General features: G+C 55.3%; 50 protein-coding genes and 1 riboswitch. Of the genes, 17 read left to right on the forward strand and 33 right to left on the reverse strand.

Annotation, left to right across the window (positions count from 1 at the left end; genetic code table 11):
- Positions 1 to 142 precede the first annotated feature (142 nt).
- Together zapD and coaE are read right to left on the reverse strand one after the other, a co-directional pair.
- Positions 143 to 898, reverse strand: a complete 756-nt coding sequence (zapD, locus tag AC1RSM_RS14590; protein WP_492933266.1) for a cell division protein ZapD — start codon at positions 896 to 898, stop codon at positions 143 to 145.
- 49 nt (positions 899 to 947) lie between these two features.
- The gene (coaE, locus tag AC1RSM_RS14595; RefSeq protein ID WP_492933267.1) at positions 948 to 1,550 is read right to left on the reverse strand and encodes a dephospho-CoA kinase; all 603 of its coding nucleotides are present in this window, start codon (positions 1,548 to 1,550) and stop codon (positions 948 to 950) included.
- A gap of 133 nt (positions 1,551 to 1,683) precedes the next feature.
- On the opposite strand from coaE, the gene AC1RSM_RS14600 reads away from it, so the two are divergent.
- Entirely contained in the window at positions 1,684 to 2,322 is a 639-nt protein-coding gene (locus tag AC1RSM_RS14600; RefSeq protein ID WP_492933268.1) for a hypothetical protein, read from the forward strand.
- A 1-nt stretch (position 2,323) separates the two neighbouring features.
- Here the strand turns inward: AC1RSM_RS14600 and AC1RSM_RS14605 are convergent, their stop codons facing one another.
- The 4 genes from AC1RSM_RS14605 to AC1RSM_RS14620 form a co-directional block, all read right to left on the reverse strand.
- Positions 2,324 to 2,593: a response regulator transcription factor gene (locus AC1RSM_RS14605; protein WP_492933269.1), complete on the reverse strand. Its 270-nt coding sequence runs from the start codon at positions 2,591 to 2,593 to the stop codon at positions 2,324 to 2,326.
- Between the two features lie 422 nt (positions 2,594 to 3,015).
- Positions 3,016 to 3,864, reverse strand: a complete 849-nt coding sequence (panC, locus tag AC1RSM_RS14610; RefSeq protein ID WP_492933270.1) for a pantoate--beta-alanine ligase — start codon at positions 3,862 to 3,864, stop codon at positions 3,016 to 3,018.
- Between the two features lie 11 nt (positions 3,865 to 3,875).
- Complete coding sequence (locus AC1RSM_RS14615) at positions 3,876 to 4,745, reverse strand: segregation and condensation protein A (RefSeq protein ID WP_492933271.1); 870 nt, start codon at positions 4,743 to 4,745, stop codon at positions 3,876 to 3,878.
- Between the two features lie 18 nt (positions 4,746 to 4,763).
- Positions 4,764 to 4,955 carry a DUF3460 family protein gene (locus tag AC1RSM_RS14620; protein ID WP_042486589.1) on the reverse strand — a complete coding sequence of 64 codons (192 nt, stop codon included), beginning with the start codon at positions 4,953 to 4,955 and terminating at the stop codon, positions 4,764 to 4,766.
- Positions 4,956 to 5,031: 76 nt separating this feature from the next.
- Between AC1RSM_RS14620 and AC1RSM_RS14625 the strand changes: the two genes are divergently transcribed.
- The gene (locus tag AC1RSM_RS14625) at positions 5,032 to 6,465 is read left to right on the forward strand and encodes a DHA2 family efflux MFS transporter permease subunit (RefSeq protein WP_492933272.1); all 1,434 of its coding nucleotides are present in this window, start codon (positions 5,032 to 5,034) and stop codon (positions 6,463 to 6,465) included.
- 74 nt (positions 6,466 to 6,539) lie between these two features.
- Here AC1RSM_RS14625 and pdxH read toward each other — a convergent pair whose 3' ends face one another.
- From pdxH to AC1RSM_RS14660, 7 genes are all read right to left on the reverse strand, one after another.
- Entirely contained in the window at positions 6,540 to 7,181 is a 642-nt protein-coding gene (gene pdxH, locus AC1RSM_RS14630; RefSeq protein ID WP_492933273.1) for a pyridoxamine 5'-phosphate oxidase, read from the reverse strand.
- 11 nt (positions 7,182 to 7,192) lie between these two features.
- A complete protein-coding gene (locus tag AC1RSM_RS14635; RefSeq protein WP_492933274.1) occupies positions 7,193 to 8,479 on the reverse strand; it encodes a diaminopimelate decarboxylase in 1,287 nt (428 codons plus the stop codon).
- A 44-nt stretch (positions 8,480 to 8,523) separates the two neighbouring features.
- Positions 8,524 to 9,315, reverse strand: a complete 792-nt coding sequence (gene trpC / locus AC1RSM_RS14640; protein ID WP_492933275.1) for an indole-3-glycerol phosphate synthase TrpC — start codon at positions 9,313 to 9,315, stop codon at positions 8,524 to 8,526.
- A complete protein-coding gene (trpD, locus tag AC1RSM_RS14645) occupies positions 9,312 to 10,388 on the reverse strand; it encodes an anthranilate phosphoribosyltransferase (RefSeq protein ID WP_492933276.1) in 1,077 nt (358 codons plus the stop codon). Before trpD ends, trpC begins: the two co-directional genes overlap by 4 nt.
- Before the next feature lie 29 nt (positions 10,389 to 10,417).
- Entirely contained in the window at positions 10,418 to 12,562 is a 2,145-nt protein-coding gene (locus AC1RSM_RS14650) for an oxidoreductase (RefSeq protein WP_492933277.1), read from the reverse strand.
- 50 nt (positions 12,563 to 12,612) lie between these two features.
- Positions 12,613 to 13,317, reverse strand: coding sequence for a B3/B4 domain-containing protein (locus AC1RSM_RS14655; RefSeq protein ID WP_492933278.1), 705 nt, complete (start codon positions 13,315 to 13,317; stop codon positions 12,613 to 12,615).
- A gap of 63 nt (positions 13,318 to 13,380) precedes the next feature.
- Positions 13,381 to 14,271 carry a DMT family transporter gene (locus tag AC1RSM_RS14660; protein ID WP_492933279.1) on the reverse strand — a complete coding sequence of 297 codons (891 nt, stop codon included), beginning with the start codon at positions 14,269 to 14,271 and terminating at the stop codon, positions 13,381 to 13,383.
- 213 nt (positions 14,272 to 14,484) lie between these two features.
- Here AC1RSM_RS14660 and AC1RSM_RS14665 point away from each other — a divergent pair, with 213 nt between their 5' ends.
- Positions 14,485 to 15,303 (forward strand): AraC family ligand binding domain-containing protein, encoded by an 819-nt coding sequence (locus AC1RSM_RS14665; protein ID WP_492933280.1) that lies wholly within the window; start codon positions 14,485 to 14,487, stop codon positions 15,301 to 15,303.
- 184 nt (positions 15,304 to 15,487) lie between these two features.
- Here the strand turns inward: AC1RSM_RS14665 and AC1RSM_RS14670 are convergent, their stop codons facing one another.
- Positions 15,488 to 16,318: a helix-turn-helix transcriptional regulator gene (locus tag AC1RSM_RS14670; RefSeq protein ID WP_492933281.1), complete on the reverse strand. Its 831-nt coding sequence runs from the start codon at positions 16,316 to 16,318 to the stop codon at positions 15,488 to 15,490.
- 1 nt (position 16,319) lies between these two features.
- On the reverse strand, positions 16,320 to 20,093 hold the full coding sequence (gene metH, locus AC1RSM_RS14675) for a methionine synthase (protein ID WP_492933282.1): 3,774 nt from the start codon (positions 20,091 to 20,093) through the stop codon (positions 16,320 to 16,322).
- A 142-nt stretch (positions 20,094 to 20,235) separates the two neighbouring features.
- A riboswitch (cobalamin riboswitch) is annotated at positions 20,236 to 20,399 on the forward strand.
- Between the two features lie 68 nt (positions 20,400 to 20,467).
- Here metH and AC1RSM_RS14680 point away from each other — a divergent pair.
- Entirely contained in the window at positions 20,468 to 22,312 is a 1,845-nt protein-coding gene (locus AC1RSM_RS14680; RefSeq protein ID WP_492933283.1) for a TonB-dependent receptor domain-containing protein, read from the forward strand.
- 73 nt (positions 22,313 to 22,385) lie between these two features.
- A complete protein-coding gene (locus AC1RSM_RS14685) occupies positions 22,386 to 23,429 on the forward strand; it encodes an ABC transporter substrate-binding protein (RefSeq protein ID WP_492933284.1) in 1,044 nt (347 codons plus the stop codon).
- 17 nt (positions 23,430 to 23,446) lie between these two features.
- Here AC1RSM_RS14685 and AC1RSM_RS14690 read toward each other — a convergent pair whose 3' ends face one another.
- From AC1RSM_RS14690 to AC1RSM_RS14740, 11 genes are all read right to left on the reverse strand, one after another.
- The gene (locus tag AC1RSM_RS14690) at positions 23,447 to 25,870 is read right to left on the reverse strand and encodes a TonB-dependent siderophore receptor (RefSeq protein WP_492933285.1); all 2,424 of its coding nucleotides are present in this window, start codon (positions 25,868 to 25,870) and stop codon (positions 23,447 to 23,449) included.
- 61 nt (positions 25,871 to 25,931) lie between these two features.
- The gene (locus AC1RSM_RS14695) at positions 25,932 to 26,909 is read right to left on the reverse strand and encodes a FecR family protein (RefSeq protein ID WP_492933286.1); all 978 of its coding nucleotides are present in this window, start codon (positions 26,907 to 26,909) and stop codon (positions 25,932 to 25,934) included.
- A gap of 5 nt (positions 26,910 to 26,914) precedes the next feature.
- The gene (locus AC1RSM_RS14700) at positions 26,915 to 27,448 is read right to left on the reverse strand and encodes a sigma-70 family RNA polymerase sigma factor (protein WP_492933287.1); all 534 of its coding nucleotides are present in this window, start codon (positions 27,446 to 27,448) and stop codon (positions 26,915 to 26,917) included.
- 281 nt (positions 27,449 to 27,729) lie between these two features.
- Positions 27,730 to 28,047 (reverse strand): hypothetical protein, encoded by a 318-nt coding sequence (locus AC1RSM_RS14705; protein ID WP_492933288.1) that lies wholly within the window; start codon positions 28,045 to 28,047, stop codon positions 27,730 to 27,732.
- Positions 28,048 to 28,417: 370 nt separating this feature from the next.
- Positions 28,418 to 30,133 (reverse strand): porin, encoded by a 1,716-nt coding sequence (locus AC1RSM_RS14710; protein ID WP_492933289.1) that lies wholly within the window; start codon positions 30,131 to 30,133, stop codon positions 28,418 to 28,420.
- A 121-nt stretch (positions 30,134 to 30,254) separates the two neighbouring features.
- On the reverse strand, positions 30,255 to 31,157 hold the full coding sequence (locus AC1RSM_RS14715) for a CorA family divalent cation transporter (RefSeq protein ID WP_492933290.1): 903 nt from the start codon (positions 31,155 to 31,157) through the stop codon (positions 30,255 to 30,257).
- The gene (locus AC1RSM_RS14720) at positions 31,154 to 32,107 is read right to left on the reverse strand and encodes a magnesium transporter CorA family protein (RefSeq protein WP_492933291.1); all 954 of its coding nucleotides are present in this window, start codon (positions 32,105 to 32,107) and stop codon (positions 31,154 to 31,156) included. Before AC1RSM_RS14720 ends, AC1RSM_RS14715 begins: the two co-directional genes overlap by 4 nt.
- Positions 32,108 to 32,110: 3 nt before the next feature.
- On the reverse strand, positions 32,111 to 32,410 hold the full coding sequence (locus AC1RSM_RS14725; protein WP_492933292.1) for a hypothetical protein: 300 nt from the start codon (positions 32,408 to 32,410) through the stop codon (positions 32,111 to 32,113).
- A 64-nt stretch (positions 32,411 to 32,474) separates the two neighbouring features.
- Positions 32,475 to 33,413, reverse strand: a complete 939-nt coding sequence (locus tag AC1RSM_RS14730) for a CorA family divalent cation transporter (RefSeq protein ID WP_492933293.1) — start codon at positions 33,411 to 33,413, stop codon at positions 32,475 to 32,477.
- Positions 33,410 to 33,748: a hypothetical protein gene (locus tag AC1RSM_RS14735; RefSeq protein WP_492933294.1), complete on the reverse strand. Its 339-nt coding sequence runs from the start codon at positions 33,746 to 33,748 to the stop codon at positions 33,410 to 33,412. The genes AC1RSM_RS14730 and AC1RSM_RS14735 overlap by 4 nt, the downstream gene beginning before the upstream one ends.
- Positions 33,749 to 33,861: 113 nt before the next feature.
- Positions 33,862 to 34,206, reverse strand: a complete 345-nt coding sequence (locus tag AC1RSM_RS14740) for a hypothetical protein (RefSeq protein WP_492933295.1) — start codon at positions 34,204 to 34,206, stop codon at positions 33,862 to 33,864.
- Positions 34,207 to 34,889: 683 nt separating this feature from the next.
- On the opposite strand from AC1RSM_RS14740, the gene AC1RSM_RS14745 reads away from it, so the two are divergent.
- The 5 genes from AC1RSM_RS14745 to AC1RSM_RS14765 all read left to right on the forward strand — a co-directional run bounded on the left by AC1RSM_RS14745 (position 34,890) and on the right by AC1RSM_RS14765 (position 39,351).
- Entirely contained in the window at positions 34,890 to 35,696 is an 807-nt protein-coding gene (locus AC1RSM_RS14745) for a thiazole synthase (RefSeq protein WP_492933296.1), read from the forward strand.
- Between the two features lie 7 nt (positions 35,697 to 35,703).
- Positions 35,704 to 36,522, forward strand: a complete 819-nt coding sequence (gene thiD / locus AC1RSM_RS14750; RefSeq protein WP_492933297.1) for a bifunctional hydroxymethylpyrimidine kinase/phosphomethylpyrimidine kinase — start codon at positions 35,704 to 35,706, stop codon at positions 36,520 to 36,522.
- A 40-nt stretch (positions 36,523 to 36,562) separates the two neighbouring features.
- Positions 36,563 to 37,258, forward strand: a complete 696-nt coding sequence (locus AC1RSM_RS14755; protein WP_492933298.1) for a 5'-methylthioadenosine/adenosylhomocysteine nucleosidase — start codon at positions 36,563 to 36,565, stop codon at positions 37,256 to 37,258.
- Between the two features lie 74 nt (positions 37,259 to 37,332).
- Positions 37,333 to 38,013: a protein-L-isoaspartate O-methyltransferase family protein gene (locus AC1RSM_RS14760; protein ID WP_492933299.1), complete on the forward strand. Its 681-nt coding sequence runs from the start codon at positions 37,333 to 37,335 to the stop codon at positions 38,011 to 38,013.
- Between the two features lie 15 nt (positions 38,014 to 38,028).
- Entirely contained in the window at positions 38,029 to 39,351 is a 1,323-nt protein-coding gene (locus tag AC1RSM_RS14765) for a TolC family outer membrane protein (protein ID WP_492933300.1), read from the forward strand.
- Between the two features lie 188 nt (positions 39,352 to 39,539).
- On the opposite strand, the gene rfaE2 is transcribed toward AC1RSM_RS14765, so the two are convergent.
- The 6 genes from rfaE2 to ubiE all read right to left on the reverse strand — a co-directional run bounded on the left by rfaE2 (position 39,540) and on the right by ubiE (position 45,405).
- Entirely contained in the window at positions 39,540 to 40,022 is a 483-nt protein-coding gene (gene rfaE2 / locus AC1RSM_RS14770; protein ID WP_492933301.1) for a D-glycero-beta-D-manno-heptose 1-phosphate adenylyltransferase, read from the reverse strand.
- 1 nt (position 40,023) lies between these two features.
- Entirely contained in the window at positions 40,024 to 40,893 is an 870-nt protein-coding gene (locus AC1RSM_RS14775) for a ferritin-like domain-containing protein (protein WP_492933302.1), read from the reverse strand.
- Between the two features lie 175 nt (positions 40,894 to 41,068).
- A complete protein-coding gene (ubiB, locus tag AC1RSM_RS14780; RefSeq protein WP_492933303.1) occupies positions 41,069 to 42,625 on the reverse strand; it encodes a ubiquinone biosynthesis regulatory protein kinase UbiB in 1,557 nt (518 codons plus the stop codon).
- Between the two features lie 2 nt (positions 42,626 to 42,627).
- Positions 42,628 to 43,257 (reverse strand): ubiquinone biosynthesis accessory factor UbiJ, encoded by a 630-nt coding sequence (locus AC1RSM_RS14785; protein WP_492933304.1) that lies wholly within the window; start codon positions 43,255 to 43,257, stop codon positions 42,628 to 42,630.
- 180 nt (positions 43,258 to 43,437) lie between these two features.
- On the reverse strand, positions 43,438 to 44,427 hold the full coding sequence (locus AC1RSM_RS14790) for a Tim44 domain-containing protein (protein WP_492933305.1): 990 nt from the start codon (positions 44,425 to 44,427) through the stop codon (positions 43,438 to 43,440).
- A 207-nt stretch (positions 44,428 to 44,634) separates the two neighbouring features.
- Entirely contained in the window at positions 44,635 to 45,405 is a 771-nt protein-coding gene (ubiE, locus tag AC1RSM_RS14795) for a bifunctional demethylmenaquinone methyltransferase/2-methoxy-6-polyprenyl-1,4-benzoquinol methylase UbiE (protein ID WP_492933306.1), read from the reverse strand.
- 258 nt (positions 45,406 to 45,663) lie between these two features.
- On the opposite strand from ubiE, the gene phoB reads away from it, so the two are divergent.
- The 5 genes from phoB to AC1RSM_RS14820 all read left to right on the forward strand — a co-directional run bounded on the left by phoB (position 45,664) and on the right by AC1RSM_RS14820 (position 49,907).
- Positions 45,664 to 46,374, forward strand: coding sequence for a phosphate regulon transcriptional regulator PhoB (gene phoB / locus AC1RSM_RS14800; RefSeq protein WP_492933307.1), 711 nt, complete (start codon positions 45,664 to 45,666; stop codon positions 46,372 to 46,374).
- Between the two features lie 4 nt (positions 46,375 to 46,378).
- Entirely contained in the window at positions 46,379 to 47,677 is a 1,299-nt protein-coding gene (gene phoR, locus AC1RSM_RS14805) for a phosphate regulon sensor histidine kinase PhoR (RefSeq protein ID WP_492933308.1), read from the forward strand.
- An 81-nt stretch (positions 47,678 to 47,758) separates the two neighbouring features.
- Positions 47,759 to 48,190 carry a VOC family protein gene (locus tag AC1RSM_RS14810; RefSeq protein ID WP_492933309.1) on the forward strand — a complete coding sequence of 144 codons (432 nt, stop codon included), beginning with the start codon at positions 47,759 to 47,761 and terminating at the stop codon, positions 48,188 to 48,190.
- 2 nt (positions 48,191 to 48,192) lie between these two features.
- The gene (pxpB, locus tag AC1RSM_RS14815) at positions 48,193 to 48,891 is read left to right on the forward strand and encodes a 5-oxoprolinase subunit PxpB (protein ID WP_492933310.1); all 699 of its coding nucleotides are present in this window, start codon (positions 48,193 to 48,195) and stop codon (positions 48,889 to 48,891) included.
- On the forward strand, positions 48,888 to 49,907 hold the full coding sequence (locus AC1RSM_RS14820; RefSeq protein ID WP_492933311.1) for a 5-oxoprolinase subunit C family protein: 1,020 nt from the start codon (positions 48,888 to 48,890) through the stop codon (positions 49,905 to 49,907). The genes pxpB and AC1RSM_RS14820 overlap by 4 nt, the downstream gene beginning before the upstream one ends.
- Before the next feature lie 112 nt (positions 49,908 to 50,019).
- Here the strand turns inward: AC1RSM_RS14820 and ilvA are convergent, their stop codons facing one another.
- The gene (ilvA, locus tag AC1RSM_RS14825; protein ID WP_492933312.1) at positions 50,020 to 51,528 is read right to left on the reverse strand and encodes a threonine ammonia-lyase, biosynthetic; all 1,509 of its coding nucleotides are present in this window, start codon (positions 51,526 to 51,528) and stop codon (positions 50,020 to 50,022) included.
- A gap of 153 nt (positions 51,529 to 51,681) precedes the next feature.
- Here ilvA and AC1RSM_RS14830 point away from each other — a divergent pair, with 153 nt between their 5' ends.
- The gene (locus tag AC1RSM_RS14830; protein WP_492933313.1) at positions 51,682 to 52,224 is read left to right on the forward strand and encodes a YqaA family protein; all 543 of its coding nucleotides are present in this window, start codon (positions 51,682 to 51,684) and stop codon (positions 52,222 to 52,224) included.
- A gap of 146 nt (positions 52,225 to 52,370) precedes the next feature.
- Positions 52,371 to 56,312: a DUF3683 domain-containing protein gene (locus AC1RSM_RS14835; RefSeq protein ID WP_492933314.1), complete on the forward strand. Its 3,942-nt coding sequence runs from the start codon at positions 52,371 to 52,373 to the stop codon at positions 56,310 to 56,312.
- Positions 56,313 to 56,489: the final 177 nt, after the last annotated feature.

The raw sequence follows: 56,489 nt of genomic DNA on the forward strand, positions 1-56,489 counted from the left end.
CGCATTATGCAAGCAAAATGAGGTGGCTGATGGCATCAAACGATAAAGAAATGCATGGGCTGGCAAATTAGCAGCACACGCTAGACCAAGCTGGCTCAGCAAGTATAAAAGCGCCTGTCTGAACCTTATATGAACAGCGTTTTCAGCCGAAGTTACAACGTGCCAGCCGAAAGGGAATATCTACGGTCACGGCCTGCGGTTTCAATTGATTGTCTTGCTGCACAAAGCGTATCCAGATTACGTAGCGGTTCGCGCTCATTTCCGGATAAATGCATGCACCGGCATCCACCCACACACGCAGCAACTGGAAGGTTTTGCCTGCCAGCATTTCCTGATAGGAACCATCGCGAGCGACTTGATCGGCTGAGTCGCCAGACTGACGCAGCAAACGCAAAATCAATGCCAGCCCCTGATACAAAGGCAAGAAAGACTCGGACCAACGACGCAAATCCTGAACACGTTCGGTGTCGGGCCGTTGCTGCCAGGAGTAATAAGAAGGCATATCCACTTGAGAGGTGCCGCCCGGCACGGCCACGCGGCCGCGCAAACTGGCCAGCCACTCGTTTTCCCGCAAACCCTGTCCTACCCGCCCCTGGGCAGACAAGTCCGCAGCGGCCTGGACAATCTGGTCAATCATTTTGTCCAGCGCCTGTAACTGCACACCGGGGTGCTCGCGCAGCGCGGCCAATGCCACGCGCTGGCGCTCCAGGTCCTGCAAAACAGCAGAACGCAAATCGGTACGATCCGCGATGTCCAGCAGATCAAATAAGGTCGCTACAGCAATCTGATGCGAGTACGCATCCTGGTTGGCTGAAAAATGGAACAGCCTATCGAACAAGTATTCGACTCTCAGTAAAGCCCGGACACGCTCATTGCATGGGTATTCGTATAGAGTCACGCGTTTAAAAACCTTTATTTGTCGGCTGGGGGTCAAACACGTCGCGCTGTCAGGCGGTCAAGGCACACCAGTTCTGGTGCACGAGCCGCGCTCGTTCTTCCAACAAGGGCAAAGTGGTCTGTCCATCGTTCAGAACAATATCGTCCGCTACCGCCAGGCGCTGCTGACGTTGGGCCTGCGCGGCCATAATACGTTCAATTGTGGCCACTGCCAGCCCGTTACGCTGTTGAACACGCGCAATCTGGGTCGCTTCATCACAATCCACAACGCAAATGCGGTCAACGCGGTCGCGCCATCGTCCTGACTCCACCAGCAAGGGTACAACCACAACAAGATAACATCCTTGCGCTTTCAAGGTCTGTGCTTTTGTTACGGTCCAAATCAGGGGATGAATGATCGCTTCCAGACGATGGCGAGCCTTGGGATCTTCAAACACACAGGTACGCATCCAGTCCCTGTCCATGGAGCCATCAGGCGCCAAAGCATCAGCTCCAAACTCCTGGCGTATAGGCTCGATCGCCAGACCACCGGGTGCCGTCAATTCATGAGCGATTACATCCGTGTCCACCACGGCCGCCCCCCAGGAGGCGAAAAAATCGGCCACCTTACTTTTGCCCGACCCAATTCCACCCGTCAGCCCAATCGTCAGCATGCGCAATCCACTGATAAAAAACAAAACTGTAACGTACCCGCGCCAATCCTCCTACCCTGGGATAGACCTGATACTGTCCGGCCACCCTCTGTCTAGCGTAGAATTCAGCTATCACTGTCCACGGAAGCCCGCCATGTCTTTCACCAAGATTTCCCCTTTGCGCTCTCTTACTCTGCTTTCGGTCGTTTTGCTGGCAGCTTGTGCCCAGGCCCCCGTACAGCAAGCCCCCAACGAGGGCCGTGACTCCACCCAAAAAGATGCTCTGCGCCAAGCACAAGGCAGCGGTACCACCCGCGCCCCTTCGCAAATCAATCTAGGCTTTGGCAACAAGGAAGGCCTGCACCCGCTGACACCAGCGCGCGCCGACCAAGCCGCCGCCCAGGCTGATCGCAGCGTGGCAGAACTGGCAGAGCCCAAGACTTTCCTGGGCACCTTGTCCTGCCCGCCCCAAGGCGGTGCTTGTGAGCCCTACAAAATCAGCGTCACGCTGGCCCCGGCGGGTCAATGGCGTTTGCGCGCCAGCCCCTTGGGCACAGGTGAAGAGCATCGCATGAGTGGCTGCTGGGTTCCTATCGGCACCCAACCCACCCGCATCGCTTTATTGGCCAGCAACGATTCGACACTTGCTGACCTGAGCTTTGTGAACAACAATGTTTTGCGTATTCACTCCTTTAACCAGCAGCGCCCCACGCTGGAGAGCCACCTGACACGTCAAGCCGACATTGACCCTGTCAGTGAGCTGGACAGCCAGCCCATGCCGGCTTGCCGCTAGGCTAAGGCAGCCCGCCCACCAAAATGGGCGGCAGCACATCCCGCAAACCTGGCTCGCTGAACACAAAGCGAGTCAGTTCAACCGCATTGCGTACGCGTAGTTTCTGAAATACACGTGCCCGGTGCGCCTCCACCGTACGCTGGGAAATCTCCAATTCAGCCGCGATAACCTTGTTCGCTTTCCCAATAGCGATGTAGGACAGCACGTCGCGCTCACGCGGGGTTAGGCTTTCAAAAAGCACAGAGGCGGGAAGGTGACCATTCAATACCATGTCAGTCTCGTATATCTGTACCAGGCGAACAGGCCGCCTGCGATGTGAAGAGTTAACCATAGACAGAGTTTGTCATTTTAGGCAGGGAATGCGCGACTGTTAACTTAGGCAGGATGTTTTTGTCACGGGACTAATATAGATAGCCTCTTTTTGGAATGCTGATAAACGGCTATTTTCATGCGCTTATTGATCATCCGAAGAACTGGTTTTTAATATTTGAAATCAGCCTTAGCCTATGTCAAAAACCTCATACCTAGATCGCAGGGCTACAGCTGAAGTCTGAACTACCCGCGTGATCATCTGCAAAGAATGCCTTAGCAGGCACGGCGCACTCCTCCCTGCACCCACTATTCACGCTGATCTGTAGGCATAAAAAAAGCACAGTAAAAACTGTGCTTTTTTCACGCATGCTCACCAGAAAATCAGGCTTTAACCATTTCCAGGTTATCGATCAAACGGGTCGCACCCAATTTAGCGGCTGCCAGGGCCACCAGCGGCTCTCCAGCCTGAACCTGCTCCTCTGTGGGCTCCAGTAAATCAGACTGACGGCGCAAAGCCATATAGTCCACTTTCCAGCCCAGATCCGTCATCTTCTTGGTCGCGTATGCCTCGATTTCCTCGCGGCTCTGACCTTGTTGCAAGCGTTCGTTCATCTCTTGCAGGGCATAGTAAATCTGCGGTGCCTGAGCACGCTCTTCAGGGCTCAAGTAGCGATTCCGCGAAGACATGGCCAAGCCATCGGCTTCCCGCACTGTCTCATGAGCCAGAACTTCTACTGGCAGCTGAAACTGGCGCACCATTTGACGCACCACCATCAGTTGCTGATAGTCCTTTTTCCCGAACACGGCCACTCGTGGTTGCACACAGGAAAACAGCTTGAGCACAACCGTACACACGCCCTCAAAGAAATCCGGGCGGAAGTGACCTTCCAGAATACGGCCCAGGTGATCGGGCGGGCTGACACGGAAATTCTGCGGCTCTGGGTACATCTCGCGCTCGGAAGGAGCAAACAAGACATACACGTCACGCTCTTGTTCCATCTTCTGTGCGTCGTCCTGCAAGGTGCGCGGGTAACGATCAAAGTCCTCGTTAGGCCCGAACTGCAAACGATTCACAAAAATACTGGCTACCACCGGATCGCCATGCTGGCGAGCCATTTTCATCAAGTCCAGGTGGGCTCGATGCAAATTCCCCATAGTAGGTACAAATGCCACGCGTGTCTGGCCTTGGAGCTGATCGCGCAGTTCTTGGATGTTATGGACGACTTTCAAAAAATTCTCCGCTACGGAATAAGATCAGGCCCATCGGCCTGCGCTCGAATATAAGTCAGGCGTAGATAAATAGGAGCGTAGGGCTCGGCCTGAGTAATTTCAAGCAGTGACTCTCGTGCCAATTCCAGCATCGCCAGAAAATGCACGACAAGCACCGCCGCCGGATCACCGTGATCCAGCCGTTCACTGAACAACTCCGTGAACTCCATAAAGCGCACATTTTGCAAACGCCGCAAAATCTGGCTCATGTGATCGCGTACCGACAACTGCTCGCGCGTAATCTTGTGGCTGGCATTTAACTTGGCCCGCCTCAAAATTCCCAACCAGGCCTGACGCAAGTCATCTGCGTTGACCTCGGGCGGGATAGCTTCGATCACTAATTCAGCCTGAGCATTGGCCAGCAGGTAATCGCGTCCCTGCAAGGGCAGTTCGTCCAGACGACGCGCACCTTCCTTCATGCGCTCGTACTCCAGCAGACGGCGCACCAACTCGGCACGTGGATCGTCAACCTCCTCGCCTGTATCTGCACGACGCACCGGCAAGAGCATACGAGACTTGATCTCGATCAGCAGTGCGGCCATCAGCAAATACTCGCCTGCCAGCTCCAGATTGCTGGTACGGATCTGTTCCACATACGCCAGATACTGCCCTGTAACCTGGGCCATCGGAATGTCCAGGACATTGAAGTTTTGCTTTCGGATCAGGTACAGCAATAAATCCAGCGGGCCTTCAAAGGCATCCAGAAAAACTTCCAGGGCATCGGGCGGAATATACAGATCCTGAGGGATCGCAAACAAAGGCTCGCCATAAAGACGCGCCCGCACATCCTCGGGTTGAGGATCGGGCGCCTCTACGACAGGCGGCTGTGCGATCTCACTCACAGGCTCAGGTGCACAGATTTAGTTGTTTTCGTAGTACACGTAAGGTTTTTGAGGCGTACGAGCAGCCTTGTAACCGTCTTGCAGTTCCTGATCGATCTGCTTGTCCCACAGGCGATAGCGGCCTTCGCGCTGCCGTGCCTCGGTATCTGCATTCTGATCTTTATACTGTTTAAGAAACTGGGTAATTTCGGATTCGAAATTCTTTGCCATAATACCTGTACGCCTAAATAAATTGGATAACAGAAAAGTTTGAGTTTACTGCACCGCACACCAGAGAGTTCGCCGCATGGCATCTGAACAGACCCAAGCCGCCACTACGGCGACCCTGTCCCCTCAAGAGCGTCGAGCCATACGCATTATTCCCTACATCGTAGGGTGTGCATTGTTCATGCAAATGCTGGACTCTACCGTGGTTGCCACTGCCCTGCCCACGATGGCGATGTCACTGGATACCAGCGTCATACGCATGAATACCGTCATTACCAGCTATTTGCTGGCAGTGGCCGTCTTCGTTCCTATCAGTGGATGGGCTGCAGACCGTTTTGGCGCGCGCAAGGTGTTCCTGGCCGCCATTCTACTCTTTACCGCCAGTTCTGTTGCATGTGCCCTGTCTCAGACCCTGCCACAACTGGTGATAGCGCGGGTAATACAAGGCATGGCCGGGGCCATGATGGTGCCCGTGGGCCGCATTATCTTACTGCGGCGGGTCCCCAAAGATCAGCTTTTAAGCGCGATGGCAGTGCTGACACTGCCCGCTTTGCTGGGCCCCATCATCGGCCCGCCCGTAGGTGGTTTTTTAGTCACTTACGCCAGTTGGCACTGGATTTTCCTGATCAACATTCCCGTGGGCATTCTGGGCATCGCCCTGGTGCTGCGCTACATCCGCGAGGACTATCCCAGCACACGCCCTCCGCTGGATTGGCTGGGCTTTCTGCTAAGCGCGATTTGTCTGGCTACTTTAGTTACCAGTTTTGAGAACGTAGGCCACGGCACACTTAGCTGGTCAACCTTAGGCTGGCTGACCTTATCCGGTGTCATCGCCGGCCTGTGGTATGTATGGCATGCCCGCCAGGTGGTCTATCCCATTATTGACCTGTCTTTGCTGCGCACCAAAACCTTTGCCATTTCTGTCCTGGGCGGCAATCTGTGCCGCTTTTCGCTAGGTGCTGCGCCTTTCCTTTTGGCGATCATGCTGCAGACCAACTTCGGCATGAGTGCTCTGGCGGCGGGCCTGATCACATTCACAGGCGCCATCGGTGCCTTGGGCATGAAACTGATGGCCCCGCCCATCATCCGGCGCTACGGTTTTCGCAAGGTGCTGGTCGTCAACGCGTGGCTGACAGGTATATTCATTGCCTTGTGCGCCCTGTTCCAGGCCACCACTCCCTTGTGGGTGATGATTGCCGTGCTGACCGCTGGCGGCTTTTTTCGCTCCCTGCAATTTACAGCAGTGAATGCCCTGACCTATGCCGACCTGGAATCTGAAGCCATGAGCCAAGCCAGCAGTTTTGCCGCAATGGCTCAGCAATTGGCGATCAGTCTAGGCGTGGCATGTGCGGCTGTAACTCTGAACGTGAGCATGGCCATGCGCGGAGCCAGCAGCGTGGAAACGCAAGACACGATTTGGGCCTTTTTGATTTTGGGTGCGATTACGGCGGTGTCCAGCTTGTCTTTTGCGCGATTGTCAGTGACTGATGGCGAGGCCCTGCAAAAGAAGTAGGCGTTCATTCCTAATCATTGCAAAGCCTCAACCAAACTGCATCGAAATGGCATAGTTCCAAATCAGATGAGCCATCAAGGATACATGCGGCTAGAAGCCCATTGCGTATCCACTGAACTACGTTTGAATACCAGCCGATCATGAAGCCTAAATGGCTTATCAATCCAAAACTCTATAGCAAGAGGAACGATGCGAAAGCCAGTCCAATAAGGAGGCCGAGGGATTTGCCCAACTCCGAAGCGTGCCGCCTGAACAGCCGCTGCTTTAGCCAGATCCCCTCGCTTAAGTAAGGGGCGCGACTGTTGGCTTGCCCATGCACCTATGCGACTTGCACGATCCCTTGCGTCGAAATGAGCGTCAGCCTCCGCATCCGAAACTAACTGAACAGGCCCCCGAAACCTGATTTGCCTATGCAAGGACTTCCAATGCAAGACACCTGCCGCCTGCATATTGCCAGTTAACTCCTCCCCCTTCTGAGACTGTGTGTTGGAGTAAAAAACCAGTCCTTGGCGATCAAGTTTTTTCAACAAGACCATACGAACATTAGGCATTCCCCCAGCGTCCGAGGTAGCAAGCGCCATGGCATTTGCATCATCGATCTCACTGAGATGTGCCATCTCCAACCACTCTCTGAACATTGCAATAGGGTCATTTCCACTGACGGTATTGCTTTCATCGTTAAAGGCTGTACTAACATCATTCGTGATCTGGTTCATGCTCAAAACACCTACGCAAAAGAAAGTGATTGAGGCTGCGACAGCAGATTTCTCCACTTATCTGAATCAACCCCAGGTTTTGTGACCATATAAGGGTGGCCGTCCTGCTTGACCAAGACCTCGCCAGCAGGGGGGACATTCAAAAACTCCATATGCTGTGTCGCGCAGTACGCACCCACATCCAGCACCAGCAGATAATCACCTGCCTTCACAGAGGCAGGAACGGTAACTTCACCTGGAATAGGGTAATCATTACGGAGCAAGGTGCGTCCTCGTATCTTCGCCTTCCCAGCATCCTTATAGTCGGCAATTTCTTGGAAGTTAGAGTCCAAAAAAACCGTATTATGAGGACGATTACGTAACTGGGCTGATGGCATCAACATACGTGAGCTATCTGTAACCACAATATGACCATTTGAGTGGCGTACGATATCTCGTTTCACGCTTGACACCAAAACACCTGAGTCAGCTAAGACATCCCGAGCAGGCTCAAAAAGAAACTGAACAGTCTCAGGTAGGTTCATTTCGATGGCTAAGTCGCGTATGGCTAGAAAATAGGTGTCCCAGTCAAAATGCTTCTCACACTCGTCCCACAAGTCGTAGTTAAAACCATGGCCGCCCGCAAAGTTTATTGATTTGGCAGACGGGAAGTGCGTCACAAACATCTGAAAAATTTCTTTTACAATATCGATCATATCTTGGAGCGAGTTTCCACTACCGCAATAAACCTCAAAGCACTCCAATGTCCGCCCCTTTGCCTCTAGCATCTGAGCCAACTGCCCCAACTGCTCCACTTTGACCCCTGGTTTATCAGACCTGAGACTATCGATACGAGCACTAATCGTGGGCGCATTTTGCTCAATCGCGAAAGCGATTTCATCTAGACTAGCCAAAAAAACCAAATGCTCTTTCGCGTTCCAGTAGCTGAGCTCCTGATTTGAAACATGGCCCGGAGAAATAATGAAGCGATCGAAGCCATACTGAGTCAATAGCTCATATTCATTGGGCATTTGAAGCAAGATACCGGCGCCATCGTCATGCAAAGGCTTCATTACATGAGGATTCGCATTAGGGAAAAAAGGAATATAAAGGGAGACCCGGCCCTCCAACCCTGCCGCACGATAGGCTGATTTGATACGGCGGAAGTTTTTAAGAACCTGGCTCTCGCTATATACAAAAACGGGGGTACCAGAATGAGCACAAACATTGGCAAGATTGACGGTAGAAATCCAATGTCCCTCTAAATAATGCACATCCACACATGGCACCTCTTGCTCCGCGATCTCATAAACAGACATAGTGTTCCTCTCACAGTAAAAGAAAAGCTGGGCAGACAACTCTGCTACAAACTGGTAATCGAGCGGGTAACAAGTTCAAGATCTGGAACGCGCATCAATTGCTCTCCAATCAAAAAACCCCTGATACCACTGTCCATAAGACGCAGCACTTCGGCTTGGCTAGATATCCCGCTTTCACTGATCACTACGCTATATGGGCTTAGCACCTTGAATAACCGCTCTGAGACCTCAAGATCCACCGAGAAATCAACAAGATTGCGGTTGTTTACACCAATCATGCAGGCTCCCATCGAAAGGGCCCGCTCCGCCTCAGCCTCATCATGAACCTCCACCAAAATACTCATCCCTAAACGCTGAGCAGTATCCATCAGCTCTGTAAGCAAATAATCATCATCGATCATCGACAGAATCAATAAAATGCAGTCTGCGTCCATCGCCCTGGACTCATAGACCTGATACGGATCAACAATGAAATCCTTACGCAGGATCGGCAAGTGAGTCGTTGACTTTGCAACAGATAAATCGTGTGCTGACCCTTGAAAGAAATGTGTATCAGTCAAAACAGATAAACAAGTTGCACCACCTAGTTGATATGCCTGGGCAATTTTCTTTACGTCAAACCCTTTCCTAATGAGGCCTTTAGAAGGACTTGCTCTCTTAATTTCCGCAATCAAGGCCACCCGTTCTTGCTCCATGCGAGCTTGCATCGCAGCTTGAAACCCTCTGGGTGCAGGTAGGCGAGCAATCAGAGAGTCAAATGTAGAGACTGGGGTTTCCCGGCGGGCTTGCTCCAGTGTTTTAAGCTTGTGGGCTTTAATCGAGTTCAAAATGTTCATAGATCACCAGACACTACAAAAGAGGCTGATTGAACAGACTTGCCCTGGTTCGAGACATCAATCAAACGCTGTAGGCAGAGAAGAGCCCTACCTTCATCGAGAGAGACACGCGCCTGCCTTATTGCTTCTAGCCAGTCATCCGTTTTTCCAGCAGCAATCAGCGCACCCGCCGCATTTAATAGAGCGATATCTCGATAGGGGCCCCGCTCCCCTTTGAGGACTGACCATAAAGCATGGGCATTAGCATGAGGATCGCCCCCCTTTAAATCCTCAGGCTGAGCTCTCATCAGGCCCAAGTCTTCTGGATTAATCTCAAGATCACGAAGCTGACCATTGACAGCCATCGTTACCCAGGTTGTCCCCGTAGTAGTCATTTCATCCAGCCCGTCAGAACCATGCACAACCACGGCTCGTTCCGACCCGAGCTCAAGCAGAGCCTGGGCCAAAGGACGTACCAAGGTCCTTGCATAGACCCCCACCAAGTGGTATCTAACTCTGGCTGGATTGAGTAACGGCCCCAAAATATTAAAGAGAGTCCGCGTCCCAAGGTCGATACGTACGGGCATCACCTGTGCCAGAGCAGGATGATGCGCAGGCGCGAACATGAATCCAATTCCTGCTTGGGAAATACACTCTTCTATCCAGTTTGGCGTCAAATCTAGATTGACCCCTAGAGACCGCAACACGTCTGCTGAGCCCGACTTGGAGGAAAAGGCCCTATTTCCTTGTTTGGCCACCCTAACTCCTGCTCCAGCGACAATGAAAGCTGCACAGGTGGAGATGTTGTAAGTTCCAGAGTTGTCACCACCTGTACCTAATATGTCCATAGTCCCAGCAGGTGCATCTAAACTAATCATGCAAGCCCGCATAGCCAAGGTGGCTCCAACAATTTCATCCGTAGTCTCACCGCGCATACGTAAGGCTGTAAGAACGGCCCCAATCTGCGCGTAGCTAGCTTGTCCAGAGACAATGCAGGCCATCAAAGCGCTCATTTCGTCTCGACTCAAACACTTGTGTAAAACGAGTTGATTAATCGCCGACTTGATATCAAATTCAACGGGGGGCTGGGTCATAGAGTTTCGCACTGGAGCCTCGGCATTTATCAACAAAAATCCACGCGTTCGTGCAAGGCAACTCCAGGCCGTTCCTCATATTGGGAATAATCCTGATCCCAATCCAGGGTTACATTTTCTCGACGGAATGGAGGACGATCGTACAAACGGTTATCGAGGGTTCTGGCGAACAAATGGCCGGAGTACACCGCTGCAGCAAGAGTTCCCGGCGCATAGCAATCTCCAATCCGCAGCACTCTGCGCTGTATGCTGTCCATTTGCATCGATACTTGGAGCATCGTTTGCAACTCACGATATAACCCGTCATTAGGAACCTGCGATGTCACCAACACCACCGCATCTGTAGGAATGCGGCGTTCTCGTCCTGTGAATACACAAGAAATAACACCCCCCTCATCCTCAATTCGCTCTAAACGAGATGAGACGTATACGCCCTCACAACACTCCAATAATTTTTTCTGAATCTTGGGCTGTTCAGCCGTGTTAAGCGTGAATGCCGACACAAGGCTCTCAGGTGTCACAAAATCCACAGTACAACCTTGAGCCACAAGTAGTTCTGCAATCACACCAGCCATGTAGTAATGATCATCATCAAATATGAGCACACGTCCCCTAGGCAAATGGCCTGCCATCACGTCGTCAGGACTAAACACAGGCAAGCGGCCCACCCCGTCAATAGGGGTTGCGTGCGTCCGCCCCACACCGTCTATCCGCCAATGCGATCCGGTTGCTATTGCGATCAGATCACAGTCGGTTTCCAAAACCGTGTTCGCGGAAATGGGGTTTTCAGGTAGGACAAGGACATGGCGGTTCTTTTGTAACTGCCCTACCCGCCAATCGGCGACGCGGCGCCAAGCCGACAAACCCGGCAATCTGGACTCAGTCAAAGCACGCCCGCCAAGATCACGGGCTTGATCAGCCAATATCGTTTCATATCCACGACGCCCCAACCAAAGCGCTGCCTCCAGGCCTGCAGGCCCTGCCCCTACTATCAGCACTTTGTGATCACTAGTTTTGGGCTCAATTAGTTCTGGATGCCAGCCTCTGCGCCACTCCTCTCCCATGGTGGGGTTTTGTGTACACCGTAAAGGAACGCTCAACTTATCTGACGCAACACAAATATTGCAGCCAATACACTCCCGGATATCTTCAAAAGCCCCTAATCTGACCTTCTCAGGCAGAAAGGGATCGGCGATGGAGGGACGCGCTGCACCGATAAAATCCAATCGCCCTGTCGAAATTAAAGACAACATATGATCGGGGGAGGTATAACGGCCAACTCCCACCACTGGTTTTCCCGTCACCTGTTTCACAAAGCTGATGTAGCGATCCTGAAAACCTTCCTCGCTAAAGCGTGATGTCTGCCCGTCATTACCAAAAGGGCTCAGATTTACATCCCACAAATCAGGTAAATCTGCCAGTATTTCCACAACATCACGTCCTTCACCCTCGCAGGAGAGACCAGCAGGGCCTGCCAGCTCATCCACACTAAAACGCAAGGCAACAGCGCATGTGTCACCCACCGCCTCTTTGGTGTCCAGCAGCAACTCTTTCAACAAACGAACCCTGTTTTCGAGGCTGCCTCCATACTCGTCCGTTCTGCGATTGTGACGCCGGGATAAAAAGTGAGCTGGTAGCGTCATATCGTGGCCTGCATAGATATAAACAATATCGAAGCCAGCTCTTTTGGCATTGAGTGCCGCATTGCGATGCCAACGAAGAAAATCCCGAATATCTTTTTTGTCCATCTCCCTTGCCATGACGGGGGCAACACCACGAGTCGGCGCTAGAGACGGAGCAAAAGGAATAGAGCGCGTTTCCAGATTGGTGACATGAAAACCATTATGCGCAAGCTCTATACCCGCCAAAGCCCCATATCTACGAATTTGTTCAGAGGCTTTAGCTAAAATAGGAAGGTCTCGCTCATCCCAGAGCCGAAGTTCCCGTGGGTGGCAACTGGAATAATGAATATCGCACTGCTCTGTGCAGATCACGCCCCAACCGCCTTCCGCCTTAACTCCTCGCATTCGGGCCATCGCACTTGGATGAACCCGATTCATGCCATTACAGTGCGGCACTTGATAAAACCGATTCTTAGCTACCACAGGACCGATACGCAGAGGCTCAAAAAGTGGCGCGTAACGGTCCACATTCAATGTGGACGAGATAGTCATCGTTGTCCCTATTTATTATTCTCGCGAAAGGCCAGCCCAACGCCCTGATTTCAGTGCTCTGACCTGAACTCAAACCGTCGAAAGGATGAAGTCAGCACGGCAGCTTTCAAAATTGTGACGCCCAACTCCTGGGAGCGAGCCGCGATACGTTCATGCAGAGTCTCCAAGTCCTTGCCCGCCTGCTGGTGTAAGGCCTCTGCGACCAGGAGCACCGTATCGGATCCGCTGGAGACCACGGACTCGGCTCCCTGCCTAAACACCCACCGACGGGAATGTGCGGTATTGGCATCGTCGGAAAAAACAATCTCACCCTGAGACGGTTGCTCAATTTCGCCCTGAAAGGTGCGATACGTTTCAGTCCCATTAGCCGGGCGCACCGTAATGCCCCCAGAAATATGCGCGCAGTCAAACGCGGCGATCGGAATCCCGACATACATAGACTCCGCATTGAGGGCATCTATTAAAGGGTGGAAGCTGGGCAAATGACGATCTTTACGAAAGCGTCGTAACAGCGCTTCGACAGCACATCGATACTGCGTAGGCTTCATACCCATTTGCGTATACGCATGCCGCCATGCCTGAATAGAGGGAAGCTCACTCTCAGGCCCCTGGTCCAACAGATGCCCTACCTTGATAAAGGTCTCATCCAAAGCACCTGCGTTCAACTTTGCGCTCTGTACCCCTTCCAGCACCAGAACCAGGGCGGTCAAACTCGGGAAACGCTCCCATACCGCGTCAGAATGATTGAAGTACATAATATGTAAGACACCTTTCATAGTCGGGGACATGGCGTATAAACCAAAACCCGAGCCACATTTTTATTGAGTCAACACTGCCCTTGGTTTGAGCCGCGACGGAAACGTCAGAACCAAAATGGCCAAAACTACAGTAGCCACACCCACAATTTGCACCCAGCCAATCTGCTCGCCCAACACCAAAGCAGCCAATGTCACCGCGGTTAAAGGAGCAACAGCCGTAAATACAGACGCTTCGCTACCACTTACCCTTGCCGCACCGCCGTACCACAGCAGAAAACCACCTACTGTCGGGATCAATGCATACCAAACAACCGCTCCAAGAGCCGCCATGCTGGGCATAGCTACCGGCAATTCCATGAAAGCGACTGGCAAAGACACCAGCAAGCCAAGGGCTGTCATCGTGGTGGCCTGCAACAATGGCCGTAATGGAACCGGTATGCGTTTGTTCAGCAAGATAAATGCGCTTTCGCACACAACAGCAGCCAAGATATAAGCCATGCCAATGAGCGAAGTGGGACCACCTCCTTGCCAGGCCACCGCTATAACGCCAAAGGTGGCCAGCAACACACTGATGAGCAATCGCAACCCTGGTCGTTCCCCCAAGACAAACACAGAAAAAAGTGCCGATACAGCAGGCAGCGTGCCAATAATTACGCCTGCATCCGCCGCAGAGAGATGGGATAAACCGGCGATCAGTAGCGTCGTATAGCCAACGCTACCGGCTCCGGCCTGCAATAACAAAAGCCCCCATTCACGAGCCTTGAGTGTTGGCCACCGTTCCCTGTTCCAGGCGACAAGAGCAAGAAGCACGGGCAGCGCAAACGCGAACCGCAGGGCGGTCGCTAAAAAGGGAGGCATGCTTCCTGCAATCAGCTTTGAGGCAATCACCGTCGAACCGACGGTCATCATGGCCAAGGAAAGCAAAATATATCCAAGCGTGCGATTTGACATCTTTTCCTCTTGGACACAAATCAATTCACGTAATAACCTTGGCATTTAATAACATTGTTAGTAAAAAATCTTGAATGATATTGCGGGAGAGTTTCAGAAAAATTTGAGTTGGTATATTTTATTTTTTGAATGCGATAATAAAAATAAGAACGTCCATCCGTATACCTCACTCCTAGCCAAAGGAGTAAGTTCTCACTAATACGAGGAAGCTAAATGACCCAAGCCGAGGTCAAGAAACAGTTCAAAGCCAAGGTGTGTGGCCGGTCCGATATCATCGCGGTAGAGGCCATATCCAGCCGTTCTTTCGGTCGACACACCCATGATCAATTTGGAATCGGTATCGTGACTAGTGGCGCTCAAGACTCAGCCAGTGGGCGGGGAGAAGTACGCGCGATCAATGGCAACATGATCACCGTCAACCCTAACGAGGTTCACGACGGCAGGCCCGTGCAAGGCAAAGCACGCACATGGTCCATGCTGTATTTAGACCCCGGCTTGATTGCAGAAATAGCACACGCGATGGGTCATAGCGAGGGTGTTGAACTTATGCACCCGGTCCTCAATGACCCGTCCGCCGTTACAGCCTTCAGTCGTTTGTATACGGTACTGACAAGCTCTCCCGCAAGCGGACTGTATGAAATCGCGGAACAGGAGCTATATCAAATATTGACGCCATTGCTTGGAGATACACGGCCTGCTCAAGCGGAACTACTCTCCAAAGAGCTCACACTGGCTAAAGCACGTCTTGATGCCCACCCTGAAATCCCGGTATCTCTAAACGAGCTAGCCATCGAGGCAGGTCTGAGCCGTTTTCAATTTTTAAGAGCCTTTAAGGCAATGACGCAATTGCCACCCCACGCGTACCGGCTACAACGCCAACTTCAAATGGCTCGCCGTCTAATCCTGCAAGGACAGTCCTTGCTGCAAGCCGCTCTTCTATCAGGCTTCGCCGATCAGAGTCATCTAACACGCCATTTCGTCTCAAGCTACGGCATGACTCCAGGCTCACTCTTACCATCGCGCCTAAGATAATGCTGCAACTCCGTTGGACGCTAGGCACACCCTGACTTACACACCGGCATGCTTATAAAATTCAGTTTCAACCTTCAAAATTTTAATAATTTATTTATCGAAAGAAAAAACAGAATTTAAATAAATCTATTATATTTTTATGGGTAAATAATAAGGCTGCAATTAAATAAAAAAGCTGATTCAGCTACTCATTATCTGCCAACAACATCACCAGCTTGCAATCCGGCCGCATGGCCAGACGAAAGGTAAATTGTTGAAAGCGACGCACGCCTAGTTTGGGGTGGCGAAAGTCTCTCAAGCCCCCTTCCCGCTCCACGACTGTCTGCCGCCCCCACCAAAAAGCAAAGACCTGGCTGTGCTGGCTTAACTCCTGAATCAAAGCCTGCAAATCTGCTTCGTCGGCATGGGCGCCCACATCGGCCCGGAACTCAGCAACGACACGGCTGGCGCGCTGTTCCCAATCCACCACCAGATCGCGCGCGGCCTGATCCAAAAAGATATAGCGTAGCAAATTAGGCTGCTCACTACGGTCGGGCCAGCCGTCAAACAATTCCAGCAAGGCTTCGTTGCGCGCCAAGACGTTCCAACTACGGTCCAGGATATAGGCCGGAGCCTGAATGCTATCCACGCAAGCGCTCAAGCCCTGCGGTAAAGGCTGAATGTCACCTTGCCAGTGCTCGGGGTCCGCGCAATCAGCCAGCTCAAACAGATAGTGACGTTCAGCTCGGGCCAGCTTCAAGACCGTGGCCAGGCGTGCGCAAACGGTGGGTGACACCGTGACATCACGCCCTTGCTCGATCCAGGTGTACCAGGTGGTGCTGATGTCACACAGCTGAGCGACTTCTTCACGGCGCAGGCCCGGTGTACGTCTGCGCACTCCGGGGGCTAAACCCAGGTCCACAGGCCGGATACGCTCTCGTGCATTGCGCAAGAAACGCCCCAAAGCCTGACGCCGGGTTTGGGACGCGCTTTCAGCGCCTCCCGGATTCATGCCTGCCTGCCCCGTTGTACCCATATCAGCCTAAGACGCCCGACAAAGTACGGCGCACATCTTCTTCCGTACGGCCACTGCGCTGGATGTAATCCTGCAATTGATCCTCCCCGATCGTGCCCACGTTGAAATACTTGGACTGCGGGTGGCTGAAGTAAAAGCCCGACACGCTGGAGGCAGGAATCATGGCGTAGCTATCTGTAATAAACATCTCGATATCTTCGCACTGCATGACTCGGAACATATCGTGTTTGACCACATGCTCCGGACAAGCGGGATAACCGGGGGCCGGACGAATGCCCTGATACTTCTCGTCGATCATCTCTTCGTTGGACAGGCGCTCGTCAGTGACATAGCCCCACAAATCCGTACGTACGCGAGCATGCAGACACTCAGCAAAGCCCTCGGCAAAACGATCCCCTAAAGCTTTGATCATCAGATCCGAGTAATCATCGCCTGCAGCCTGGAAACGCTCGGACAGCTTGTCCACGCCAATGCCGCCAGTTACAGCAAACATACCGATGTAATCTGCCACACCCGTCTCTTTAGGCGCGATGTAGTCGGCCAGACACTTGCTGTCCACTCCTTCACGTTTCACACCCTGCTGACGTAGATTGCGCCAGGTGAACAAGACTTCGCTGCGCGATTCATCACTGTAAATCTCGATATCTTCACCGTTAACGGTATTAGCCGGATAGAACGCAATAACGCCATTGGCGGTCAGCCAACGTCCATCTATGACTTTCTTCAGCATAGCCTGCCCTTCGGCAAACAAAGTCTTGGCCTGCTCACCGACCACCTTGTCTTCCAAAATGGCGGGATATTTGCCAAACAGGCTCCAGGTCTGGAAGAAAGGAGTCCAGTCGATGAACTGGGCAATATCGGCCAGATCGTAGTTTTTAAAGGTGCGACGCCCAATGAATTTAGGACGGGGCGGCACGTAAGTCGTCCAGTCGATGGCAGGTTTGTCTTGGCGCGCTTTGTCCAGCGAGATCAGCGGTGTCGCCTTGCGGTTGGCATGACGCTGGCGCACTTGCTCGTATTCCTCGCGAACTTCGGCCAGAAACTCTTCCACGTTATCCGACACCAATTGGGTCGCCACCCCGACGCAGCGGCTGGCGTCCGGCGTGTAAATGACCGGGCCATCGTAATGCGGCGCAATCTTCACCGCGGTATGCACACGGCTGGTAGTAGCTCCACCAATCATCAAGGGAATATTTCGCTCGCGGAAATACGGATCGCGCTGCATCTCGGACGCAACATAGGCCATCTCTTCCAGACTGGGGGTGATAAGACCGGACAGGCCCACAATATCGGCATCCACTTCCTTGGCCTTGGCCAAGATCTCGGCGCACGGCACCATCACGCCCATATTGACCACTTCAAAGTTATTGCACTGCATCACCACGGACACAATGTTCTTGCCAATGTCGTGTACGTCGCCTTTCACCGTCGCGATCACCATCCGGCCCTTGGAGCGCACATCGCCACCCGCCGCTTCAATCTGGCGTTTTTCTTCTTCAATGAACGGAATCAGGTGAGCAACAGCCTGCTTCATCACTCGCGCGGATTTCACCACCTGTGGCAGGAACATCTTGCCCTGACCAAACAGATCGCCCACCACGTTCATGCCGTCCATTAGGGGGCCTTCAATAACGCTGATAGGTCGCCCGCCCTGCGCATCAATCTTTTGACGCACTTCTTCGGTGTCTTCAACAATAAAACCGGTGATGCCGTGAACCAAGGAATGGATCAAACGCTGTTCGACCGTGGTTTCACGCCAGCTCAGGTCTTCCTCTTTCTTGGCTCCCGAACCTTTGACGCTTTCGGCCATCTCCACCAAACGCTCGGTGGGCGTGCGTTCATCCGCCGGATCTTTCTTACCTTTGGGCTCAGCCCGATTCAAAATGACGTCTTCAATCAAATCACGCAGATGCGGTTCGATATCGGCGTACACACCCAACTGACCGGCATTCACGATACCCATGGTCAGCCCTTCCTGAATGGCGTAGTACAGGAAGACAGTGTGAATGGCCTCGCGCATGGCTTCATTGCCACGGAAGGAAAAGCTGACGTTGGAGATCCCCCCGGACAAGCGAGCGTGTGGCAAATTCTTGTGAATCCAGCCCGCGCCTCGGATGAAGTCCAGACCGTAGTTCGCGTGCTCGTCCATGCCCGTGGCAACAGCAAACACGTTAGGGTCAAAAATGATGTCTTCGGGCGGGAAACCGATCTCGTCCACCAAGAGACGGTAGGCGCGTTCGCAAATCTGAACACGGCGCTCATAGCTATCGGCCTGACCCTGTTCGTCAAAAGCCATCACCACGACAGCAGCACCGTACTTGCGACACAAGCGGGCGTGTTCCAGGAAAGGCTCAATGCCTTCCTTCATGGAGATCGAGTTCACGATGGCCTTGCCTTGCACGCAACGCAGGCCCGTTTCGATCACATCCCACTTGGAGCTGTCGATCATGATGGGCACGCGAGCAATGTCCGGCTCGGAGGCGATCATATTCAAGAAGCGATGCATACAGGCAGCTGAATCCAGCATGCCTTCATCCATATTGATGTCAATGATCTGCGCCCCGTTTTCCACCTGCTGGCGGGCCACCGACAACGCTTCTTCGTAGTTTTCTTGTTGGATCAGACGCAGAAACGCCTTGCTACCCGTGACGTTGGTGCGTTCACCCACGTTCACAAACAGGGTTTCCTCATCAATATTCAGGGGTTCCAGACCCGACAAACGGGTTTTGACCGGAATCTCGGGAACAACACGCGGGGGCAGCTTGCGGCAGAGCTCAGCAATAGCTGCAATGTGTTCGGGCGTGGTGCCACAGCAGCCACCCACCATATTCACCAGTCCGGCTTGGGTAAATTCCTGCAGCAGGCTGGAAGTGTCCGCCGGTGTTTCGTCAAAGCCAGTTTCCGCCATGGGGTTAGGCAGCCCCGCATTAGGGTAGACACAGACGTAGGTGTCACAAATCTTGGACAGCTCGGCCACATAAGGGCGCATCAAGGCCGCGCCCAGCGCACAGTTCAGCCCAATCGTGATGGGACGGGCATGGCGCATGGAGTTCCAGAACGCCTCTACCGTCTGCCCGGACAAAATACGGCCCGACGCGTCCGTGACCGTTCCCGACACCATCACCGGCACACGTTCGCCACGCTCATCAAAAACGGTCTCTAAGGCGAAAACAGCCGCCTTGGCGTTCAAGGTATCGAATACGGTTTCGATCAGCAAAACATCTACCCCGCCGTCCAGCAAGGCGTGTACTTGCTCGGCATACGCCACGCGTAGCTGCTCAAAAGTCACGTTACGAGCGGCTGGATCGTTGACGTCCGGCGAGATAGAGGCGGTTTTGGGCTGTGGTCCAAGAGCACCAGCCACAAAACGCGGCCATTCGGGGGTGCTGTAGGCATCACGGGCCTGACAGGCCAGCCGGGCAGACTGCAGGTTCAGGTCGTAGCTGATGCCCTGCAAGTCGTAGTCGCCCTGGGCAATGTCAGTAGCACCAAAGGTATTGGTGCTGATGAGATCGGCACCGGCCGCCAGATACTGCTCGTGGATTTCTCGAATGACATCCGGGCGCACCAGCGACAGCAATTCGTTATTGCCTTTCACGTCTTTGTGGTGATCCGCAAAGCGCTCGCCGCGGAAATCAGCCTCGCCCAACTTGTAACGTTGAATCATGGTGCCCATCGCACCGTCCAGAATCAAAATCTGCTGACCCAGACGGCGGGCAAACTCCGCACCGCGGGTATAGGCAGAAATCGGGTAAGGCAAAGCGGGATAGCTCACAAAAAACTCCGTAACATGAAACGGGACCTTGACGGCATCTGGCCGCATCAGCCGCCAGAATGGTGGATTGGCGCCACAATTGTAGCTCTTTGTACCTGAATTCGACCCTAATCGCTTAACCTTTGCCCCAGCGGCATGTAACATTTTCCGCTCAGAAAGAGGTGCTTTCCGGTCCAAGCCAAAACGGACCTGGGAAAGTCAAATGGGAAACGTGATCTGTTCCAGACTGAACAGCCAGACGTGCTGCCCCCGCAACGGTACCTGCTTCGTGCAAAGCCCGACACCAGCCTGCTTATCTACCCTGAATTCATGCCGTCCACTTAGGGCGGTTTCGCTTATCGGTGTGCGGGGACGCACATCAAACAGGAATCTCCATGTCCATACTGTCCATCAGACCTTTGATGGTTGCCCTGGCGGGCGCCCTGCCCCTGATCGCTACGGCCCAAACTGCCCCTGTTGCCAAGCTGGATCAAATCGTTGTTACCCCAAGCCGCATGGCTCAAGAACTGAAAAACGTGGTGGGTGACGTTACTGTGATCGACCAGGAAACCTTGCAAAAAGCAGGTCAAAGCAGCGTGGCCGAGATTTTGCAGCGTCAGCCTGGTATTGAGATTTACAACAGCGGTGGCCCGCAAACCACGACAGGCGTCTACCTGCGCGGCACCAACCCGCAGCACACACGCGTCATGATCGACGGCATGCGTATCAACAGTTCCACCAGTGGTTCGGTTAACTGGCAAGCGATTGACCCCGCCCTGATCGAACGCATTGAAATTGTGCGCGGCGCAGGCAGCAGCCTGTACGGCTCGGATGCAATTGGTGGTGTCATCAATATCATCACCAAAAAAGGTGGCGGTGATCGTGCTCTGAGTGCCTGGGGCAATATCGGTCTGGGTTCGCAAGACACCTTCAAAACTAGTGCTGGTTTTTCCGGTGCAGCTCAAGGCTGGGACTACAGCCTGGCTTCCAGCTACGGCAGCAGTGACGGCTTCAATGCCACCAATCCTCTTTCGGGTTCCTATAACCCTGACAAAGACGGCTATACCCAGCATGGCCTCAATGGCTCGCTGGGTTATGAATGGGCACAAGGACAGCACTTGGGTCTGAGCGCCATAAACAGCTATATCGACGGCCAATTCGACAATGGCGCCTCAAATCTGCGTGGCCCCAGCACTCAGACCCGTCAGCAAGCCTACGGCCTGACCAGCACCAACAAGCTGTCTGAACTGTGGACCAGCCGTCTGAACGCTTCGCTAAGCAAAGAAACAGTGGAAAACCGCGCCTTCGCGTCTCGCTACTCCACACTGCAGCGCCAATACAGCTGGCAAAACGATCTGACCTTTGCCCAAGGCCATACCGTGTCCTTGGTGGCCGAGCGTCTTGAAGAACGCATGACGCACACCACTGTGCACAACGACGATAAACGCAACACCAACGCCTTTGCCTTGATTTACCGTGGCGATATCAATCAGCACCATCTGCAAGCCAGCGTGCGGAATGACAATATCAGCGGGTATGGCAATAAAGTGACGGGTGGCCTGGGCTACGACCTGGATATCACCAACAACTGGACAGTGGGTGTAGCAGCCAATACTGGTTTCCGTGCGCCGACGTTTGCTGACCTGTACTCACCCTATAGCTGGGGCTTTCAGGGCAATCCTGATCTGAACCCAGAAAAATCTCGCAACGTGGAAGGCCATATCCGCTACACGGACGAGACCACAGAACTGGGTCTGGTGGTTTACCAAAACAACATTCGCGACATGATCAACCCTTACGCGTGCGATGCGAATTTTGAGTGCACCACGACCAACACCGAAAAAGCGCGCATCACTGGCTTGACCTTGACGGCCATGAAGCAATTAGGCGATACCACCTTGCGCGCCAGCGCCGACTTTACCGACCCCAAGGATAGAAACACCGACAAGCAGTTGGTGCGCCGCGCCAAGCAAAACTACAAAGTGGCTGTGGAACAAAAGTTTGGTGATCTGAAAGCCGGTGCCGAGTACCTGTTCGCGTCCCATCGCTATGAAGATGCAAAAAATGAACAGCGCCTGGGCAGCTATGGCCTATTGAACCTGACTGCCAGCTATCCGCTGACCTCCAGTCTGGAAGCTCAACTGCGTTGGAATAACGTGCTGGACAAGGATTACACCCTGGCTCGTGGCTACAACAATGCAGGCTCCAGCGTGTTCCTGAACTTTGCCTGGCGTATGTAAGCAGTAAAATCAGCTTTGCTTGATGCTGGCGCGGTTCTGCTCAAGAGCCGCGCCATTTACTTAAAGGCGCGTGATGTCCCCTTTGCCTGCGACGTATCGTCTTCAGCACCCGCAGCGCTCTGCCTTGAGCGGATTGGGTCTATGGGGTTTGCTCTGTCTGTTGGCCTTGGTTTTAGGATTGCCCATCCTGGCACACGCACAGGAGCAGGACCAAGCGCAAACCCAGACTCAAGCACCGACAAGGGCGCAGACATTCACCCAACAAAGCACACCAGCACCACAAGACAGATCAGCAGAAACGACTGCAGCAACCGCCGCAGAAGCAGCAGCGGATAAACAGGCAGCAATCCCGCCGCGGGCCATCAGCCTAGCCCCCCACATCACTGAAATTCTGTTCGCCGCAGGTGCCCAGGATCACCTGATTGCGGTAGACAGTTCCAGCGACTATCCGCCGCCCGCTAAAGACCTGCCCCGTGTGGGTGACGCCTTGCGCGTCAATCCTGAACGGCTGCTTGAACTAAAGCCAGACCAAGTGTGGGCCTGGCAGGCGAACCAGATCGGGCCCGAATTGCAGCGTCAGCTACAGCAAACCCACATTAGCCTGATTTTTGCCGCCCCACAGAAGCTGGACGATATTCCCGCTTTTATCCGTCTGGCAGGTGAAAGTCTGGACACCGCCGAGATCGCTGTGCCCGCCGCTGCCCTGCTGGACAGCCAAATTGCCGCTCTGCGCCAAAACAGCCGCTTGGGCGACACGGTCAGTATTTTTCTGGAAATTGGCTCCGAACCTTTATATACCTTGGCACGCGAGCCCTTGATTCAAGATGTGCTCACCACCTGCAAGGCCCAGAACATTTACGCCCGGTATGCTGCGGTGGCACCCACCATCAGTCTGGAGGATGTGCTGCATAAACGTCCTCAAGTGATCATCATGGCCTACCGTGATCCCGCCCAACTGCGTGCGCGCCACCTGTTCTGGGAAAAACACCTGGGCCTGAGCCCGCAAGCTTTACTGAACCTGAATCCAGATGCCCTGTATCGGCCAGGCCCCAGGCTGATAGAAGCCACTCGCGAACTGTGCGAGCAGTTGGATCGCTATCGAGCCCAGGGCATCTGATTCCAGCTAAGCAGCGCTTAGAACTGATACCTGACGGACAGCATCATGTTGCGAGGCTCGCCCCAGGTATAGGTGCTGTACCAAGAGAACATCGAGTAATAGCGCTTATCAAACAGGTTGTTGACGGTAAAGGTAGCCGACAGCTTTTTGTTGAAGCGATAACGTGCCATGGCATCCACCAACCAATAGCCCGACACCGTATGCTGCACCTTGCCGGCCGATCCGGGTCGGCTGACGTCCCCCCACGTCTTGCTTTGCCAGCGAGCGCCACCGCCCAGTGTCAGACCATTCAAGTCCCCCTGAAGGTCGTAGGTGGTGTAGATGTTGAATTGATGCTCGGGCGATAAGGTAGAAACCTTTTCCCCATCACGGCGCGACAGCTTGTAGGCATAACCGGCGTGCATCTGCCATTGCGGTGTCAATTGCCCCGCCACCTCCAGCTCCACCCCGTGGGTACGCACGCCTTGAGTCGCTTCGTACGCGATACCACCGGATGGATTACGGCCACCCGTTTCCTTGCCAAAGTTATCTTGGCGCAGCTGGAAATACGCCAGGCTGGAGGTCAAACGCCCACCCATGAACTCGCCTTTAAGCCCCACCTCGTAGTTATCACCGCGCAAGGGGTCCAAAGTGCGGCCGGCCTCATCCTGCAAATCCTGCGGCTGGAAGATATTGGTGTAGCTGGCGTAAACCGAGAAGTTGTCGTTCAAGTCATAAACGGCACCAAAATACGGTACCCATACGCCGTTTTCACGCATTTGCAGCTTGTTGTAGTTGGCATAGCGAGTACCAAGCAGCAACTTCAGATCATCCCGCAGATTCAAACGAGTGCTGACGTACACACCGTTTTCCCGCGTCACCTCGCGGTCATCGCCCAGGGACTCCCAATTCATGCGCGGCCAGCGGCCATCCCATTCATAGTAATTAGGCACATCGGAATTGCTGGTTTCCCCGTAGGAAGAATTGGTCCAGCGACGGCGCGAAACCCCGCCCCCCACCACCAGCTCATGTTCACGCCCAAACAGTTCAAAGGGACCGGTGGCATAGAAATCAGCCGTGTTGGAAACTGTTTTGCCTACATAGCGCCCTGACCAAAGAGAGGTTCCTTTTCCTGTCAAAGGATCAGGATTACCGCCGGCAACGGCCGCCAGCTCGGAGTCATAACCATTGATTAAATGGTTAAGCTGCACCTTGGCCATCCAGCCGCTGTCGAACTCATGCTCCAAGGTGGCAAAGGCGGAACGGGTGTATTGATTCCAACGACTCCAGCGCGTCCCATTATTGAAGGAACGGTCCATATCGTTGAAATTGCCCTGCGTGTCATAGATAGGAATACCGCCCCAGGTGGACCCTTTGGGGTCGTTATCCTGCAAATCCGCCCCCAAGGTCAGACGAGTATCCGGAGTTAAATCGGCTTCCATAATGCCGTACAGCACTAAAGTCTGGCGTTGGTAGTGATCCAGATGACTTTTCTTGTCCTGATAAGCACCCACCATGCGGCCACGTATCGAACCGGTTTCGTTCAAGGGGCCAGAAAAATCCAGTTCTCCCCGGTAGTTGTTCCAGGAGCCCGCGCCCGCCACCGCGTGGGCCTGAAACTCCTCTGTAGGCTTTTTACGGATCATATTGATGGTCGCGCCTGGATTGCCGCTACCCGTCAACAGCCCGGACGCGCCCTTCAAGACCTCAACCCGGTCGTAAATCGCCATATCGCTCAGCGTATTACCCGCCGAGTAGGGTGAGTCCCGCAAAGTAGGAATTCCGTCGTACTGAAAGTTCTTGATATCGAAGCCGCGCGCCTCGTAAGCCGTGCGTTCGCTGTCATAGGTAATGATGCTGACCCCAGGGGTGTGACGTACTACGTCATCAATACTGGTCAGGTTAAAGTCATCCATCTTCTGGCGCGTGGTGACGCTGATGGCTTGCGGTGTCTGGCGGGGCGTCAGGCGCAAACGGGTAGCCGTCGCGATTGTGCCGGCAGCATAGGTGCCTGAGCCCTCGGTAATGTCACCCAAGGCATTGCGACGCACTTCAATGCTAGACAAAGACTGCACACCCGCATCTTCTGCCACCGGATCACCATCAGCCAAAGCAACCAGCACATAGCCTTGATCTCGGTGCTGAATCTGAAAGGGTTGACCCGCCAGCAAGGCGGCGAAACCATCCTGCACCGAGTACTGCCCCTGTAAGCGCGGAGCACGACGACCTTGCAGGCGGCTGGAATCCATCACCAGCGCCACACCGGCTTGCTGCGCAAACTGGCTCAAACGGCTGGCCAGATCGCCCGCTTCAAGCGAATAGGCTTGACTAGACTGCGCCAACACCGGCGCCACATTCAGCATCAAAGCCGCCGCCACAGCCAGGCCTAACAGGCGACGGCAGGTATTGGGCATCAATGACGTCTCTACAAGCGCCCCACTTGGCGCGTTCTTCGGGACCATGAAATCTCTCCTCTTGGCAGGGTCTACCCAATCAAGACGCACGAGCCCGAAAAAGCGGCAATCAAGGGCGGTAATCAATCCTCAAACCGTCGCTACGACTCTCCTGCACCCGCAAGCCGGGATACAAGTCCGCCAGCAAGGCCAAAGCGGACAAGGGCTGGTCAGCGGGCAAGACCACACTGACCCTAAGCCCTTCCATTCCTTGCAGGTTCAGCCTTGTTTTGCCCGGATACTGGCGGCTGACCTGCGTGATCACCTGCGTCAAAGGCACATGCTCCAGCACCAGTTGCCGTTGATCCCAGCTTTGCTTGGTACGGTGCACATCCGTGTGCCGGGTTGCTGCCAAACCTTGCTCACTAATCTGTACTTGATCTCCTGGCCCCAGTTCGCGGCCATCCTGTGGTCCCCGTGAACGTGGATAAGCCAGCACCCGCGAAGACAAGACGGTCAGCACTGTGCCTTCGGGCGCTTCTTGCACAATGAACTCAGTACCCAAAGCTTGAGACACGGCCTGAGAGCTCAACACCCGTAAAGGACGTTCCGCTTGTTTGGCGACCAGCACACGAACCTGCCCTTGCAGCAGCTCAATATCCCGGTATTGCTCGCTGTACAGGATCTTCACGCGGGACGCACCTGCCAGTTCCAGCCGGGAGCCGTCCTCCAGCACGATGCTGCGCCACTGCCCTGCTTCGGTGTGCTCAGACTGATCGACCCAAGGTTGCAACCACGCAAGAATCGGCAGGATAAACACCAAGACCCACACCAAAAGCATCATGCCCTGACGCCAATCGCGTAGCAGCTTGCGCTTGGCAGACAAACCAGCCTCTAAAGCGCAACGCCCCGGTGCGGCGCTGGCCTGCCCGGCCAAAGCTTTAACCGTCCCTAATATCGCTTCCATACGAGCGGCAGCGGCTTCATGACGATGGTCTTGCGCACGCCAAGCCGTGAACTCGGCCTGAGCTTGCTCGGTAAATTGTTCAGGATCGGACAAAAGCACAATCCATTGTGCTGCCTGCTGTTCAACGGCTTCAGGGGACATAAGGTTCAGGCGGGAACCAGGGACTGGATATGCAACAAAGCCTGTACCAGATCATTGCGTACGGTTCGCTCGCTGATTCCCAAACGCTGGGCGACAGCAGCCTGGGTTTCTCCATCCAAATAACAACTTAGAAAGCTCACGCGGGTTCGCACCGGCAGCTCATCCAACGCCTGAGCTAACAAAGCCAAGGCCTCCAAGGTTTGCGCGCACTGCTCGGCCGACGGCGCTTGAGCCCCATCTTCTAAGGTCGCGGTCAAGGCTTCCAAATAGGCTTGCTCCACAGCGAGCCTTCGGCTGCGATCAATTAGCAGCCGCCTTGCGGTTGTCGCCAGAAAAGCACGGGGATGGCGTACCGTATTCACCGCCGCCGGAGCCAGCAAAAGACGTACAAAGGTGTCCTGCACTAGGTCTTCCGCCGTGAAGCTGCATTGCAAGCGCGCGCGCAGCCACCGAAGCAGCCAGCCTCGATGGTCCTGGTAGAAGTCCCCCATCCCTATGGGTGAAGCCGGATAGTCCATATACCCCAACGCACTAATCAATAATCATTCTCATTCCAAAATTATGACATGAAAATGAATGGGGTCTTGGCGCAGGCACAACAAGCGTCGTCTAGCCACGACACATGCCAAGGCAAAAGAACGGTCCACTTGGGAAACAGGTGAAGGCCAGTGAATGTGGCCAGATGAAGAGCGGAGGCCCAAAGAACAGGCACGGTACAAAGACCGTGCCTGGCGGTAAAACTCTGCGGTGGAACGTGCAGCAGCATCAAAGGAACTGAGCCCATCGGACACAAGATCCTCACGCCACGGCAAGATCGCCCTTACATGATGAAGGAGGGCAAAGTCAGGACAGCATGGGTAGGCTGGCGACGGAAGCCTTCAGCATCATTCAAACGGGCTTTTGCGCGCCGGGACAGATGCTTAAGCACTTGAGTGCGTTCCACAGTAGGCAGTGTGGACAGCGCATTTTCGATGGTGCGACCGGACAAGTCATTGAGGGCGCAGGCGTACTCGCGGGCACCATGCGTTTGCAGCAGCTCCAGCAGAAAACCTTGGCGCTGGCGGGAGGCTGCCTGGCGCAGGACTTCTTGCAGAGCGTTGGAGCTGGGGACGGAACGGAACAGCTTGAGACGGAACATAGCATTCTCCTTTGGACACAGTGGCCCAGAAAGAGTGCTCACCCCCTTAGAGGAGCCCGCTTTGTGGTCCAGCGTCCAATTGATTAGTCGTTAAGGAGGCTTTTCCCAGATAGGAATAAAGCCATAAAGAAGGATCAGGGTCCATTTACTTTTAAACGTGAGTAGTTAAAAAAGAAGGGGCAAAGGTTTTTGCACCAACGACATTTTCGCATCTGGCCCAGCACTTGTCTGCCCGGCATTGGCACACAGCCTGTAACCCTGCGGGCATGAAATTTATACTTTGGGATAGGTGGCCCCTATCCCAAAGCACTCTTTCCCCAACCAAAGCTGGTTCCCTGCCATCATCAGCACGGGGAAAGGGACAGCGAGCTTAAAAGTGATGCGTCACCCCAAAAGCGACCCGGCTGCTACGAGGTTCGCTGGCACTGGCCGCCGTCTCCATATCAAAGCGGCGTCCTTGAGCAGCAAAGGCATATAGGCTGGTCCGTGGTGACAGGGCATGGACATACCCCACAGACATCACTTGAATGCGTCGTGCTCGCTCCTCGGTGTCCTCCCAGGTCCAGTTGGGACGGCCCAGCGACCACTGCAACTGGAACTCGCCCTTCCCCACCGGAATGGCCGTGCCGACATACCAGGTATCCAGGCGGCCGCCCTTTATAAATTCGACAGGGCCCAAACCTTCCAGGCCCCTGTCTTCCAGATGAGCCGGGCCATCATCGCCATTCAAGCCCACAAAGCCATTGCTCTGACGACTCCAACCTGCCGCGACACGAGCCACATCAAAGTCATAGCTGGCACCCAATTGCCAGGCAGCAGGCCGATTGGACTCCACCCGGCTCAGACTTTCATAACTGGCGCCCAGCAGCCAGGGGCCATCTTCATAACGCACAGCCACGCTGTAGAGTTTGCTGCGTGAACTACCCAAGCCCTGCTCGCCCACATCTGCGCTATAGCTGGCACCCAGCTGCATGCCAGACCATTCGGGGCTGCGCCAGCTGAACTGGTTGGAGATCTGGTAGTTATCAGAGGCACGCATCAAAGCACCCATGCCAAAATCTTTCCAGGAACCCACTTCCACCGCCGACACAAACTCTTGCCCTACGGTGAACTGGCGGCCAAAGCGCACTTCCCCCCAGTTGTCACTGCCCAGGCCCAACCAGGCTTGGTAATTGAACAAACGATCCGGATCTTCGGCCTTGCCGGTCGCCAGATCAATCCCGCTTTCCAGATTGAACGTGGCACGCACGCCTTCGCCCAAATCCTCATGCCCACGTAGTCCCCACAGGGAATCAGTCTGCCCGCCACTTAAAACATCGCGCTGCGAGCCTTCACCGCTGATGCGTGTCCAACCCAAACCCGCATCCAACGTGCCGTACAGCTGCACACTGCTTTGTGCATGACTATCGCTGGGCATTAACAAAGCAGCCATACCGCTCAACGCCACGCCTACCGCCAACGAAGCCGCTTTGCTCAGTTGAAAGGGGCTACATTCCCGCATACGACGCCAGCCGGACGCTGCCACGGCAGGCTCACGCATCAAGATACCCAATAAGGTTTGATTGCCTGTGGCTACCACAACGCCCTGAGCCGTACCGGCGACAACCCGGTCTCCCATGGCGCAGGTATCGGGGGCTGCCTGCAAAATTGCACGGTTCAAAATTAAATGCTCCTGGTGAATCAGGCGCAGATCAGCAGGCACATAGTCGCCCGCGGACAGCAGCACCATATCGCCCGTCACCAGCATTCGAGCTGGAATCCGGGACTGGTGATCGCGCGCAAGATCGTACATAGTCAGATCGCGTCGCACCTGACACGTTTGTTTCTTCAAAATCTGGACCAGTTGAACCAGATCACTGGGGCTGGATCGCAGTACTCGTATTTGATTAGGGCCTTGCTGGATCAAGCGGCGCAGAACTTCGTCGAAAGCCAGTCCTTGGCAGTTCGTGTTCAAGGCTTGTAAAACCTGCGGCACACTGCGCAGGGCGTAGTAGCTCAACGCACATTGGGCACGGCGCACCAGACGCACAGGGCTGTGATGCTCAACTCCGCGGTGATCGGGATGGGAAAAGTTGCTTGCGTGCATGGGTACCTCTGCAAAATGGTACAAGGACGGCCACCCCGCTTGAAAAGCTCAAGGGTGCGCTACCGTCGCAATGGAAAGAGAACAAGCGGTGATCTGTTCGGGTAGAAATGAGTGCGGCCTATCACCGCAGTGCGCCCGATTTTTTGATTGTCCAGATCGGTACCGCAGTCAACAGCAAGACCGTAAACAGCTGTACCCACATCGTGCCCTCCCAAGATAGCTCGGGCATGACACGAAAGTTTTGGCCGTACCAGTTGATCAGCGCCGTACCCGGCACCAGCAAGGCCCACAAGACCGTAAACACTTTGGTCACGTTCAAATCGCTCATGGCCACCGACTCCCCGGCTGCCCGCCAGTGAAAGCGTTGGCGCTCGATTGCAAAGTGCGCCCGGCGCTGCATTCCCTCGATGGCAGAGATCAACTCGTCCACGCGGCTCGACGGCATGCTTTGTGCTTGATAGGCCAAACGGCGCAAGCGCTGGGCTGCCTGCTCCAGATCATCAATCGAGTGCATGACGTAGGACAGGGGCTTGTGCAAGGTAGCCATATGGCTGTCCAGATCAATCATGTCCTCCGCGCCACGGGAATAATCCGTGCCCACATTGGAGAGGAAACCCCGCAAGGACAAGGTGGATACGCTCAGCCCCTGGTCAATGCGATCCAGTACCTGAGAGGTCTGTGCCAGCAACTGATAGAGCAAGGTCAAGGCCAGCGCATGCGAGCTGGACAGCGACATTTCCTGGGCGCTTAGGCGCTCCAGCGCCTGGCCCGGACGTAGCAGACGATGGCCTGTTTCCACGGTGTACAGGGGTTGGTCGTCCCCGCTCAGGCACCAGACCAGATCAGACACCTGAATTTGATCGTCCTTCAAGCGTACGCAGCGGATACGCGTGCTCATGCCCAGGCCCTGCTGTGTTTTCGGCACCAGATCCATGCGATACAACTTGCCCAGATCCTCCAGTGCCTGAGGGTCGGGCGCCTGCAAGCGCCGCCAAGAGGCCATATCTTTGAAACGGGCTGTCATCGCATCCACCCTTTACGCTTCACATACGCCAAAGGAGCCAGAGCAAAGACCGCGGTCATGCCCATCACCAGCCATTCGCCACCCATGATTTCCAGCTCGGGCATATTGGCAAAGTTCTGCCCGTAAAACGCTGCAATCAATGTGGGCGGCAAGAACACTGCCGTCACTACAGTAAAGACCTTGATGACCTGGTTTTGCTTCAAATCCAGCGTCGTCATCAAGGACTGCTGCAAGTTACGGATTTTGTCGTGCTGGAAGCGCGCATAGCGACGCAAGCTTTGAATGTCCGAGAGCAGCATGGACAGGTTTTCCGCACTTTCACCACCGGGGCTGCGACGCAGCCAGCGCCCTGCCCGTGCCAGCATCAACTGGCCTTCCACGGTTTTAGCGACCAGCTCTTCTGCTTCACCCAGACCAATAGCGGTACTGGCAATATCGGCCACCCCGGACTGACGCCCGGAGGTATCAAAGCCACCGCTGGCCGCCGCGACCGTATCGCTGCGCTCATCCAGACGCGAGGCCACATCGGAAATCGTGGCACGTGCCTGATCATTCAAGGCTTGCAAAATCATGAACAGAATTGTGGCGGGCCCAGGCGCGGCCTGACCCGAATCCACCATCAGATTCAATTGCTGGCTGACCTGTTCCAGCGTGTCCACGCTCACATCCTGCTCAACGCTGATCAAGCGGTCCTTGCTCAGCGCGAATAAAAGGCTGGTTTCACGGTACTGCTGGCCCTGGCGAATCACCATTTCGACGGGGATCAAGGTGAATCCAGCTTCCTCGGCGGCGGCACGGCCCCGTTTGATGCTCAAGTCCACACCCAGCCTGGCCTGTACATCCGCCAGTTCATCATGACGGTTAGCCGACAGTTGCAACCAGGCCGTCTTTTGCCCGCGCATCTCGCTCAGGCCGGACACCACAGCGCGCTCCTGCTTCTTATCAGTCATGGCTTAGTCCTCGCTTTGAACCTGTTCAGTTTCCGGGGAAATAACGTAGTGGCCGTACAAGTGCAGCCCGGCAAAACTGCCCAAAATCAGCACATACAACACCACAACGGCAATCATGATTTCGCGCTCAATATGCGCGGTGCGTGGACGGCTGGCGCGAGCCCGGTCAATGGCCTGACGACGCTGTTGCACCGCCAGATTGGAGTCGGACTGCAGGCTCAGGTCTTCATTCCAGACCAGCCCACGCAGCTTGTCCGAACCTGCCGTTACCACGTCATTGCTGCTTTTTAATGTGTTCAACATACAAATTTCTTCCCATTCATTTAATTGTCAGATGCGGCGAGCTCAAGGCTCTGCGGACAGCGCTCTAGCGCAGCCAGCCCCGGTGCTTCACATAAATCAGCGGCAACATGGAGAACAAGGCAGTCGAGACAATCCCCACGATCTCAGCGTGTTCCCATTGCAGAATCGGCATATAGGCAAAGTTCATGCTGTAGTAGGTGGAGATCAGCATGGCGGGCAGAAACACAGCGGTGACCACCGAGAACACTTTCACAATCTGGTTCTGTTTGACGTTCAGCGCCATATTGTTGGTCGTCTGCAAAAGACGAACGCGGTCGTGAACGAAGTTCACCTGTTTTTCCACTGCCTCAATATCTTCAATCAAGGTATGGAACACAGGCTTGAGCTGGTCTTGATCCGAAGGAAGGCGGGCCAGCGCATGACGGGCCGCCATAGCCAATTGCAACTGGCTCTCCAGGCAGTCGGACAACAGCTCTTCCACTTCACTCAGGTCCATTTGCGTGGACACGACGTCGCTCACCCCAAAATCCCGGTCTTTGGTCTCCAGACTATTGAGTACCGCATTGGTCTGAGTCAGCACCTTGCCCAGATCGTGGCTCAGAGAATCCAGCAGTTCGTCGGTCGCATCGTTAATAGATTGCAAGATGACGGCGAAGCTTTCAAACGAGTCGTTCTCGCGGCCATCACGTTGCAAGCGTTGCAAAGCCTGTGCCAAAGGCTGCGGGCTGGGATCAGGCTCAATGGACACCAGGATCTGCCGACCCAGGATGAACACCACACGGCTGGCTTTCTTCTGGCCCTTTTCCACACTTAAAAATGTGACCGGTACAAAGCTGAACTGGCCTTCCTGACTGGGGCTGTTTTGCAAGGTCTGTGGAATATCCACCCCCAGTTTCTTGCGCAAGCCACTGATCTGCTCGGGAGCGTTGATGCTGATACGCATCCAGTTATTAGGCAGGCCGTCCTTGCCAAAGAGCGGCGGCGTTTTTCCTTGGTCCATCATTGTTGACCTCCATCAGAGCGGGTCTCATCGGTGTCGGAACTCTCGGCCTCTTGCGCCGAAGTTCCCATGTAAAAGCTGGAGTGCGAACCAGAGGTTGAGCTGGTGCGAGTCTCCAAATGCGAGTTGCTGAAAAATAGCCAGCTCACCACCACAATCAAAATGCCCCACGAAGAGAGCAGCATGGAAAAAGACAAGCGCTCATAGCGGGACCAGCGCTTGCGCCCCAATATCGGGGCAGCGGGCGGGCGGCGCGCCGAGCGAGTCCAGACCTGAGCAGCCAGCGAGTTGTCTGGATAGGGCTTGTTGCTCAAGGAGGAGGGAATGGTTTGGGGCATAGCACTCTTTTGGGTTGATGAGAGCCAAAGCAGACGCCCATGACGATGTGAACCACGCATGGGCGGGCTGCATTGGCTTTGGTTTAAACAGAAAAGGCTGAGCGTTCCATCACTCAGGAGCGCTGAGGCTGGCGATAGTCACGCAACCAGTCATGCACCCCGTAGCGGTGCGGGAACAGGGTGAACAAACTGGGTGCGGGGCCAGGCGAGCGGCGGCCTAAATGGCCTACACGAGAGCCCGTGCTCAAGGCCGTTTGGACCTGATTGCGATCAGACAAGGGCAGCATGGCCAGAACATCGGCACGAACACGGGCCGACAGGTCCGGCAGGGCTTTGGCAAAAGCCAGAGTGCCGTGCGAGGCCAGCAAGTCGCTTACAGCGACGGGCCGGTAGGCAGCAACGGCATGGCGCAGGGCGCGCTGCAGGCCGTCATGAGGACGGGAGTAGCGAAACAGCATGAGGTTCTCCTGAGGCACGCAGCCACAGAAGCACCCCACACGTCTTAGACCGTGAGGAACCCGGAGCTGGTGCTCAATTCGCAGTGTGGTTTCATGCAGACATGAAACACTGGGTAAGACGCTGGCGTGCGTCTTTCAGATTCAGGGTCAGGGCCCAAGAACTTGCTCCTTTAACAATTAAAAATTAGGTGTTTGCCTACATTGGCACTCAAGAGCCAAGGCAGACACCTGTCAGGATCACTGTCTCTGTTTCGATCCAGGCTTATCAAGCTTGGCCAATTGGACTCAAGCCTCAGGTACCTAAGCACCTGAGGCTTGAGTCCAACTGATGAAACAGAAAGAGCGCATGAAATCTACGGGTCCATCAAGAAAAATCCCGTTCTGGATGAACAACAGAATTTTCGCATCTGTACCCTGGCAGGGCCAGTCGGCATTAGGGCCTTCTACATGGCCTTAAACATATGCAGGATATGCCAAGGTATATGGCGGCTTTGGACAACGTCCTTTTGGCCTGAAAATACGCTCTGCTAGCTTTATCCAGGAAGCTGCACGGCAAGCATCGCAGGTGCCCGGGCGGGTTTTCCTGCGAGCATGGGCCAAATGGATTATTCTTGCACTGTTTGCCCAGCAAAAAATCAATTCCCTATCCGTCCCCAAGCACGGATGCGCAACAAAGCACCACCATGACCCAAACAGTGAACAACGACCCCTTTATTCTGGCCGGAACGAGCTACCAATCTCGGCTGTTGGTAGGCACCGGAAAATACAAAGATTTTGACGAAACCCGCCAAGCGATTGACGCCAGCGGTGCCGAAATTGTGACTGTGGCCATTCGCCGCACCAATATTGGCCAAAATGCCAACGAACCGAATTTGCTGGACTACCTGCCGCCGTCCAAGTACACCCTGCTGCCCAATACCGCCGGTTGCTATACCGCCGAAGACGCCGTGCGTACTCTGCGTCTGGCCCGCGAACTGCTGGACGGACACAAGCTGGTCAAACTGGAAGTGCTGGGCGACGCCGGCAACCTGTTCCCCAATATGCCCGAGACCTTGAAAGCGGCCAAAACGCTGGTGGACGAAGGCTTTGATGTGATGGTGTATTGCGCTGACGATCCAATCCAGGCCCGTATGCTGGAAGATATCGGTTGTGTCGCCATCATGCCTTTGGCATCCCTGATTGGATCGGGCATGGGCATCATCAACCCCTGGAACCTGCGCCTGATTATTGATCAGAGCAAAGTCCCCGTGCTGGTGGATGCAGGCGTTGGCACCGCCTCGGACGCAGCTATTGCCATGGAGCTGGGCTGTGATGGCGTACTGATGAATACCGCCATTGCCGGTGCGCGTCAGCCTGTGCTGATGGCCAGCGCCATGAACCTGGCTGTGCAAGCGGGCCGCCAAGCCTATCTGGCTGGCCGTGTACCCCGTAAATACTACGATGCCGACCCCAGCTCTCCCACTGAAGGGCTGATTCACTCCCGCACCTGAAAGAGACATGATCCCCAATACGCTGACCATTGCCGGGGTTGACCCCTCCGGCGGCGCCGGTATTCTGGCCGATGTGAAAGCCATGAGCGCCCTGGGCGCTTATGCCACGGCCGTCATTGCCGCTTTGACCGCTCAAAATACTCAAGGCGTCACCGGCATCTGCCCGGTTCCCGCTGATTTTGTGCGTCAACAAATCGACACGCTGTTTGCCGATGTCCGCATTGATGCGGTCAAGATCGGCATGCTGGGCCAGGAATCCGTTACCAGCGTAGTGGCCGATCGCATGGCGCACTTCAAGCCCACGCATCTGGTGCTGGACCCGGTCATGATCGCCAAAAGCGGTGATCATCTTCTGGAAAAAGCGGCCGTCCATGCCTTGCGTGAACAGCTTGTACCCCAGTGCACCATGATCACCCCCAATCTTCCCGAGGCTGGCGTATTGCTCAATGCCCGCCCGGTCGAGACCGTCAAGGAAATGCGCCAGGCCGCGGAACGCTTGCGTCGGCTGATGAATCTTAACGACCATCGCTGGGTGTTCCTGAAAGGGGGGCACCTGCCCGGTTCGGACTGCATTGACCTGCTGCACGACGGCGACAAAATGATTGAGATGCCCGCCAGACGTATTGATACCGCCAATACACACGGCACGGGCTGCACCCTGTCAGCCGCGTTGGCCGCCTTGCTGCCCCAGCACAGCAATGTGCCCGATGCGGCTCTGGCGGCCAAAAAATACCTGTACACGGCGATTGCCCGCTCAGGTGAAGTCAAGGTGGGCAGCGGGCACGGTCCCGTACACCATTTCCATAACCTGTGGCCTTCGTCCTGAGACGTGCCGTTTGATTGGGCCTCTTGAAGGCCCCCGTCTTATGTCTACACTTGGAATTATTGTCGCCATGCGCGAGGAGCTGGAAGTGGTACTGGAGCGCTTGCAAGAGCCCCAGACTCGCCAGCGCGCAGGCATGGATTTTCACTGCGGCACCTATCTGGGCAAACCCGTGGTGGCAGTCGTGTGTGGAGTGGGCAAAGTCAATGCGGCTGCCTGCACCCAGATGCTGATCTCGGAGTTCTCCGTGGGCAGCATCATCAATATCGGCATTGCCGGTGCCGTTGTACCCGAGATTCGGCCAGGCGATATTGTGATTGCTGATACCCTGGTTCAGCACGACGTGGAACTGAAAGCGCTGGGCCTGCCGCCCGGCCAGGTTTTCCGCCTGGATACCTTTGATTTCCCTGCCGATCCGGCCTTGCTGGCCATTGCGCAAGAAGCCGCGCAGCAGATCAAAGGCCATCAGGTCCACACCGGCCGAATTGTTACCGGCGACCAATTTATCGCATGTAACGATAAAATACAGTGGTTAAACGCCACCTTTACTGCCCTTGCCTGCGAAATGGAAAGTGGCGCCATTGCCCAGGTGTGCTATCTCAATACCGTGCCTTTTGTCTGCATACGCAGTATTTCAGACAATGCCAATAATGAAGCACACATGGATTTTGATACCTTTTTGCCAATAGCCGTTAACAACGCCAGCACCTTGCTACACGCCATGGTGCCGTCCTGCTAAGCCCACGCACGCATCTTTATTGATGCGCTGGCTTATAATCGGCTCTTTGCAAAGCCTTTAGTTTTCTGGAAGCTATGAACCACATCGCGCTGTCTGAACTCGAACGTGCCCGTTACTACATGGTGGAACAACAAATCCGTCCCTGGAACGTCTCCGACGAAAACGTGCTTAAAGCCCTAGTCGCGGTCCAGCGTGAGCGTTACGTTCCTTCGTCCTTGCGCTCTTCGGCCTTTTCGGACACCGAGCTGCCCCTGATCATCAACGCCGTGGATACCCACGAGACCATGCTCTCGCCCAAGGTTGAAGCCCGCCTGACTCAAGAGCTGCTTTTGCAAGCTAGCGATGGCGTACTGGAAATCGGTACGGGTTCGGGTTATCAAGCGGCTTTGGTTGCCCACCTGGCTCAGCAAGTGACTTCCGTCGAGATCGACAGCAAACTGGCGGCCTTCGCCCAGGAAAACCTGCAACGCAACAATGTGCGCAACGTCAAAGTTGAAGTGGGCGACGCACACGCAGGCTGGGGTACCACCGAGTACGACGCTATTTTGGTCACCGGCTCTGTGCCCACCATCCCTGACGCACTGAAGTACCAGCTCTGTATTGGGGGCCGTCTGGTTGTGGTGGTCGGTCAAAATCCGGTCATGACGGCCGTGCGCATTACACGCACCAGCGCGGCCAGCTTTGAGACCACGCCCCTGTTCGATACCTGGATCAAACCCTTGCGCGGCACCGCCGTCTCTCAATTTCGTTTTTAAGCCTCTATGCGGTTCATGACTTCTTTGCGCCTGGCGCTGCTCGCGCTGCTTACCTTAAGCGGCACTGCCCAGGCACAGGATCTGCTACAGGCCTGGAACCAGGCTCTGGCTCATGAACCTCAATTTGGCGCGGCCCAAGCCGCCCATCAGGCTGATCAGGAACAAGTCCCCCAAAGCCGGGCACAATTGCTTCCACAGATCAATGCGATCGGCACTGCCGAACTGCAAGAGCGCCGTCAAACCAGCAAGCTGTCCAATCAACACTCCAGCGACCGCGCTGCCTGGACGCTGACACTGAGCCAACCCGTTTACAACCGCAATGCCTGGGCACGTTACGAACGTGCTCAATTGCTGGCTCAAGGTGCAGACATTCAATTGACACTGGACCGCCAGGATTTAATGCTGCGCGTCAGCCAAAGTTATTTTGATGTGTTGGCAGCTCAAGACACCTTGTCCACGTTGAAAGCGCAGCAAGCCGCCATTGATGAGCAATTGCGCGCTGCAGATCAAAGCTTCCAGCTGGGTGGCACCACGATTACCGATACTTACGAGGCCAAGTCACGTCTGGATCTGACTCGCGCTAGCGTTTTGCAGGCCGAAAATGCTTTGCAAGTGGCCCAGGACAAGCTGGCTGCACTGACGCTGGAGCGCCCGGACAATCTGGCACGCCTGCGTGAACCCTTACGTTTACCCGCGCCCGAACCTGCGCGTCTGCAAGACTGGCTGGATCAATCCAGCCAATCCGGCTTGAATGTGGCCCTGGCGGATATCAAGGCCCGAGCCGCCGAAGAGCAGCTTAAAGGCACACAAGCTTTGCACGAGCCCACTCTGGCCCTAAAAGCGCAGACCGGTAGTGGTAGCGACCAAACACTGTTTGGGCAAGCGGGCGGTGGCCCTCGTTCCCAGAACAGTGCTTTGGGTCTGGAGCTGAGCATCCCGATTTTTAGGGGCGGTGAAACCAGCTCCCAAGTGCGAGAGCAAAGCTCCCGCCTGCAACAAGCTCGCTATGAACACCAGTTCGCTATTCAGCAATCCGTTCAGCAAACCCGCCAGTACTTCTCTGGCGTCACCACGGGCCTGGTGCGTGTGCAGGCCCTGGAAGCGGCCACCAAGTCCAGCCAGGACGCTGTAGAGGCGAATAAGCTGGCTTACGAGATTGGGGTGCGCGTCAATATCGACGTGCTCAATGCGCAGCAGCAACTTTACGAAGCGCAGCGCAGCCTGGCCCAAGCTCGCTATGAGGTCCTGATGAACAGCCTGCGTTTGAAAGCGGCCAGCGGCACGCTGAACGAAAATGATCTGCGAGCCGTGAACGAACTGCTTCAACCTGCTTCTTGAGCAGGGTATATCGCTGTTCCGGCCCCCACAAAGCCATAAGCAGCTCAATTCGACTGCCCAGCCCTCACCGTTGTAGTGATTAGGCAAACGGCCTCTCCGCCCGATAGCCTGAATAGTCCCCAGCCGATAAGCAAAAAAAATCCCGGGCTACGCCGGGAAATAAAATCTTCTAGTCTGTGACTGTCGCTTTATTCACGCAGTTTCTTCACCAGCGAGGTCGTGGAGCGCTGGAACTCGAAAGGAATCGCGCGAGCATCGCCACCCCAGCTACGTACCAGGGCTGTTTCGGGCAGGACTTCCATATCGTAGTCCCCACCTTTCACAATCAGGTCCGGCCGCAGAGCAGCGATCAAGGCTTCCGGCGTATCTTCCCCAAACAAGACCACCGCATCTACGCACTCCAAGGCCGCCAATAAAGCAGCGCGGTCTTGCTCGGCATTGATGGGGCGTTCAGGACCTTTATTCAGGCGACGCACCGAATCATCGGTATTCACGCCAACCACCAGAGAAGCCCCCAATTGAGCTGCCTCGTCCAGATAGCTGACGTGCCCACGGTGCAAGAGGTCAAACACACCGTTGGTAAAGACCAGCGGGCGCGCAAGGCGCCCCTGCTCCAGCGCTTCTGCCAAGGCTTCCTTTCCCAGGATCTTGGCCTCGAAACGCGCGCTCATATCAAACCTGCACCAAAGGCGTATCCGAGGAGACCTGACGCGCCAAATCTTTGCGGTAGCGGTTCAGTTCTTGCACGGTCTCAAAGGAGCTGCCCATCAGAAGCGACATATTGTGCAAGATGCGCGAGCTGACCTTGTGCTCCCATTCCTTGTCAAAGCGAATCTGCGTATCCAGCCAGTTTTCCAGCCAGCCGGGCGACGGCAGCTTGGACTGCACAGTGTCTTCAGGGAACATGGCTTTGTTCACGTGCAGATTGGTCGGGTGCAAGGCCTGAGCGGTACGGTGAGCCGATGCCATGAGCACGCCAATCTTGGAAAAAGCCAAGCGGGCCTGCAGGCCAAATTCCTGGCCTTTATGGACCAGAGCACGTTTCATGTAGCGCAAGTATGCACCGGCGTGACGGGCTTCATCCTGAGCCACAATCTTGTAGATCGCCTTGATAACAGGTTCGGTGTGCCAATCAGCCGCACGACGGTACCAATGATTCAGACGCACTTCGCCGCAAAAGTGCAGCATCAGTGTTTCCATGGCCGGTGCCGGGTCGAAGTCAAAACGCACTTTGTGCAGTTCTTCTTCAGTAGGCATCAATTCAGGACGGAAACGGCGCAGGTATTCGATCAAGACCAGCGAGTGCTTTTGCTCTTCAAAAAACCAGACGGACATAAAGGCGCAAAAGTCGCTGTCATCTTTATTGTCACGCAGGAACATTTCAGTAGCAGGCAAAGCAGCCCACTCGGTAATGGCGTTCATTTTGATGGTGTAAGCCTGCTCGTCGCTGAGCTTGGTGCCATCAAAGTCATCCCACGGTATGTCATGCGCGAAATTCCAGCGCACCGCTTCCATGGATTTGAATAAGTCATGGTAAAGCATAACGATTCCTAAAAAGAATCAAGCGGTTCCTTGAGGGCGGCCATTTACCGTCCGGAAGGCGCCGGAAAGCGCCAGCTTTTAGTTCAAGCTGGCGGACCTGCGTCTATCGTAGAACCTGCAGTTATCAGAAATATGTCAGCTACAAAAAAACTGACGCGTTGCGGGAAGATCATAGTTATCGCCCCACCAAAGCCCAGATAGCCACCGCCAATGCCACCGCGAGTACAGCACATAACACGGTCAGCAAACGGTTGGCCTGCTGTTGCGACTGGCGCAACAGCTTGAGTTCCTGGTTCAACGCCTGCCCTGTATCCGGTCTATTCAGGGAGGAATACACCAGACGCGGAAGCTGCGGCATGATCTGGGCCCACTGCCCCGCTTCCTGTTTCAAACGCGAATAAAAGCCCGATGGACCAATACGTTGGTACATCCACTTTTCCAGATAAGGTTTGGCGGTATCCCAAAGATCCAGTTCCGGATCCAGGTCCCGCCCCATCCCTTCCACATTCAGAAGGGTTTTCTGCAGCAGCACCAGCTGCGGCTGAATTTCTACATTGAACCGGCGCGAGGTCTGGAACAGACGCAAAAGCACTTGTCCCAGGGAAATTTCCGACAAGGGCCGGTCAAAATACGGTTCACATACGGCGCGTACCGAGCCTTCCAGCTCTTCTTCGCGGGTTTCAGGTGGCACCCAGCCGGACTCAATATGCAATTGAGCAACCCGGCGGTAATCGCGCCGAAAGAACGCCAGGAAGTTCTGTGCCAGATAGTTTTTGTCGAACTCGGACAAAGAACCCACAATCCCGAAATCCAGGGCGATATAACGCCCCAAGGTTTCTGGTGCATCCGAGACATAAATATTGCCAGGATGCATATCGGCGTGGAAAAAACCGTCCGTGAAAACCTGGGTGAAGAAAATCTCCACGCCTTTACGTGCCAGATCCTTCAAATCCACATTGGCTGCACGCAAACGCTCAATCTGATTGACCGGAATTCCCTTCATGCGATCCATCGTAAACACGGTGGAGGCGCAATAGTCCCAATGGACCTCAGGCACCATTAGAAGTTCGATACGTTCGGGATCTTTGGTGAAGTTGCGGCGTAGCTGGCTGCAATTGGAGGCTTCACGAATCAGGTCCAGCTCGTCGTTGAGATACTTGTCGAACTCGGCCACAACCTCGCGTGGTTTCAGGCGGCGGGCATCAGCACCCAGACGTTCCATGAACGCGGCCAGCACACGCATCAAGCGCAAGTCTTTGTGGATGACTTCACGCATACCGGGCCGCAACACCTTCACGGCAACTTCGCGGCCATCGTGAAGTTCGGCAAAGTGGACCTGTGCAATCGATGCCGAGGCAATCGGTTCACGGTCAAACTTCTTGAATAGTTCGTAAGGAGTCGCGCCCAATGCCTTCAGGATAGTGGCTTCTGCCACTTCCGACGGGAAGGGAGGTACGCGGTCTTGCAGCATGGCCAACTGCTCGGCAATATCCAGCGGGATCAAGTCCCGGCGGGTGGAGAGCACCTGACCGAATTTCACAAAAATGGGGCCCAGGCTTTCCAGCGCCAGACGCAGGCGTACGCCGCGTGGCAGCTTGGGCTTGCGGCCCAGGCGCGCAATGCGCAGCATGCGCGATGCCCAAGGATGACGAATACCGGATAGAACCAGCTCATCCAGGCGATAACGGAAAACCACCAGCAGGATAGTCAGCAGACGACACAAGGAAAACATGCTCAGGACTCCCGCCGACGAACATCAAGACGATTCAAACGCCGTTCCAACTCGTCCAGACGTTGAGCCAGACCGCCGGACTGCTCGCGCAGCCGTTCCAGCTCGGGGCGTGTCACTAATAAAGCACTTTCTTCAGTCAAATATTCGCTGGCATTGCCCGCCAGCCGCTGGCCCAGATCACGCAAGCCAAAAAAGGCCCGGCGCGCACCACTGAACAAGCGCACGGCCATGACATCACCCACAATCTTGGCCAAATCGTGTTCAGCGTCCCAACGCAGATTGGCTGCCAAATCCGACACCAGATTCGCCAGCCCCGCTTCACCCTGGACATGCATTAACTGCGCCACACGGCTAAAGTCGCCATCCTGCAGGACTTGCGGCAGCTCGGGCAGCTTGTCTTGAGGCAGCGTCAGGGTGACATCGGGGACAACTGCTGGGTGACCCAGCTCCAGCGTTCCTTGAGAACTGATGGTGTAGACCAGTTGCAGACGACCCACTACCAGCGAGACGGTTTTACCCGAGTAGCTGCGCAAACGCTCACGCGCCCAATCTTCGCGGTCAAGCAAAGCATTAAGCAAACGCACGCCCACGGCGCCAGGATCTAGGAATGAGGGGATACCAAGCATGTCCATGCAAGTCTACTGCCGAGGCAAGTAAACCAGTCCAGTTAAAACAGCCAGTTTAACCCGACACAGACACGGCCGGATGCACAAGGCTAAAGGAACATGGGCAGATGGGATCACGGGGAAAGGCAAGCGTTCATAACAGAACAGCCGCCCTGTCTAAAAGGCGGCTGTCTGTCTGAAAGGCGATCAAGAATTAGGATCAACCGGGATTTGCTGAATACCAGCCAACAGCCAACCAGCGCCATCAGCCTTGAACAGGTTCCAGACTTCCTCAAAACGGAAGGCTTCAGCACCTTGTTCTTCACGCAACATACCCGAGTAGCGCACGCTGGCCAGATGGCCGTCAGCCACTTTTTCGATACCCAACAGTTCAGCGTTCAGCAGCACGACTTGGGTGACGTTATCACCTTGACGCTGTGCAATCTGAGGGGAAGCTTCTTTAAGCAGATCATCGGTCAAGTAGGTACGCAGTTGTTCTACGTCCCCCTTGTCCCACAGCTTCTGAATTTCCACGAACTGGGTCTTGGCGTTAGCCAGGAAAGTGGGGGTATCAAAGTCACCGGGGATGAACCAGCTCTCGTCTACTGGCGGTGCTGGAACAGCGGCCGCAGCAGCAGGTTGAACAGCAGCAGGAGCGGCAGCGGGCATAGGAGCCGGTGCGGCCTTAGGCTGTTGCCAAGGGCTAGGAGCAGGATCAGCATTGCGCATCATGGACTGACCGCCGGCCTGCTGCATGGCAGGACGCGCAGCCGAACCGCGGAAACGGCGCACGATGAACAGGACGGCGAAAATCACCAGACCGATCAGCAACATGCTGGACATCATTTCAAGGAAAGCACCGCCCAGACCCATGCTGGAGAGCAATGCAGCGATACCCAGACCGGCAGCGATACCGGCAATCGGGCCCAAGAAACGGGACATGCCGGACTTGGCGGCCGTACCAGCAGCTGCGGCACCGGCAGCGCCAGCAGCAGGAGCTGCCGAACGTGTGGCGTTATTGGCCGCGGCGGGAGGCGTTGCTGCAGAACGGTTGCTAGTGATATTGGAGGACTGGCGACCAAAGCTGGAACCACCGCCCATGCGACGTGCTTCCGCATCATAAGAAACGGTCAGCAAAGCGCCGGTGCTAAAAGCCAGCACAGCAGCCATGAACAAACGAGAAAGCCGTCGAGACATAGTCAAAACTCCTGACCAAAATGAGCGGTTTGCGTTGCGGGGCAAGCCCCGCGCAATCTCATCCCAGTCGATTATTCAGGAAAACTTACGATAAGCTGAACATTAACATGACAAGTAGTCATGCACCATGTTTTTTTTACCGCTGATTACAGACGAAAAACGAACGGCACCTGAAGGTGCCGCTGTTTACCTAGGGACAAGCCGGAATCAATCCAGACGAATGCCTTCGTGCAGCGCGGCAACACCGGCTGTCAAATTGAAGTATTGCACACGCTCCAGGCCCACTTCGCGCATCATTTCGGCCAGGGTTTCCTGATCGGGGTGCATGCGAATGGATTCAGCCAGATAGCGGTAGCTTTCTTCGTCCTTGGCAACAAACTTGCCAATACGAGGCAGGATATTGAAGGAATACCAGTCATAAGGAGCCTGCAAAGGCTTGGCTACGCGGGAGAACTCCAGCACCAGCAATTTACCGCCAGGACGCAATACCCGTTTCATTTCAGCCAAGGCGCGATCTTTGTGCGTCATATTACGCAAGCCAAAGGCCACCGACACGCGGTCAAAATAGCCATCTGGGAAAGGCAGATGCTCAGCGTCACAAACCGTCACCGGTGTGATGATGCCTTTATCTTGCAGACGATCACGGCCCACGCGCAGCATGGAGCTATTGATGTCGGTATGCCAGACCTCGCCGTCGGCACCGGCCTGACGGGCAAAGGTTTTGGTCAAGTCGCCCGTTCCAGCCGCAATATCCAGCACTTTCATACCAGGGCGCACGGCGGCACGCCCGATCGTGAAGGCTTTCCAGATACGGTGCAGACCGCCCGACATCAAGTCATTCATGATGTCGTAGTTATTAGCTACCGAATGAAAAACCTGGGCAACTTTGCCGGCTTTTTCGCTTTCGGCCACGGTTTGAAAGCCGAAATGTGTGTCGGCCTTCTGGGCGGAGGAGTGTTGAGGGCGCTGTTTTTCCATAGTGGCATAATCGTAACGCAGATTTCCCGGTACAGAAACGAAAATCCGGCTCGCTGGCAGACTCCTATTTATGGACGTTCACAAACCTGAAACATTAACGCCATATGATGGCGTTATTACGAGCAGTCAGGGATGATTCAGCGCCCCCGTTTTGCTCTTGAAAGCCCCTGTCACCCAGACATTCCGGCCCATCAAGAACAAGACGCCTCGCCTGCCTGACCATCTTTTATTTTTTATCGGACCAGTCTGAAGCTAACAATGAGTACAAGCATATTAGTCGTGGAAGATGAGCCTGCGATCCAGGAACTGATCTCTGTCAATCTGTCCTTTGCCGGCCATAAAGTGCTGCGCGCCTTCGATGCCGAACAAGCCCAGATCCTGATTCGTGCCGAGCTGCCCGATCTGATTCTGGTGGACTGGATGCTGCCGGGCTCTTCGGGCATTAACCTGGCCCGCAAGTTGCGCTCGGACGAACGCACCCGCCATATCCCCGTCATCATGCTGACTGCCAAAGGTTCAGAGCAAGACAAGGTGGATGGCCTGGAAGCCGGTGCAGACGATTACATCACCAAGCCATTTTCGCCCAAAGAGTTGATTGCCCGCATCAAGGCGGTACTGCGCCGCCGTGCACCCCAGTTGACCGATGATGTCATCGCAATTGGCAATTTGCAGTTGGACCCCAGCACGCACCGCCTGTCCAGCCAGGGCATGGCACTGACCATTGGCCCTACCGAATTTCGTCTGCTGCATTTTTTCATGACCCACACCGAGCGCGTCTTTACCCGCTCGCAGTTGCTGGATCAGGTTTGGGGCGATCACGTCTTTGTGGAAGAACGTACGGTAGATGTGCATATCCGCCGCCTGCGCAAAGCGCTGGAACCCAGCGGACATGACAAACATATTGAAACGATCCGTGGCTCAGGCTATCGTTTTGCCCTTTCCCCACTGGAAAAGGCACCAACTGCCTGATCCCATGTTCAGCATATTCACGTCTATTGTTATCTGGGCCCTTCTGGGCACCGTACTTGGCTGGTGGCTAGGTCCCGTAATTGGCTTGGCTTTGTTTTGTGGTGGCCTATTGATGCTGATCTTTATCAGCACCTTGCAGCTTTCCCGCGTGGAACGCTGGACCCGCAATCTCAGTGACCCGCCCCCTCCTGCCATCGGCCCTTGGGACGCGATTCTGGCTCCGGTTTACCGCCAGTTGCGGCGTGATCGTCAGGAAATACAAGATCTGAACCGTTACGTAGACGGCATCATGATGGCAGCCGAGGCCTTGCCCGACGGCGCGATCACCATGAACGGGGACATGGAACTGCAATGGTGCAACCAGACGGCCTGTGACCATATAGGCTTGAATCTGGCGACCGACCGGCATCACAGCATCTTCAACATTTTGCGGGAACCCGAGTTTTCGCGTTACGCACGTCAGCCCCAGTGGGACGGCCCCTTGCTGATGCACCTGAGCAAAGATGGGCGTGAACGCTCCTTGCTGCTGCAGCTGACCCCCTACGGATTAGGCCAGTTTCTGATCGTGACTCGCGACGTCACCCAGGTAGAAATGCTGGAGACCACCCGCAAAGACTTCGTTGCCAACGTCTCGCATGAATTGCGTACTCCCTTGACGGTGCTGCTGGGCTTTTTGGAAACCCTGCAAGACATGCCGCCCGAAAGCTTGCCTATGGAGCAGCGCCAGCGCTACGAACAAATGATGCTGGAGCAAACACGCCACATGCAGTCGATTGTGTCGGATCTGCTGACCCTGTCCTCGCTGGAGTCCTCTCCAACGGTGGAAGGCGAAACCGTGCAGGTCAGCCAGCTGATCCACAACGCCTTAAAGCAAGGTGAGGCCATTTCTGGCGGCCAACACCACTTTGTCACCGATATCGACCCCCGTCTGGCCATCCAGGGAATGGAAACCGAACTGAGCTCGGCCGTCTCCAACCTGATTACCAATGCGGTGCGCTACACCCCGAAGGACGGCACCATTACCGTGCGCTGGTATTTGAATGACAGCGGCGAAGCCTGTTACTCGGTTCAGGACACCGGCATCGGGATTGCAGCCCAAGATATTCCACGTCTGACCGAACGCTTTTACCGCGTCGATAAAGGGCGTTCACGCTCTACCGGCGGCACAGGTTTGGGGCTGGCCATTACGAAACACATCATCGTGCGACATAATGCCGACCTGCAAATCCAGAGCCGTTTAGGGGTAGGCAGCGTGTTTATGTTGCGTTTCCCCAAGAGCCGAATTCGACTGCAGGACAGCTAAAGTCCATAGGGGCCATATTGGCCCTACAATAATCGGCTCTGAAGACCACGTTGGCGGCCTTGCGCCGCACAGGAGCCAAGCATGTCAAATACCAACGAGCTGCGCCCTTTCCACCTGGCTTTTCCAGTCCATGACCTGGCTGTTGCACGCCAGTTTTATGGGCAGACTCTGGGCTGTCCAGAAGGCCGATCCTCCGATCAGTGGATTGACTTTAACTTCTACGGCCACCAGATCGTGGCTCACCTGGCACCGTCCGAATGCGGCAGCAACGCCACCAGCGCCGTTGACGCGCACAATGTGCCCGTGCGCCACTTTGGCGTCGTGCTGGATATGTCTACCTGGCAAACGCTGGCTGACAAGTTAGTGGCTGCTGGCACCGAATTTGTGATCGAACCCTACATCCGCTTCAAAGGCGAACCTGGCGAACAAGCCACCATGTTCTTCATGGACCCTTCGGGCAATGCCTTGGAATTCAAAGCCTTCAACAACCTGGATTCCCTTTTCGCTAAATAAAGATGCACACGTCCTGGCAACTTACTGAGCAAGGCGACCGCTGCCTGCTGGTGCAGTTCAGCGGTGAGCTTTCTTTGGACACAGGTTTGCGTTGTACACGCGCAGCACGACTGCTGCGCGCGAACGCACCAGCCTGCGTCAGTGATCTGGTTCCCAGCTTTACCGCTGTCGCCATCCACTTCTACCCGGATGGCAGCAGCGATCAGCTGGAACGCCTGCACGAGTATGTCCATCAGGCCCTAGCCGAGCTAGATGACAGCCAGGATCAGGCCGCGCCTGGCACCTTGGTAGAGATTCCGGTGTGCTACGGCGGCCCCTTTGGCCCCGACCTGCCCGCCATTGCCGAGCAGTTGGGGCTAAGCCAAGAACAAGTTATCGAGCTGCACAGCAGTCAGGTACAACTGGTATTCATGGTGGGTTTCGCGCCCGGTGCTCCCTATGTGGGCATCTTGCCCGAGCAATTGAATGTGCCGCGCCGTGCCACACCCCGCACAGTTCTGCCTAAAGGCTCGGTTGCCATCGCCAATCAGCAAAGCATTATTTACCCCAATGAATCTCCCGGCGGCTGGCATTTGATTGGCCGCTCGCCCGTTAATTTGTTCGATGCCCGGCGCTCTCCAGCGGCCCTGCTCGCCCCCGGCGATCAAGTCCGTTTTGTACCGCTGCCGCACGACCAGTTTGAGCAGTGGACGCCCACATGACGGTGCATATTCTTAAACCCGGCATGATGAGCAGCCTGCAAGACCGGGGCCGTTATGGACACCAGCACCTGGGCGTATCGCCTAGTGGCGCAATGGATGAACGAGCCCACCGCCTTGCCCACTTGCTGGCAGGCAATACCGCCGAACATGATTTGGCCAGTCTGGAAATAACCGTACAAGGCCCCAGCCTGCGCTTTGATAGACCTGCGTTGTTTGTGCTTACCGGTGCAGACCTGAACGCCACACTGGATGGCCAAGCGGTGGCTGTCTTGCGCCCTACTTTGGCGCGCAGCGGACAAACACTGAGCCTACAAGCCGCCAAACCCGGCCAGGGCGCCCGAGCCTATCTGTCCGTATTTGGCGGCTTTCAAGTCGAATCCTTGCTAGGCAGTCAAAGCACTCATATGCGCGTGGGCCTAGGCGGTTTTGAAGGCCGCGCGTTAAAGAAAGAGGATCAGCTTGGGCTGGCTCAGTCATTGCCTGACAACGAAGACGCGCTGAACCAACTGCAAGACGCAGTGGATGAATTGCGTATTTACATGCCTGCGGCGTTGGCTCTGCCTCCTAGAGAACGTCTACGAGTCATCCTGGATCAGGCAGACTTGTTCACTGATGAGTCGCTGGCACTTTTTCAAAGCCAGAGCTATCGAATCAGCCCCGCCTCTGAGCGCATGGGTTATCGCCTTGAAGGCCAGCCCCTACAGCGCAAGAACCCCAAAGAGCTGCTGTCTGCCCCAACCTGCTTTGGAACCATTCAGGTTCCTAACGATGGCCAACCCATTGTGCTGATGGCTGACCGCCAAACGACAGGCGGCTACCCTCGTATTGGCCAAGTGGCCAGCGTGGACCTGGCCCAAGTCGCCCAACGCCTTCCAGGCCAGAACCTGGGTTTTGAAGTCGTGACGCTGGAACAAGCACATGCCTTGGCCACGCGCCAGGAACAAGCCTTTATGCGGCTTAACGAGAGCCTGGAGCCTTTGCGGCAGGCTTTGGCGCGATGTCTGGTAGCGACTTAAGTCGTTAAGCCCAGCCCCCATAAAAAAACACCCCACTGAACAGTGAGGTGTTTTTTTTACTGAGTCGGAGATCCAGATATCACACGGTGGCTAGCCACCGTGCCTTCCTTGCTTACAGGAACAGCTTGTAAGCCGGGTTATCAGTCTCGTCCCAGTGCGGGTAGCCCAGATTGCCCAGGAATGCCTTGAATTCCTTTTTATCGGAAGACGGCACCTGGATACCGATCACGATGCGACCGTAGTCGTCACCTTGGTTACGGTAGTGGAACAAGCTGATATTCCAGTCCTGGTTCATGCTGGACAAGAATTTGCGCAAAGCACCAGGGCGCTCTGGAAACTCGAATCGCAGCAAGACTTCATTCGTGGCTTGAGTCGAGGTCCCGCCCACCATATGACGCAAATGGGTTTTAGCCAATTCGTTACCCGTCAGGTTCAACGTGCCAAAGCCTTTCTTGACGAAACGCTCTTCCAGCTTCTCGATCTCGGCTTCCGAGGAAATCGACATCCCCACAAAGACGTGCGCCTTTTCAGGGTTGGACATGCGGTAATTGAACTCAGTCACCGAGCGCGTTCCCAAAGCATCACACAAACGGCGGAAGCTGCCTTTGGTCTCGGGGATTGTCAGCGCAAACAAGGCCTCACGAGCCTGGCCCACATCCGCACGCTCTGCCACCATGCGCATGCGGTCAAAGTTCATGTTCGCGCCCGAGGTGACGGCGATCAAAGTTTTGTTTTTAAGCTTGTGCTGGGCGGCATAGCGTTTGGCACCGGCCAAGGCCAAAGCGCCTGCAGGCTCCAGTACGCTGCGCGAATCCTGGAAAACATCTTTGATTGCCGCGCAAATTGCATCGGTATCAACGATGACAAAATCGTCCACATACTGACGCACCAGACGAAAGGTCTCAGAGCCTACTTGCTTGACCGCTGTGCCATCAGAGAACAGTCCCACGTCAGTCAAGTTGACACGTCGGCCCGCCTTGATGCTGCGCACCATGGCACAGGAATCCTCGGTTTGGACACCAATCACTTTGATTTCTGGGCGCAAGGCTTTGATGTAGGTCGCGACGCCTGCCGCCAGACCACCCCCACCGATAGCGACAAACACCGCTTCAATCGGGCCGGGGTGTTGCTGCAGGATTTCCATAGCCACCGTGCCTTGCCCGGCGATCACGTCTGGATCGTCAAAGGGGTGCACAAAGGTCAGGCCTTCGCTTTTTTGCAGTTCCAAGGCGTGCTGGTAAGAGTCGGAGTAGCTCTCGCCTACCAGGACCACTTCACCACCCAGATTACGCACGCCATCAATCTTGACTTGCGGGGTAGTGGTAGGCATCACAATCACGGCACGGCAGCCCAGCTTTTTCGCCGACATCGCCACACCTTGAGCGTGGTTGCCAGCCGATGCTGCCAACACGCCTCGTTTGAGTTCTGCGGCCGACAAGTTGGCCATTTTGTTATAGGCACCGCGCAGCTTGAAACTGAAGACAGGTTGGTAGTCTTCACGCTTGAGCAGCACCGTGTTACTAATTCGTGCCGAAACCTGAGGAGCGAGTTCAAGTGGTGTTTCGATGGCTACATCGTACACTTTCGAGGTCAGAATGCGCTTTAGGTAATCGTTCGACATGTTTCAGGCTTCAATTAACAACCGGTTTTGCCACCACGGCCAATCCCAAGCCCCTGCCTGGGACCGCTCACCGGGAAAGAAAAACAGAATACCATAGGCGCATGCCCTAACCAGCGTCCATTCTTCCTTTCGCCTTCCACTGCCTCTGACCCTATGCAAGCCTGGACCTCCGATCTTATCTCTTGGTTCTTGACCACCCTGTCTCTGCCCGAGGTGGGCTTGAGCGCCATTTTCGTTGTCAGCCTGGTCTCTGCCACTTTGCTCCCCCTTGGGTCAGAGCCTGCAGTCTTTGCCTATATCAACCTGGCCCCGGACATGTTCTGGCCCGCCGTGCTGATTGCCACTGTCGGCAATACCGCGGGTGGTGCTATCAGTTACGCCATGGGCCTAGCCGCCGAGAAAGCCTACGAAGCCTGGCGCTTGAAACATCCGCACAGTGACGAAGAAGGGCAAACACCCAAGAACAAGGCGGCTGGCCGCTGGCATGAGCTGGGGCAGCGCTGGCTAACCCGCATGGGCCCTCCCGCCCTGCTCTTGTCCTGGCTACCCGTAGTGGGCGACCCCCTTTGCGCTGTTGCCGGTTGGTTACGTCTGCCGTTTTGGCCCTGCGTGTTCTACATGGGCGTGGGAAAACTGGCGCGCTATATCACCATGACGGCCGGCCTACTGTGGATTTTTCCCAAACTCGGTTGGTAAATAGCTGCAAACTCGCTGTAAACGCCCCCTTATCACCCAACTGCCGCTTTAGTAAGGGGGCAGCCTGCCTGTGATTCGTATACACTTGCCTTTTGCCTATCTGCTCCTCGCTGAGCCGCCCTTGACGGGCCTTGCCAACTATCGCCATGAACGCCCCCATTGCAAGCAAGCACCTGGCCGCCCAGGCATGCAACAACGACACGCCGCGTCTGCGTGAAATCCCCTACAACTACACCTCTTACTCAGACCGGGAAATTATCCTGCGACTGCTGGGTGAGGAAGCTTGGGAAAAGCTGTCGGAGCTACGCTCCGAGCGCCGAACCGGCCGATCCGCACGCATGCTGTTTGAAGTGCTGGGGGATATCTGGGTCGTCAAGCGCAACCCCTATTTGCAGGACGATCTGCTGGACAATCCCAAGCGCCAGCATCAACTGATCGAAGCGCTAAACCATCGTCTGAACGAAATCGACCAGCGCCGTGATAGTGCTGTGCCTGATCGTGATGCGAAGGTATTGCGCCTGCTGCACGCTGCCCGTGGCGCTGTTGCTGCCTTCGAGCAAGAATTTACCGATACCCGCGCCCTGCGCCAGCAAATTGTGCGCTCCCTGTCGCGCCTGACCGCCAAGGACAACATCAAGTTTGATGGCCTCTCGCGTGTCTCGCATGTGACGGATGCTACAGACTGGCGGGTGGAATATCCCTTTGTCGTGCTCACCCCTGATCACGAAAACGAGATGGCTGCCCTGGTTCGCGCCTGTATTGAGCTGAAACTGACCATCATCCCGCGTGGGGGTGGTACAGGTTATACCGGCGGAGCCATTCCGCTGAGCTGGCGCTCGGTTGTCATCAATACCGAAAAGCTGGACACGATAGGCAAGCCTGAAAAAACCACCTTGCCCGGCATGAGCGAACCCGTCACCACCATTTTGACGGGTGCCGGTGTCGTCACCCGCCGTGTTGCGGATGCTGCTGAAACCGCGGGCACCGTTTTCGCGGTGGACCCAACATCAGCTGATGCGTCCTGTGTGGGCGGCAATATCGCCATGAACGCCGGTGGCAAGAAAGCGGTGTTGTGGGGTACGGCGTTGGACAACCTGGCCTGGTGGCGCATGGTTGATGCCCAGGGCAACTGGCTGGAAGTGACCCGCCTTGAGCACAATATGGGCAAAATCCACGATGTGGAAATGGCCCACTTTGAAGTGAAATGGTTTGATGGTCGTTTCGCACCCGGCGCACAATTGCTGCGTAGCGAGACCCTGCATATTGAAGGTCGCCGCTTCCGCAAGGAAGGTCTGGGTAAAGACGTTACCGACAAATTCCTGGCTGGCCTGCCCGGTATCCAGAAAGAAGGCTGTGATGGCTTGATTACTCAAGCCCGCTGGGTGCTGCACCGTATGCCTGCGCATACCCGCACCGTCTGTATGGAGTTTTTCGGCCAGGCCAAACAGGCCGTGCCCTCCATTGTGGAAGTCATTGACTACCTGAACGGCGAAGGCAAGCGCATCGGCGCTATCTTGGCTGGTCTGGAACACCTGGACGAGCGCTACCTGCGTGCGGTGGGCTATGCCACCAAGAGCAAGCGCGACGGCCTGCCCAAGATGGTGCTGATTGGCGACATCGTCGGTGACGATCCAGACGCCGTGGCCACCGCAGCCTCTGAAGTAGTGCGTCTGGCCAATGGCCGCGCCGGTGAAGGTTTTGTGGCCGTCAGCGCCGAAGCCCGCAAGAAGTTCTGGGCCGACCGTGCACGTACCGCCGCCATTGCCCGCCACACCAACGCCTTCAAGATCAACGAAGACGTGGTGATCCCCTTGCGCCGCATGGGTGAATACACCGAAGAAATTGAACGCATCAATATTGAACTGTCCACGGACAACAAGCTGCGCCTGACTCGTGAGCTGGAAGACTTCCTGCAGGGCGATCTTCCCGTAGGCAAGATCGAAGACCACAGCGATGCAGAGCACACACGCGAAGAGATCCTGAACGAGCGCCGCCACGATGCGCTGCAGGTTGTGCGCGATGTCCAACGCCGCTGGCAGTGGCTGCAAGACAATCTGGATGCGTCTTTGCAAGACTCGCAGGCTGCGCTGGCTGAAATCGGTGTGCCGCTGGACCAGGCCACGATTCAAACCCGCCTGCAAGAAGCGCCTGACACCTCGATTTTCCAGCTCTTGCAAGATCACACGATCCGCACGTCCTGGAAGAGCGAGATTCGCGAGAATCTGGAACACATCTTCCCCGGTGCGGACTGCGCGGCTGTCTTGACCGAGCTGCAAGGCATTCACGACCGTGTGCTGAAAAGCCGTGTGTTCGTGGCTCTGCACATGCACGCGGGCGACGGCAACGTACACACCAACATCCCCGTGAACTCGGACGATTACGGCATGCTGCAGCAAGCCAATATCACCGTGGCACGTATCATGCAGATCGCTCGCAGCCTGGACGGGGTAATTTCGGGTGAACACGGAATCGGGCTGACCAAGTACGAATTCCTGACGCAAGAAGAACTGGAACCGTTCCAAAACTACAAGCGCGAAGTCGACCCCAACAATCACTTCAACGCTGGCAAGCTGATGCCCGGCGCGGATTTGAGCCGCGCCTGGACACCTAGCTTCAATCTGCTGGGCCACGAATCGCTGATCATGCAACGCAGCGAAATCGGCTCCATCTCCCACGCCATCAAAGACTGCCTGCGCTGCGGTAAATGCAAACCGGTCTGTGCCACCCATGTGCCACGTGCCAACCTGCTGTACTCGCCACGCAACAAAATTCTGGCAACGTCCTTGCTGATCGAAGCTTTCCTGTACGAAGAGCAAACCCGTCGCGGCATCAGCTTAAAGCACTGGGAAGAATTTGAAGACGTAGGCGATCACTGCACCCTGTGCCACAAGTGCTACAACCCCTGTCCGGTGGATATCGACTTTGGCGATGTCTCCATGGAAATGCGCTCCTTGTTGAGCCGCATGGGCAAAAAGTCCTTTAACCCAGGCTCGGCCGCGGCCATGTTCTTTTTGAACGCCAAGGACCCTCGCGTCATCAAGGCTACCCGTACTGCCATGATTGATGTGGGCTACAAGGCCCAGCGTGCCGTTCATAATCTGCTGGCCGCACCGGCCCGCAAGCAAGTCAGTGCGCCTCCCGCCACCATTGGCAAAGCGCCAATTCGCGAACAGATTATTCACTTCATCAACCGCAAGATGCCCGGCGGCCTGCCCAAGCAGACAGCCCGTAAATTGCTGGATATTGAAAACTCGGATTACGTACCTATCATCCGTGACCCAAGCGCGACCTCGGTCGACTCGGAAGCCGTGTTCTACTTCCCCGGCTGTGGTTCCGAGCGCCTGTTCTCCCAAGTGGGTCTAGCTACCCAAGCCATGCTCTGGCACGTAGGCGTGCAAACCGTTCTGCCCCCCGGCTACCTGTGCTGTGGTTACCCGCAGCGCGGCAGCGGTCAGAGCGACAAGGCAGAAAAGATCATTACCGATAACCGTGTGCTGTTTCACCGCATGGCCACTACCCTGAACTACCTGGATATTAAAACCGTGGTGGTCAGCTGTGGTACCTGCTATGACCAGCTGGCCGGTTATGAGTTCGACAAGATCTTCCCCGGCTGCCGCTTGATCGATATCCACGAGTACTTGCTGGAAAAAGGCTTGAAGCTGGAAGATGTGCAAGGCGTGCGCTACATGTACCACGATCCTTGCCACAGCCCCATGAAGCTGCAAGACCCCATGAAAACGGTTAAATCCCTGGTGGGCGAGAGCACCATCAAGACAGACCGTTGCTGTGGTGAGTCGGGCACGCTGGCTGTGTCGCGACCAGACATCTCCACCCAAATCCGTTTCCGCAAGCACGAAGAACTGCAAAAGAACCAGGACACTGTACGTGCCGATGGTTTCCAGGGCGAGGTCAAAGTGCTGACGTCCTGTCCGTCCTGCCTGCAAGGTTTGTCCCGTTACGAGGACGAAACCAAGATGGATGCGGATTACATCGTGGTGGAAATGGCCAAGCACATGCTGGGCGAGAACTGGATGGCGGACTACGTGCGCCGCGCCAATGATGGTGGTATCGAACGCGTTCTGGTGTAATCCGGACGCATCACTCCCCCTGAACAGGCCGGCTTTATGTCGGCCTGTTTTGTAAGAGTTGGAGTATCCTTTTACCGCTGGGCCGCCCCAAGGTAAAAGCGCCCCCTTGGGGGGCAGCAAGCCAAAGGCGCAGCGTGGGGGCTTCCCTTTACCGCCGGGCCGCCCCAAGGTAAAAAC

This window comes from Alcaligenes sp. GW821-FHT11D07 (genome assembly GCF_058808495.1).

Bases quoted from the DNA above. Each gene is read 5' to 3' on its own strand.
- coaE (WP_492933267.1), bottom strand. From the start codon at position 1,550: ATGCTGACGATTGGGCTGACGGGTGGAATTGGGTCGGGCAAAAGTAAG.
- AC1RSM_RS14600 (WP_492933268.1), top strand. From the start codon at position 1,684: ATGTCTTTCACCAAGATTTCCCCTTTGCGCTCTCTTACTCTGCTTTCG.
- AC1RSM_RS14605 (WP_492933269.1), bottom strand. From the start codon at position 2,593: ATGGTATTGAATGGTCACCTTCCCGCCTCTGTGCTTTTTGAAAGCCTA.
- AC1RSM_RS14620 (WP_042486589.1), bottom strand. From the start codon at position 4,955: ATGGCAAAGAATTTCGAATCCGAAATTACCCAGTTTCTTAAACAGTAT.
- AC1RSM_RS14625 (WP_492933272.1), top strand. From the start codon at position 5,032: ATGGCATCTGAACAGACCCAAGCCGCCACTACGGCGACCCTGTCCCCT.
- pdxH (WP_492933273.1), bottom strand. From the start codon at position 7,181: ATGAACCAGATCACGAATGATGTTAGTACAGCCTTTAACGATGAAAGC.
- AC1RSM_RS14635 (WP_492933274.1), bottom strand. From the start codon at position 8,479: ATGTCTGTTTATGAGATCGCGGAGCAAGAGGTGCCATGTGTGGATGTG.
- trpC (WP_492933275.1), bottom strand. From the start codon at position 9,315: ATGAACATTTTGAACTCGATTAAAGCCCACAAGCTTAAAACACTGGAG.
- trpD (WP_492933276.1), bottom strand. From the start codon at position 10,388: ATGACCCAGCCCCCCGTTGAATTTGATATCAAGTCGGCGATTAATCAA.
- AC1RSM_RS14650 (WP_492933277.1), bottom strand. From the start codon at position 12,562: ATGACTATCTCGTCCACATTGAATGTGGACCGTTACGCGCCACTTTTT.
- AC1RSM_RS14655 (WP_492933278.1), bottom strand. From the start codon at position 13,317: ATGTACTTCAATCATTCTGACGCGGTATGGGAGCGTTTCCCGAGTTTG.
- AC1RSM_RS14660 (WP_492933279.1), bottom strand. From the start codon at position 14,271: ATGTCAAATCGCACGCTTGGATATATTTTGCTTTCCTTGGCCATGATG.
- AC1RSM_RS14665 (WP_492933280.1), top strand. From the start codon at position 14,485: ATGACCCAAGCCGAGGTCAAGAAACAGTTCAAAGCCAAGGTGTGTGGC.
- AC1RSM_RS14670 (WP_492933281.1), bottom strand. From the start codon at position 16,318: ATGGGTACAACGGGGCAGGCAGGCATGAATCCGGGAGGCGCTGAAAGC.
- AC1RSM_RS14680 (WP_492933283.1), top strand. From the start codon at position 20,468: ATGTCCATACTGTCCATCAGACCTTTGATGGTTGCCCTGGCGGGCGCC.
- AC1RSM_RS14685 (WP_492933284.1), top strand. From the start codon at position 22,386: ATGTCCCCTTTGCCTGCGACGTATCGTCTTCAGCACCCGCAGCGCTCT.
- AC1RSM_RS14690 (WP_492933285.1), bottom strand. From the start codon at position 25,870: ATGGTCCCGAAGAACGCGCCAAGTGGGGCGCTTGTAGAGACGTCATTG.
- AC1RSM_RS14695 (WP_492933286.1), bottom strand. From the start codon at position 26,909: ATGTCCCCTGAAGCCGTTGAACAGCAGGCAGCACAATGGATTGTGCTT.
- AC1RSM_RS14705 (WP_492933288.1), bottom strand. From the start codon at position 28,047: ATGTTCCGTCTCAAGCTGTTCCGTTCCGTCCCCAGCTCCAACGCTCTG.
- AC1RSM_RS14710 (WP_492933289.1), bottom strand. From the start codon at position 30,133: ATGCACGCAAGCAACTTTTCCCATCCCGATCACCGCGGAGTTGAGCAT.
- AC1RSM_RS14715 (WP_492933290.1), bottom strand. From the start codon at position 31,157: ATGACAGCCCGTTTCAAAGATATGGCCTCTTGGCGGCGCTTGCAGGCG.
- AC1RSM_RS14720 (WP_492933291.1), bottom strand. From the start codon at position 32,107: ATGACTGATAAGAAGCAGGAGCGCGCTGTGGTGTCCGGCCTGAGCGAG.
- AC1RSM_RS14725 (WP_492933292.1), bottom strand. From the start codon at position 32,410: ATGTTGAACACATTAAAAAGCAGCAATGACGTGGTAACGGCAGGTTCG.
- AC1RSM_RS14730 (WP_492933293.1), bottom strand. From the start codon at position 33,413: ATGATGGACCAAGGAAAAACGCCGCCGCTCTTTGGCAAGGACGGCCTG.
- AC1RSM_RS14735 (WP_492933294.1), bottom strand. From the start codon at position 33,748: ATGCCCCAAACCATTCCCTCCTCCTTGAGCAACAAGCCCTATCCAGAC.
- AC1RSM_RS14740 (WP_492933295.1), bottom strand. From the start codon at position 34,206: ATGCTGTTTCGCTACTCCCGTCCTCATGACGGCCTGCAGCGCGCCCTG.
- AC1RSM_RS14745 (WP_492933296.1), top strand. From the start codon at position 34,890: ATGACCCAAACAGTGAACAACGACCCCTTTATTCTGGCCGGAACGAGC.
- thiD (WP_492933297.1), top strand. From the start codon at position 35,704: ATGATCCCCAATACGCTGACCATTGCCGGGGTTGACCCCTCCGGCGGC.
- AC1RSM_RS14755 (WP_492933298.1), top strand. From the start codon at position 36,563: ATGTCTACACTTGGAATTATTGTCGCCATGCGCGAGGAGCTGGAAGTG.
- AC1RSM_RS14760 (WP_492933299.1), top strand. From the start codon at position 37,333: ATGAACCACATCGCGCTGTCTGAACTCGAACGTGCCCGTTACTACATG.
- AC1RSM_RS14765 (WP_492933300.1), top strand. From the start codon at position 38,029: ATGACTTCTTTGCGCCTGGCGCTGCTCGCGCTGCTTACCTTAAGCGGC.
- rfaE2 (WP_492933301.1), bottom strand. From the start codon at position 40,022: ATGAGCGCGCGTTTCGAGGCCAAGATCCTGGGAAAGGAAGCCTTGGCA.
- AC1RSM_RS14775 (WP_492933302.1), bottom strand. From the start codon at position 40,893: ATGCTTTACCATGACTTATTCAAATCCATGGAAGCGGTGCGCTGGAAT.
- ubiB (WP_492933303.1), bottom strand. From the start codon at position 42,625: ATGTTTTCCTTGTGTCGTCTGCTGACTATCCTGCTGGTGGTTTTCCGT.
- AC1RSM_RS14785 (WP_492933304.1), bottom strand. From the start codon at position 43,257: ATGGACATGCTTGGTATCCCCTCATTCCTAGATCCTGGCGCCGTGGGC.
- AC1RSM_RS14790 (WP_492933305.1), bottom strand. From the start codon at position 44,427: ATGTCTCGACGGCTTTCTCGTTTGTTCATGGCTGCTGTGCTGGCTTTT.
- ubiE (WP_492933306.1), bottom strand. From the start codon at position 45,405: ATGGAAAAACAGCGCCCTCAACACTCCTCCGCCCAGAAGGCCGACACA.
- phoB (WP_492933307.1), top strand. From the start codon at position 45,664: ATGAGTACAAGCATATTAGTCGTGGAAGATGAGCCTGCGATCCAGGAA.
- phoR (WP_492933308.1), top strand. From the start codon at position 46,379: ATGTTCAGCATATTCACGTCTATTGTTATCTGGGCCCTTCTGGGCACC.
- AC1RSM_RS14810 (WP_492933309.1), top strand. From the start codon at position 47,759: ATGTCAAATACCAACGAGCTGCGCCCTTTCCACCTGGCTTTTCCAGTC.
- pxpB (WP_492933310.1), top strand. From the start codon at position 48,193: ATGCACACGTCCTGGCAACTTACTGAGCAAGGCGACCGCTGCCTGCTG.
- AC1RSM_RS14820 (WP_492933311.1), top strand. From the start codon at position 48,888: ATGACGGTGCATATTCTTAAACCCGGCATGATGAGCAGCCTGCAAGAC.
- ilvA (WP_492933312.1), bottom strand. From the start codon at position 51,528: ATGTCGAACGATTACCTAAAGCGCATTCTGACCTCGAAAGTGTACGAT.
- AC1RSM_RS14830 (WP_492933313.1), top strand. From the start codon at position 51,682: ATGCAAGCCTGGACCTCCGATCTTATCTCTTGGTTCTTGACCACCCTG.
- AC1RSM_RS14835 (WP_492933314.1), top strand. From the start codon at position 52,371: ATGAACGCCCCCATTGCAAGCAAGCACCTGGCCGCCCAGGCATGCAAC.